This window comes from Aquitalea pelogenes (assembly GCF_001515305.1).
Classification (GTDB): domain Bacteria; phylum Pseudomonadota; class Gammaproteobacteria; order Burkholderiales; family Chromobacteriaceae; genus Aquitalea; species Aquitalea pelogenes.
Genome location: NZ_LNQV01000013.1, coordinates 1 through 56,541, shown reverse-complemented (window position 1 = coordinate 56,541; position 56,541 = coordinate 1). Strand labels below are relative to the sequence as shown.

The 56,541-nt window shown below is 60.5% G+C and carries 52 protein-coding genes and 1 pseudogene (1 of these 53 only partly in view); 23 read left to right on the top strand and 30 right to left on the bottom strand.

The window, feature by feature from the left end; translation table 11 throughout:
* From AWT75_RS07620 to AWT75_RS07600, 6 genes are all read right to left on the bottom strand, one after another.
* On the bottom strand, positions 1-999 hold the 5' portion of the coding sequence (locus tag AWT75_RS07620) for an HsdM family class I SAM-dependent methyltransferase (protein WP_062788607.1). The gene continues 552 nt to the left of window position 1, outside the view; 999 of the gene's 1,551 nt are visible here — the first part of the coding sequence; it begins with the start codon at positions 997-999; its stop codon lies off the left edge, out of view.
* Positions 996-1,199 carry a hypothetical protein gene (locus AWT75_RS07615; RefSeq protein WP_153013268.1) on the bottom strand — a complete coding sequence of 68 codons (204 nt, stop codon included), beginning with the start codon at positions 1,197-1,199 and terminating at the stop codon, positions 996-998. Before AWT75_RS07615 ends, AWT75_RS07620 begins: the two co-directional genes overlap by 4 nt.
* 107 nt (positions 1,200-1,306) lie before the next feature.
* Positions 1,307-4,711: a type I restriction endonuclease subunit R gene (locus tag AWT75_RS07610; RefSeq protein WP_204376898.1), complete on the bottom strand. Its 3,405-nt coding sequence runs from the start codon at positions 4,709-4,711 to the stop codon at positions 1,307-1,309.
* A 99-nt stretch (positions 4,712-4,810) separates the two neighbouring features.
* On the bottom strand, positions 4,811-6,373 hold the full coding sequence (locus AWT75_RS07605) for a sigma-54 interaction domain-containing protein (RefSeq protein WP_204376897.1): 1,563 nt from the start codon (positions 6,371-6,373) through the stop codon (positions 4,811-4,813).
* Between the two features lie 541 nt (positions 6,374-6,914).
* Positions 6,915-7,025 (bottom strand): helix-turn-helix domain-containing protein, encoded by a 111-nt coding sequence (locus AWT75_RS23800; protein ID WP_420835418.1) that lies wholly within the window; start codon positions 7,023-7,025, stop codon positions 6,915-6,917.
* A gap of 91 nt (positions 7,026-7,116) precedes the next feature.
* A complete protein-coding gene (locus AWT75_RS07600) occupies positions 7,117-7,503 on the bottom strand; it encodes a MerR family transcriptional regulator (RefSeq protein ID WP_062788599.1) in 387 nt (128 codons plus the stop codon).
* A 46-nt stretch (positions 7,504-7,549) separates the two neighbouring features.
* On the opposite strand from AWT75_RS07600, the gene AWT75_RS07595 reads away from it, so the two are divergent.
* From AWT75_RS07595 to AWT75_RS23435, 3 genes are all read left to right on the top strand, one after another.
* Complete coding sequence (locus AWT75_RS07595) at positions 7,550-7,999, top strand: hypothetical protein (protein WP_045847010.1); 450 nt, start codon at positions 7,550-7,552, stop codon at positions 7,997-7,999.
* Positions 8,000-8,458: 459 nt separating this feature from the next.
* Positions 8,459-8,989 (top strand): APC family permease, encoded by a 531-nt coding sequence (locus AWT75_RS23440; RefSeq protein ID WP_275575701.1) that lies wholly within the window; start codon positions 8,459-8,461, stop codon positions 8,987-8,989.
* Positions 8,905-10,101 (top strand): APC family permease, encoded by a 1,197-nt coding sequence (locus tag AWT75_RS23435; protein WP_338021294.1) that lies wholly within the window; start codon positions 8,905-8,907, stop codon positions 10,099-10,101. The genes AWT75_RS23440 and AWT75_RS23435 overlap by 85 nt, the downstream gene beginning before the upstream one ends.
* Before the next feature lie 127 nt (positions 10,102-10,228).
* Here the strand turns inward: AWT75_RS23435 and AWT75_RS07585 are convergent, their stop codons facing one another.
* Complete coding sequence (locus AWT75_RS07585; protein ID WP_062788597.1) at positions 10,229-11,056, bottom strand: helix-turn-helix domain-containing protein; 828 nt, start codon at positions 11,054-11,056, stop codon at positions 10,229-10,231.
* Between the two features lie 106 nt (positions 11,057-11,162).
* Between AWT75_RS07585 and AWT75_RS07580 the strand changes: the two genes are divergently transcribed.
* From AWT75_RS07580 to AWT75_RS07555, 6 genes are all read left to right on the top strand, one after another.
* Positions 11,163-11,564, top strand: coding sequence for a DUF3224 domain-containing protein (locus AWT75_RS07580; RefSeq protein ID WP_062788595.1), 402 nt, complete (start codon positions 11,163-11,165; stop codon positions 11,562-11,564).
* Positions 11,565-11,570: 6 nt separating this feature from the next.
* Complete coding sequence (locus tag AWT75_RS07575; RefSeq protein WP_062788593.1) at positions 11,571-12,308, top strand: hypothetical protein; 738 nt, start codon at positions 11,571-11,573, stop codon at positions 12,306-12,308.
* Positions 12,309-12,835: 527 nt separating this feature from the next.
* Positions 12,836-13,432 carry a TetR/AcrR family transcriptional regulator gene (locus AWT75_RS07570; RefSeq protein ID WP_062788590.1) on the top strand — a complete coding sequence of 199 codons (597 nt, stop codon included), beginning with the start codon at positions 12,836-12,838 and terminating at the stop codon, positions 13,430-13,432.
* A complete protein-coding gene (locus tag AWT75_RS07565) occupies positions 13,429-15,957 on the top strand; it encodes a PEP/pyruvate-binding domain-containing protein (protein ID WP_062788587.1) in 2,529 nt (842 codons plus the stop codon). Before AWT75_RS07570 ends, AWT75_RS07565 begins: the two co-directional genes overlap by 4 nt.
* A 125-nt stretch (positions 15,958-16,082) precedes the next feature.
* Complete coding sequence (locus AWT75_RS07560; RefSeq protein ID WP_153013265.1) at positions 16,083-16,853, top strand: CHASE3 domain-containing protein; 771 nt, start codon at positions 16,083-16,085, stop codon at positions 16,851-16,853.
* Positions 16,781-18,088, top strand: a complete 1,308-nt coding sequence (locus AWT75_RS07555; protein WP_062788583.1) for a methyl-accepting chemotaxis protein — start codon at positions 16,781-16,783, stop codon at positions 18,086-18,088. Before AWT75_RS07560 ends, AWT75_RS07555 begins: the two co-directional genes overlap by 73 nt.
* Positions 18,089-18,157: 69 nt before the next feature.
* On the opposite strand, the gene AWT75_RS07550 is transcribed toward AWT75_RS07555, so the two are convergent.
* Complete coding sequence (locus AWT75_RS07550; RefSeq protein ID WP_045847312.1) at positions 18,158-18,640, bottom strand: Lrp/AsnC family transcriptional regulator; 483 nt, start codon at positions 18,638-18,640, stop codon at positions 18,158-18,160.
* 120 nt (positions 18,641-18,760) lie between these two features.
* Between AWT75_RS07550 and AWT75_RS07545 the strand changes: the two genes are divergently transcribed.
* Positions 18,761-19,792 carry a histone deacetylase family protein gene (locus AWT75_RS07545; RefSeq protein ID WP_062788581.1) on the top strand — a complete coding sequence of 344 codons (1,032 nt, stop codon included), beginning with the start codon at positions 18,761-18,763 and terminating at the stop codon, positions 19,790-19,792.
* Between the two features lie 62 nt (positions 19,793-19,854).
* Here the strand turns inward: AWT75_RS07545 and AWT75_RS07540 are convergent, their stop codons facing one another.
* The 4 genes from AWT75_RS07540 to AWT75_RS07530 form a co-directional block, all read right to left on the bottom strand.
* Complete coding sequence (locus tag AWT75_RS07540) at positions 19,855-21,105, bottom strand: cystathionine gamma-synthase family protein (protein WP_062788579.1); 1,251 nt, start codon at positions 21,103-21,105, stop codon at positions 19,855-19,857.
* Between the two features lie 103 nt (positions 21,106-21,208).
* Complete coding sequence (locus AWT75_RS07535) at positions 21,209-21,523, bottom strand: rhodanese-like domain-containing protein (protein ID WP_062788577.1); 315 nt, start codon at positions 21,521-21,523, stop codon at positions 21,209-21,211.
* Between the two features lie 264 nt (positions 21,524-21,787).
* Positions 21,788-21,964: a hypothetical protein gene (locus tag AWT75_RS21665; RefSeq protein WP_161937732.1), complete on the bottom strand. Its 177-nt coding sequence runs from the start codon at positions 21,962-21,964 to the stop codon at positions 21,788-21,790.
* A gap of 83 nt (positions 21,965-22,047) precedes the next feature.
* Positions 22,048-23,289 carry a hypothetical protein gene (locus AWT75_RS07530; RefSeq protein ID WP_062788575.1) on the bottom strand — a complete coding sequence of 414 codons (1,242 nt, stop codon included), beginning with the start codon at positions 23,287-23,289 and terminating at the stop codon, positions 22,048-22,050.
* Positions 23,290-23,589: 300 nt separating this feature from the next.
* Between AWT75_RS07530 and AWT75_RS07525 the strand changes: the two genes are divergently transcribed.
* Entirely contained in the window at positions 23,590-24,861 is a 1,272-nt protein-coding gene (locus tag AWT75_RS07525; RefSeq protein WP_062788573.1) for a RidA family protein, read from the top strand.
* Positions 24,862-24,916: 55 nt separating this feature from the next.
* Here AWT75_RS07525 and AWT75_RS07520 read toward each other — a convergent pair whose 3' ends face one another.
* On the bottom strand, positions 24,917-25,858 hold the full coding sequence (locus AWT75_RS07520; protein WP_338021293.1) for an aminotransferase-like domain-containing protein: 942 nt from the start codon (positions 25,856-25,858) through the stop codon (positions 24,917-24,919).
* Positions 25,822-26,340, bottom strand: coding sequence for a GntR family transcriptional regulator (locus AWT75_RS07515; protein ID WP_062788569.1), 519 nt, complete (start codon positions 26,338-26,340; stop codon positions 25,822-25,824). The genes AWT75_RS07520 and AWT75_RS07515 overlap by 37 nt, the downstream gene beginning before the upstream one ends.
* A gap of 175 nt (positions 26,341-26,515) precedes the next feature.
* On the opposite strand from AWT75_RS07515, the gene AWT75_RS07510 reads away from it, so the two are divergent.
* Positions 26,516-26,770, top strand: coding sequence for a hypothetical protein (locus AWT75_RS07510; RefSeq protein WP_153013264.1), 255 nt, complete (start codon positions 26,516-26,518; stop codon positions 26,768-26,770).
* On the opposite strand, the gene AWT75_RS07505 is transcribed toward AWT75_RS07510, so the two are convergent.
* Positions 26,767-27,669 (bottom strand): LysR family transcriptional regulator, encoded by a 903-nt coding sequence (locus AWT75_RS07505; protein ID WP_045847319.1) that lies wholly within the window; start codon positions 27,667-27,669, stop codon positions 26,767-26,769. The two genes, AWT75_RS07510 and AWT75_RS07505, sit on opposite strands and share 4 nt — an antisense overlap.
* Positions 27,670-27,762: 93 nt before the next feature.
* Here AWT75_RS07505 and AWT75_RS07500 point away from each other — a divergent pair, with 93 nt between their 5' ends.
* On the top strand, positions 27,763-28,245 hold the full coding sequence (locus AWT75_RS07500) for a DinB family protein (protein WP_062788565.1): 483 nt from the start codon (positions 27,763-27,765) through the stop codon (positions 28,243-28,245).
* A gap of 13 nt (positions 28,246-28,258) precedes the next feature.
* Positions 28,259-28,741 carry an OsmC family protein gene (locus AWT75_RS07495; RefSeq protein WP_062788562.1) on the top strand — a complete coding sequence of 161 codons (483 nt, stop codon included), beginning with the start codon at positions 28,259-28,261 and terminating at the stop codon, positions 28,739-28,741.
* 3 nt (positions 28,742-28,744) lie between these two features.
* Here the strand turns inward: AWT75_RS07495 and cobA are convergent, their stop codons facing one another.
* The 12 genes from cobA to AWT75_RS07445 form a co-directional block, all read right to left on the bottom strand.
* On the bottom strand, positions 28,745-29,506 hold the full coding sequence (cobA, locus tag AWT75_RS07490) for a uroporphyrinogen-III C-methyltransferase (protein WP_062788560.1): 762 nt from the start codon (positions 29,504-29,506) through the stop codon (positions 28,745-28,747).
* 15 nt (positions 29,507-29,521) lie between these two features.
* Positions 29,522-30,094: a (2Fe-2S)-binding protein gene (locus AWT75_RS22740; RefSeq protein ID WP_239689507.1), complete on the bottom strand. Its 573-nt coding sequence runs from the start codon at positions 30,092-30,094 to the stop codon at positions 29,522-29,524.
* Positions 30,095-30,117: 23 nt separating this feature from the next.
* A complete protein-coding gene (locus tag AWT75_RS07485) occupies positions 30,118-32,229 on the bottom strand; it encodes a molybdopterin oxidoreductase family protein (RefSeq protein WP_239689506.1) in 2,112 nt (703 codons plus the stop codon).
* Positions 32,230-32,277: 48 nt separating this feature from the next.
* Entirely contained in the window at positions 32,278-32,595 is a 318-nt protein-coding gene (nirD, locus tag AWT75_RS07480; RefSeq protein ID WP_062788558.1) for a nitrite reductase small subunit NirD, read from the bottom strand.
* A 12-nt stretch (positions 32,596-32,607) separates the two neighbouring features.
* Positions 32,608-34,536 carry a nitrite reductase large subunit NirB gene (gene nirB / locus AWT75_RS07475; RefSeq protein ID WP_275575699.1) on the bottom strand — a complete coding sequence of 643 codons (1,929 nt, stop codon included), beginning with the start codon at positions 34,534-34,536 and terminating at the stop codon, positions 32,608-32,610.
* An 11-nt stretch (positions 34,537-34,547) separates the two neighbouring features.
* Positions 34,548-35,057 carry an NAD(P)/FAD-dependent oxidoreductase gene (locus AWT75_RS23430; RefSeq protein WP_275575698.1) on the bottom strand — a complete coding sequence of 170 codons (510 nt, stop codon included), beginning with the start codon at positions 35,055-35,057 and terminating at the stop codon, positions 34,548-34,550.
* A 24-nt stretch (positions 35,058-35,081) separates the two neighbouring features.
* Positions 35,082-36,284, bottom strand: a complete 1,203-nt coding sequence (locus AWT75_RS07470) for a nitrate/nitrite transporter (protein WP_062788556.1) — start codon at positions 36,282-36,284, stop codon at positions 35,082-35,084.
* 253 nt (positions 36,285-36,537) lie between these two features.
* Positions 36,538-37,641 carry a CmpA/NrtA family ABC transporter substrate-binding protein gene (locus AWT75_RS07465; protein WP_045847325.1) on the bottom strand — a complete coding sequence of 368 codons (1,104 nt, stop codon included), beginning with the start codon at positions 37,639-37,641 and terminating at the stop codon, positions 36,538-36,540.
* Between the two features lie 9 nt (positions 37,642-37,650).
* Positions 37,651-38,241 carry an ANTAR domain-containing response regulator gene (locus AWT75_RS07460; RefSeq protein WP_131359851.1) on the bottom strand — a complete coding sequence of 197 codons (591 nt, stop codon included), beginning with the start codon at positions 38,239-38,241 and terminating at the stop codon, positions 37,651-37,653.
* A 102-nt stretch (positions 38,242-38,343) separates the two neighbouring features.
* A complete protein-coding gene (locus tag AWT75_RS07455; RefSeq protein WP_062788554.1) occupies positions 38,344-38,850 on the bottom strand; it encodes an acetone carboxylase subunit gamma in 507 nt (168 codons plus the stop codon).
* A gap of 25 nt (positions 38,851-38,875) precedes the next feature.
* On the bottom strand, positions 38,876-41,200 hold the full coding sequence (locus AWT75_RS07450; RefSeq protein WP_062788552.1) for a hydantoinase B/oxoprolinase family protein: 2,325 nt from the start codon (positions 41,198-41,200) through the stop codon (positions 38,876-38,878).
* Between the two features lie 11 nt (positions 41,201-41,211).
* Entirely contained in the window at positions 41,212-43,356 is a 2,145-nt protein-coding gene (locus AWT75_RS07445) for a hydantoinase/oxoprolinase family protein (RefSeq protein ID WP_062788550.1), read from the bottom strand.
* A gap of 413 nt (positions 43,357-43,769) precedes the next feature.
* Between AWT75_RS07445 and AWT75_RS07440 the strand changes: the two genes are divergently transcribed.
* Positions 43,770-45,755 carry a sigma-54-dependent Fis family transcriptional regulator gene (locus AWT75_RS07440; protein WP_062788548.1) on the top strand — a complete coding sequence of 662 codons (1,986 nt, stop codon included), beginning with the start codon at positions 43,770-43,772 and terminating at the stop codon, positions 45,753-45,755.
* A 23-nt stretch (positions 45,756-45,778) separates the two neighbouring features.
* Here AWT75_RS07440 and AWT75_RS07435 read toward each other — a convergent pair whose 3' ends face one another.
* The gene (locus tag AWT75_RS07435) at positions 45,779-46,225 is read right to left on the bottom strand and encodes a hypothetical protein (RefSeq protein WP_153013263.1); all 447 of its coding nucleotides are present in this window, start codon (positions 46,223-46,225) and stop codon (positions 45,779-45,781) included.
* A 155-nt stretch (positions 46,226-46,380) separates the two neighbouring features.
* Positions 46,381-47,271, bottom strand: a complete 891-nt coding sequence (locus AWT75_RS07430; protein ID WP_062788546.1) for a LysR family transcriptional regulator — start codon at positions 47,269-47,271, stop codon at positions 46,381-46,383.
* 98 nt (positions 47,272-47,369) lie between these two features.
* Here AWT75_RS07430 and AWT75_RS07425 point away from each other — a divergent pair, with 98 nt between their 5' ends.
* The 5 genes and pseudogenes from AWT75_RS07425 to AWT75_RS22725 all read left to right on the top strand — a co-directional run bounded on the left by AWT75_RS07425 (position 47,370) and on the right by AWT75_RS22725 (position 53,092).
* Positions 47,370-48,845 carry an NADH-quinone oxidoreductase subunit L gene (locus tag AWT75_RS07425; RefSeq protein ID WP_082696004.1) on the top strand — a complete coding sequence of 492 codons (1,476 nt, stop codon included), beginning with the start codon at positions 47,370-47,372 and terminating at the stop codon, positions 48,843-48,845.
* On the top strand, positions 48,832-51,249 hold the full coding sequence (locus tag AWT75_RS07420; RefSeq protein ID WP_082695995.1) for a YbcC family protein: 2,418 nt from the start codon (positions 48,832-48,834) through the stop codon (positions 51,247-51,249). The genes AWT75_RS07425 and AWT75_RS07420 overlap by 14 nt, the downstream gene beginning before the upstream one ends.
* A pseudogene (locus AWT75_RS22735) lies at positions 51,237-51,751 on the top strand (L-threonylcarbamoyladenylate synthase); the annotation flags it as partial. The gene AWT75_RS07420 and the pseudogene AWT75_RS22735, both read left to right, overlap by 13 nt.
* A complete protein-coding gene (locus AWT75_RS22730; RefSeq protein WP_239689509.1) occupies positions 51,749-52,228 on the top strand; it encodes a Sua5 family C-terminal domain-containing protein in 480 nt (159 codons plus the stop codon). The pseudogene AWT75_RS22735 and the gene AWT75_RS22730, both read left to right, overlap by 3 nt.
* Positions 52,229-52,636: 408 nt before the next feature.
* Positions 52,637-53,092: an EAL domain-containing protein gene (locus tag AWT75_RS22725; RefSeq protein ID WP_239689505.1), complete on the top strand. Its 456-nt coding sequence runs from the start codon at positions 52,637-52,639 to the stop codon at positions 53,090-53,092.
* Position 53,093: 1 nt separating this feature from the next.
* On the opposite strand, the gene AWT75_RS07405 is transcribed toward AWT75_RS22725, so the two are convergent.
* Positions 53,094-54,017: a LysR family transcriptional regulator gene (locus tag AWT75_RS07405; RefSeq protein ID WP_062788544.1), complete on the bottom strand. Its 924-nt coding sequence runs from the start codon at positions 54,015-54,017 to the stop codon at positions 53,094-53,096.
* A 90-nt stretch (positions 54,018-54,107) separates the two neighbouring features.
* Here AWT75_RS07405 and AWT75_RS07400 point away from each other — a divergent pair, with 90 nt between their 5' ends.
* The 3 genes from AWT75_RS07400 (at position 54,108) to AWT75_RS20785 (ending at position 56,477) form a co-directional block, all read left to right on the top strand.
* Entirely contained in the window at positions 54,108-54,896 is a 789-nt protein-coding gene (locus AWT75_RS07400) for a substrate-binding domain-containing protein (protein ID WP_052694106.1), read from the top strand.
* A 13-nt stretch (positions 54,897-54,909) separates the two neighbouring features.
* Complete coding sequence (gene tcuC / locus AWT75_RS07395; RefSeq protein WP_045847336.1) at positions 54,910-56,208, top strand: MFS transporter; 1,299 nt, start codon at positions 54,910-54,912, stop codon at positions 56,206-56,208.
* A gap of 143 nt (positions 56,209-56,351) precedes the next feature.
* Positions 56,352-56,477: a LysR family transcriptional regulator gene (locus tag AWT75_RS20785; RefSeq protein WP_275575697.1), complete on the top strand. Its 126-nt coding sequence runs from the start codon at positions 56,352-56,354 to the stop codon at positions 56,475-56,477.
* Positions 56,478-56,541 lie beyond the last annotated feature (64 nt).

Here is a 56,541-nt window from a genome sequence, read left to right as displayed (position 1 = left end):
AAACAGCAGCTCGGTTTTCTTGGTTTTCACCACCCGCAGAATGTCCGGTGACACGTCCTGTTCGTCCAGGCTGCCCTTGAATGGCGGGTTGGCCAGGATCAGGTCAAAGCTGCTGCTGGCGGCTTGCGGGCGTTTTTCGGCAAAGCCCTGGCTGAGGGTGTCCTGGTAGTGGATATCCGGTGCAGCCACGCCATGCATGATCAGATTCATGCTGGCAATACGCAGCATGGTGGCGTCGAAGTCGAAACCGTGGAACATGTCGTTATCAATATGCTGGCGGTGTTCGCCCAGCAGGTCACCGGCGTACAGGGTGGCGGTTTCGGTTTCGCCCTTGTCGTTGACGAAGGTCTCCACATGTTTGCCAGCCTCGCTGCTATGGCTGCGCAACAAGTAGTCGTAACTTTCCACCAGAAAACCACCGGTGCCGCAGGCCGGGTCGCAGATGCGGTCCGTCGGTTGTGGCTGCATCAGTTCCACCATCAGGCGGATGATATGGCGCGGCGTGCGGAACTGGCCGTTAATACCCGCAGTGGTGAGCTTGCCCAGCAGGTATTCGTACAGGTCACCCTTGGTATCGCCCTGCTCCAGCGGCAGGTTGTGTACGGCTTCCACCGCTTTGGCCAGCAGGGTGGCCTTCTGGATCATCAGCTGGGCGTCTTTCATGAAGTCAGCAAACAGGCTGGCCTCATTACCGGAGCGCTCGGCCATGGCGCGGAAATGTTTGAACACCTTGTCACGCACATGCGGCAGCATTTCCTCGGCACCGTAGTGGCGCCAGGTTTCCCAGCGGCAGTCCTGTTCCTCGTCGTTGAAGCGACGGTTAAAGGACTTTCCTGTCAGTTGCTGGCGGCGCTCGTCCTTGCGCTCTGCCATTTCCAGCAGGCGGGCGTACATCAGAAAGGTGATCTGTTCGATCACGGTAAGCGGATTGGTAATGCCGCCGGTATGAAAATCTAACCAAAGGCTGTCGATCTTGTTTTTCAGTTCGCCGGTAATCATGTTGTTTCCTTGTCCTGCAGTTGCAGGGCGGTAATGCTGCGCTGTGCCAGCTTGTAAATGCCGTTGCGCGTTGTCGTTTTGCTCTTGGCACGCACGCCATAAGCCAGATCGCGCACGTAATGCAGTACTTCCTGCTCATCTTGCAATTCGATGCAATCTGCCAGGGTATTTCCATGCAGGGAGACGCGATAAGCAACCACGCCTGTTGCCAGGTTTTTCATTCTTACGGGGTAAAGCACGTCGCCCGAGGCGTGAAGCAGGCTGAATAGATGGCCTGTACTATTTTGTTTCATGCAGGGATTTTCATTCAACGTGGTAAAGCTGTTCGCGGGGGGACTGGCTCGCCAAAGCTGCGAATGATACCGGTGAGTTCGTCCAGTTGCTCGTCGCGTGGGAATACACCGCCAATGCCCTCGCCATGAATGCTGGTGAACGGGGCTTCGAACAGGGCATCCAGCCGGATGCTGCCGGATTTGCAGATCTGGTCTTTAAGCATGCCGAGGAAACGCAGTTGCTGGCTGTCCAGCCGGTATTTCTGGGCAAACTGGGCAAAGCGGGCTTCCACCGCACGGGCATCCATGCCAACAATGGTTCGCAAAATGGCGGCCAGTGGTGCGGCGGTATCGGCGTAAAACTCGCGCAATACGTTCAAGTCCACCGAGGGGTTATTGGTGTGAATCAGGCTGTTGAGCTGGTCCAGCTCGGCATCGGATACCGGCAGGCCATCGCGGATTTTTTGCAGTACCGGGTTGCTGTCAAACAGCGGACGCAAGGCGGCTTCCACACTTTGCCGGTAGATGGTGGCATCCACTGAGCGGATATTGGTTTTGCGGACCTCAACCTGGTACTCGGCAACCTCCTCGGCGATGTCGACAAATACCGGGCCGGGTCCCGGTGGCAAGGTGGGGCGCTCGGCCAGATGCATCAAGTCGCGCAGCGCCAGTCGGCTGACTTCCAGCTGGTGGAAGTCCGGCTTATCCCAGTAGGCATCACTCTTGATGGCTTTGAGCTGTTCGGCCTTGGCCCGCACAGCGTTCAGGTTGGCAGGCAGGCACTCCAGCCAGGCGACAATATCAGCACGGCAAGGGTTGGCCTGGTTCGGCTTGGTCATGGCCGCTTGCTGGGCGGTGGTGAGCAGGATATCCCAGCGCAAGGCATCACCCTGGCCACGTACGTCCAGCGCATTCAGCAAGGGGGCAATGGTGTCGGCCAGCATTTGGGCGGTAGCCGGGGCGAAGGCGTCAACGCAGGTCTCGTCACGCGCCTGCTGCACGGCTTGCCAGTTATCCCGGACAGCGATGGTAAGGTCGTCCAGTGCACGGGCGTCTTCCAGCAGCAAATCCCGCACACTAGTGAAGGCGGCTGGTTCATGCTGGCGCAGCGCAGCCTGTGCCAGTTCCAGACGGGCTTCATAGCGGCGCTGGGCCAATGACTTGGGCGCACGCGGTTCGGCTTCTTCCGGCTCCATTTCGTGGTAGGCGAAGTTGTTCCAGTGATCAAAGATCAGGAATTCCTTTTTGTCCTGCCCCTTGCCAAACAGGTTAGCGCACAGCCGGGTGCCGCGGCCTATCATCTGCCAGAACTTGACCTTGGATTTGACCGGCTTGGCAAATACCAGGTTGACCACTTCCGGCACGTCAATGCCGGTATCCAGCATGTCCACCGAAATGGCAATGCGCAGCGCATCATTCTTGCAGTTGTCGCCGCCCTTGAAGTCGTCGATCAGCTGTTCCGCACGTGGCTCGTCGGAATGAATCACCGCGCAGAACTTGCCGGCGAACTGCGGGTACAGTTCGTCGAACAGTTCTGCCAGCAAACGGGCATGGCGGATATTGCGGGCAAAGATGATGCTTTTGCCCGGCAGCTGGCCATCCGCATCGCGGATGCCGTTGTCCATCAGGTTGCGCAGGATGACGCGATTGGTGTCCTTGTTGTACACCGCATCGTCAATGTCTTTGCCATCGAATTCGAGAGCATTGGGGTCGAGCCCCTGGTCTTCCAGTTCAGCAATCTGCTCATCGCTCAGGTCATGACCCTTGATGCCTTCGCGCATGAATTTGGTGGTGTGCGTCACTACTTTGAACGGCACCAGATTGCCATCACTCACTGCATCTTCCAGTGTGTAATTGGCGGTCGGTGTCTTGTAATCGCAGCCAAACAGCTGGCAGGTGCTGCGGCTGACCATTTCAACCGGTGTAGCCGTCAGGCCGACTTGCAGCGCGTCGAAATAGCTGAAGATGTCGCCGTACTGGTTGTAGATGGAGCGATGCGATTCATCGGCGATGATCAGGTCGAAAAAGCCGACATCAAAATCTTCGTACTGGTTGATCAGTCCCTGGTAGATGCCGATGTAAATACGTGCGTCTTGCTTGCCTACTTCGTTTTGCTGGCCAAACACATAAATCGGCTCTTTCAGGTAGTCGTTGAATACCTTCTTGGCCTGCTTGCGCAGTTCTTTGCGGTCGCACAGGAACAGGATGCGTTTGGCCCACTTGGCTTCGATCATCAGCTTGGAGAGGGCAATCGCCACCCGGGTTTTACCGGTACCTGTGGCTTGCACGATCAGCACTTTGCGATGTTTGCTGGCAAAACGCTCTTTGACGCGGGTGAGGGTTTCGATCTGGTACAGGCGGCCGGCGATATTGCCGTCCGGCTGCACTTGCAGCAGGTCCTGCCGGTTCTGGCGCTGAAAGGCGATGCGGTATTGCAGGGTGTCCTTGCTGTAAAAGCCATACACCTTGCGCGGCGGGTAGCCCATGGCATCATCCCAGACCCAGATGTCGTAGCCATTGGTAAAGAAAATCATCGGCCGCTGACCATACATTTTTTCCAGACCATCGGCGTAGTCCTTGGCCTGGGCTTGGCCGGCGCGGGCGTCCTTGGTGGTGCGCTTGGCCTCAATCACTGCCAGCGGCTTGCTGTTATCGTCCCAAAGTACATAGTCGGCATAGCCGATACCGGACTGGGTGGCTTGGTGCTTGACCTCCACTTCCTGCCCCACGGCAGCACTGCTTTGCCCGGCTTGCGGTACTTTCCAGCCTGCCAGTGCCAGATCACGGTCGATCAGGTACTGGCGGGTATGGTCTTCACTGAAACGCAGCTGGGCGACGGTGCGCTCGGTAGCAGCACCCACTTCGGCCAGCGTGCTGTCAGCCACCGGCTGGTTGGCAGCGTTGATGGCATCACGCATGGTCTTTTCAGCGGCACGTAATGCTTCCAGCTCGGCCAGCATGGCCTTGATTTTTTCTTCCTTGGCCGCGTTTTCTTCAGCCAGGCGTTTCTTCTCGCGCTTGATGGCCGCTTTGCTGTCGACGCCCTCTACCGGCGGTTCGCGGAAGGGGGCGAAATCTTCAGCCTTGCCACCAACGATAGCGACATGCAGCCAGCGCGCCACTTGCCAGGCTTCGTGCAAGGCACGGTTGGCATCCATCGGGCGAATGTCTTCGCCGTGCGCAGCACTATTGCCCAGCTTGCGCAGCAGGTGGAATTTGTCGAGTACCAGCTTGTCCGCCAGCATGGCAAAGCTGGCATTGTTGAGCAGGTCGACAAACTTGGACTGTGGCGCCTGAGGCAAGCGCATGCGGGTGTAGATGTTATCGACAATGCGCTCAGCGAAGCTGCGCAGCTTGACCAGTGCACTCTCCGGATCGTTATGCAGATAGTGCTCGGCATGAGCCGCCAGGTTGGCCAGCTCTGGGTAGCTGGTCCTCAAGGGCTCAAAGTTGATTGATGGCAATTCTTGCATCCACATGTCTGGCATCTCGCTGATCGGTTAGCCCATTCATTGCGAGAAGCGTGCCAGCCTCCGTCGTTAGTCGTTATCTGCTGAAGTCAGGCCCAGCTTTTCCATCCAGTTGTTCAGCGTCTGGTAGGTATTCAGGCCAAGCAAAGCGGCGGCATCCTTCTTCTTGCCCTGAGCCCGCTGCATGGCCACGCGAATGTAATGAGCCTTCACTTCATCCAAAATCTTTTCAATTTCAAAGCCTTGCCCAATATTCCTATCCAATATTCCATCCTGCTTGCGGGGCATGCCCAAGAGGTTGCCCTCAATGTCCTGGGCATCGAGTACACCTTGGCGGGCCCAGATGCTGGCCCGCAGTAGAGTGTGATACAGCTCGCGTACATTACCCGGCCAGTCATGCGAAAACAGAACTTTTATTGCATTTTCAGAAATTTCTTTATGCTGCCACTCTGGAGAGTGCGCACTATCGTGATTGATCAGGCCCATGAAGTGCGTTGCCAGCAAGGGAATATCTTCCCGACGCTCACGCAGGGCAGGCAGACGGATGATGCCGACGGCCAACCGATGGAACAGATCTTCACGGAAGCGGCCAGACCGAACATCCGCCATCAGGTCACGATGGGTGGCCGCCACAATACGGACATCCACCTTGTGCGGTTCAGACGCACCCAAGGGTGTTACTTCACCTTGCTGGATGGCGCGTAAAAGCCTGACCTGGGCATCCAGTGGCAGATCGCCAATCTCATCCAGAAACAAGGTGCCGCCATTGGCTTCACGAAAATGGCCTGTACGTTCCCGATCTGCACCGGTAAATGCACCTTTTTTATGCCCAAACAATTCGGAATTGACCAGCTCTTTGGGGATAGCTCCACAATTGACCGCAATGTACTTTCCCGTACGGCCACTGGCATGGTGAATGGCTTCAGCAAACAGCTCCTTGCCGGTACCACTCTCCCCCAGCACAAGAACCGGGACGTTGTGAACAGCAACTTGCTGAGCGCGCTGGATCTGCTCTCGCATCAAAGCACTGGCATGCACAATCCCGGCAAACTCCTGTGCAATGCCCTCCGGCCTGGCAAGCAGACGCCCTACCCGCTCATCAGTACGCTGCAAAAACTCTGGCAGGAAGTCACCGGCCAAATCGAATGCCACATTGGCTTCCATCACGCCTTGGTGCTGTTTAGCTGTCTGGATAAGGCGGGCGGGAAAGCGGCTTTTGGCCAGCAACACCCAGATGGTGGCCATGGCTGGCGTACCCGGGCTCAAATGAAAGGTCAGCAAAATGTCGCTGGATGGCAGACGGCACTGCTGAAGCTCGGCTGTTACCTGGCGGTAGATGTCCGCATGGTCAATCGGACTGCTCAGGTCTATCTGCTGTAAATCTATGCGTGGATGGCCGGTAAGGGCTTCCAGCCAATCGCAGTACTTGCCACTGCGCTCATGCGAATAATTGGTCAGCAGACGAACACGATCGTACTGCTCTGCCATCAGTGCCGTTGCAATCGGCCCGGGTTCGCCATTCAGACTACCTTCGGCAGCCTTGTGATCGGTCTCGCCGATCCATGAAACAAGCCATTTTTCCATGGGCGTATCATATCCAATTTGGATGATTGTTCCACGCATGGATTGCATTTATCTTCAGACAATATCGAGTTGTTCAGGGTGATCATCAATGTTGGAAGTCAGGAGCATAGGGGTATGCGATCATTCGCCGGACTACTGGTTCCAGGCTGTTTACATAAACATGAAGTAAGTATGTCTTCGTCGAAACCCGTCACTGCACATGAAGCAACCCGATGATATTTTTAAGAAAATCACATCATTCGAGACTTAGCTGCAAGCCCAAGAACTGGATCTCAAAGTAGACATTAATACAGCCAATGCCTGGTGACGGTATTTATGTCGGTATTTTTAAAAATCAAATCGGCATTTTTATTGCTGGGCGTGGCTTTCAAGCCTCAATTCGGTAGACGCCGCCCCACCAGAACCTCAAAAAGCCATTGACGATCAGTAACTTACTGGTTCTCAATGGCTTTTTTCATGCTTTGTTACCTGTGGGTGTTACACATGACTGACAAAGCGATGTCCAAAACAGCCCATGTTGTACGCCGTGGCGCGGTCTATTACTACCACCTCAGAGTACCTGGCGACCTTGCATCATAATTGTGGGTAGTCAATCTGCTACGGCCTTCGTTGGGAGCAGAGTCGAATGAGAGCGGGAAAACAGCGTACAGTCGAGCGTCGTTTCCAGACCTGCAACCTGCCGGCGCAAGGTCGGTTGCATCAATGCCAGATCCGTACCGCAGCAGTCCTTCAATTGCTGCTCTACAGGCCAGTAACAAGCCACAACCATAGGGCAAAACCGTTGCGGGTGACTAACTATTCTCCCCTGCCGGCACCTGCAATGGACAAGCCATCAGATCTGGCGCATCGAGACGGCGTTGCAGTTCGTCGCGCAAGTGCTGCAGGCTGCGGATGCGCTCGTCGATGACATCGCGTTTGGCTTGCAAGGCTGCGCGCAATTGCACCGCATCTGGTGTACCTCCCTCTTGGGAAAGTGCAATGAGATCAGCGGAGATTTCAGCAAGCGTAAAACCCAGATTCTGAGCAAGGCGCACATAGCCAAGCCATTGAACCGCATCTGCCGGGTAATCCCGATAACCATTGCTGCCGCGTTGCGCACGCAGCAAGCCCAGCTTTTCATAGAACCGCAGGGTATCGCGGCTGAGCCCGGAGGCGGTGGAGAGTTCACCGATTTTCATGAAGGGACTTGACCTTGGAGTACACTCCATACTTTAGCATGACGATATGATAAAACCTATTGCCATTACCCATTTCAGACGTGTCGTGTTCTTCAGCGCGCTGTACGACCTGCTCTTGACCGCACCTTTCGCAACGCCGTGGAGTTTCGCTGCCATACGTACACAATTGACTGCACTTAATCAGGCGCTTGGTGGTACAGCGCTGCCCGATTTTGCGGCCTTTCCGCTGCTGATGGCCAACCTGCTCGGAAGTATCGTGATTGTTTGGTCCGTGCTGAGGTTGCGACATCCAGAACCCTTACTTGGTCGCTATGACGGCACTGCCCGCTTCCTGTTTGCCACCTGGATGGCATGGACATTACACGCCACAGGGCAGCCGGTGCTCTGGCTCTTCCTGATACCGGAATTTGCATGGGGCGTCATTCAATGGTGGCCTGTATCCGGGGGCAAGGCGTCAGGCTGGCCGAAGAAGACAGCAGATGCCACGTCTTACTGACTGTAATCAACAGGCCGCACAGGGCTGATGCAGCCCAGGATAAACAAGGGTTGGCCCACTGAAGCAGCGCACCTGATAGGTGAACCGGCCTGATGAGGCAGCACCATTTCAATCACCGAAAGCAAGAGTCACCGGCCCTCTCAGGGTAGTAACTCTTGCCCTCCTGTCCGGCCGGCCCAGAACACGGCGAATCGGCTTGATTGTGATGTTGCCCTCTGCTGATCAGCACCCTGGCATCTCGCCTGACACCGTCAATGAGGGCTGCAAAAGGGCTGCTCTCATGCCATTTAAAACGTCCCTTTCACCCATAAAATCCTCCCCGACCAAACAGTTTTACAATTCGTTACTTTTCGTTTCACACAAAAAAAGTACATTCCCGCCTGCAAAAAAGATCGCAAACAAAAGCGACGATTCGCCCAATCAACAGTTGGGCACAACAACTACTCCCGTGGAGACCCCATGTCCAAAACCTCTCAGCGCCATATCGGCCCGGTAGCCCTGATGCTTACCGGCCTTGGCTCCATCATCGGTTCCGGCTGGCTGTTTGGTGCTGCACATGCAGCACAGATCGCCGGTCCCGCCGCCATTTTTGCCTGGCTCATCGGCATGGCAATCATCCTCGCCATTGCCCTCACCTACGCCGAACTGGGCACCATGTTCCCGGAAACCGGCGGCATGGTGCGCTACGCACGCTATTCGCACGGTTCACTGCTGGGTTTCATGGCAGGCTGGGCCAACTGGATTGCCATCGTAGCAGTCATCCCCATCGAGGCAGAAGCATCGGTACAATACATGAGCTCATGGTCCTTCCCATGGGCACAGGCGCTGTATCAGCATGGCGAACTGAGCACCACCGGCCTGCTGATCTCGGCAGCGCTGGTCCTGGTGTATTTCCTGCTCAACTACTGGAGCGCACGCCTGTTCACCAAGGCCAACAGCGCCATCACGGTGTTCAAGGTGCTGGTACCGGGTGCACTATCGGTGCACTGATTGCCAGCGGCTTCGATAGCGGCAATCTCGGCAGCAATACCCCGGGTGGTTTTGCCCCGTATGGCTGGTCCAGCGTGATGACTGCCGTGGCCACCAGCGGCATTGTATTCAGCTTCAACGGTTTCCAGAGCCCGATCAACATGGCCGGCGAAGCCCGCAACCCCAGCCGCAGCATCCCGTTTGGGGTGGTGGGCTCCATCCTGATCGCAGCGGTAATCTATGTCGGCCTGCAAGTGGCCTTTTTGGGTGCACTACGTCCGTCCGACCTTGCCCACGGCTGGCACGGTCTGGATTTCAGCTCACCGTTTGCCCAACTGGCCATGGCACTGAGCCTGAACTGGCTGATGCTGACACTGTATTTCGACGCTTTCATCAGCCCCAGCGGTACCGGTGCGGCCTACATGGCCTCCACGTCCCGCATGATCTTTGCCATGCAGCGTAACGGCACCATGCCGGAAATCTTCGGCCGCATGCATCCGCTGTACCACGTGCCGCGCCCTGCCATGTATTTCAACCTGGCGGTGTCCTACCTGTTCCTGTTCTTCTTCCGCGGCTGGGGTACGCTGGCAGCGGTGATTTCGGTAGCTACCGTCATTTCCTACCTGACAGGTCCGATCAGCGTGGCTTCGCTGCGCCGTAGCGCACCAGACCTGCCGCGCCCGCTGAGCCTGCCGGGAATGGGTCTGATCGCCCCCCTGGCTTTCATTTTCGCGTCGCTGGTGCTGTACTGGGCACGTTGGCCGCTGACCGGGCAGATCATCTTTCTGATCATTGCTGCGTTGCCGGTGTACTTCTGGTACCAGCACAAGGGTGGCTGGCATGACTTTGGCCGTGAAGTGAAGGGGGCACTGTGGATGATGCTGTACCTGCCAGCCATGGCCCTGCTGTCCTGCATTGGCAGCCACGAATTTGGCGGTAGCGGACTGCTGCCTTACGGAACCGACATGGCCGTGGTGGCACTGACCAGCCTGGCATTCTACCAGTGGGGTGCCCGCAGCGGCTGGCGTACCCGTTACCTGGAACAGGAACACGACCCTGCTGCAGTGCTGGCCCTGCACGAAGACGTGCTGGCCGCAACCAAGCCGCTAAACCCGGCACCAGCCAATCGTTAAGCAGTACTCTGTTTTATTTGACCCGGCCACCATGCCGGGTTTTTTAACTGCGGTTGAATATGAGCCATACCGTTCCGTACTTAGTGCCTGACCCGCCACCCACCGATAGCGGGATAGACCAAACCCTTCAATCCCGACATTGCGCTTGTACATACTTCCGGGGCGGCTGGCCAACCATTCGGGTGAAGTCCCGGATGAAATGTGCCTGATCAAAATACCCCAGCCTGAGTGCAAGCTCAGTCCACGCAGGAGCCATTGTGCTTTGCATCAGCGCCAATGCTTCATGCAGTCGATAGCGGGCAAGCACAGCTTTGGGACTGACGCCGATATAGTGGGCAAACAAGCGCTGCAGCTGGCGTTCACTCCAGCCACTCAGCGCACTGAGCTGGGCTACCGAGGTTAAAGCACTGTTGCGTGCAATCTCTGCAACCAGCTCATTAAGCTGCGGTACCAACGGAGAGATCTGCGGCAAGCACCCAAGCAATAATGCTTCAGCCTGGTCCATCAAATCCCCCATCTCCGGCCATGACTCATTTCCAGTCAGTCTGCTGACCCTGGTGCCGAATATTTCTGAAGCTGGAATGATGCGATTGGCCAGATGATGCACCGCACCGTTCAAGAAGGGTTGAAAGGATGCGGGACGAAACTTGATTCCAAAGGCCCAGGCACGACCGGAAAGCGTCTTGCTGAAGCGTAAACGCCGTGGACCCCACAGGTGCGCCTGACCGTCCTCGATGACCAGGTGAACATTGGGGTGAGGCAGGGTCTGTTGCTGCTGAGGTGGCTGTCCGGTGAAGTCCCAGCCAACATACCAATAATGTTCAACCCAGGTTGATAGCTGCTCGGATGGCAGGCTGCGCAGGTGGGTAAACCTGGCTTCAGACAGATTCAGATTCAGCACGCCGCGAGCAGGCTCTGCAACCTTGGCCAGGGTTGGTCGTGTTTTTCCAATCATCAAGCATCATGACCTGTTTTACTATTTTGGCAAGAATAGGTCTGACAATAGCGGTTTGTCGAACTCGCTGAACCGCATTCGCATTCAATCTCTCCAGGAAAACATCATGCAAGCCAATGGTCAGTTTGACATCACCCTACCCGTACATCCTGCAGCACCCGGCACTGAGGCCGCACAATTGAGCCGAAGGGCCATTCACAAAACATTCCACGGTGACCTGGATGCGGTAAGCCTGGGTGAAATGCTGGCCAGCAGTGGCACCCAGCCCGGCTCGGCAGGCTATGTAGCGATGGAGAGGGTGGAAGGCAGGCTGGCAGGTCTGGAAGGGTGTTTTGCCTTGATGCACTTTGGAGTGATGGCGCAAGGACAGCGCTCGTTGACGGTGCAGGTTGTGCCAGATTCAGGGACCGGTGAATTGCAGGGTTTAAGCGGCACGATGGAAATCGACATTCGTGACGGACAGCATTACTACCAGTTTGACTATCAACTCACACATCTTGAGGAATGACTGGCAATGCGTGCAAGAAGGCCTCCTGAATACGTTGGAGCACTGGGCACGGCTGTTCTTGTGCTGTTTGCCATTGGCATGGCGGCAATCATCTACTTGCTTCCCTCAGCCGCCGCCGCAACCTGCCCTGCCTGTTATGGACTCAAGGAGGCGCAGCATGGCATCTATGTGCAACGGTCACTCAGCGCGGCACAACAGGCGGGCATCGTCAGCATGATTGAAAGCGCGCAGCATGAACTGACTGACTTCTGGGGGCCTCTTCAGGCAAGCCCAAGAATCCTGGTGTGTTCGGATGAGGGTTGCTTTCGCCGCCTGGGAGGTGGCGGGCGGCGCGGGATGTCGTTGTATGACAAGGTTGCCGTACTATCGCCGCGTGGCAGCAATGTCACCATCGCGGCACATGAACTCCCGATGAACGAAATGCATCACCGTATCGGCTGGTGGGCATTTACTGTAGGACGCATGCCGATTTGGTTCGATGAAGGGATTGCAATGATTGCATCCGATGATCTTCGCTATCTCTTGCCGGCCGGTCAGGCTGACCGCTGCCTGGTCTCCTCGTCGGCCGCCATGCCGACAGGCATGCTTGAATGGAACAAATCCGCGCTGACAGACCACCAGCTCTACGCCAAGGCGGCTTGCCGAACAAGCCAGTGGCTTACCGCGCATGGTGGTACGCCTGCGGTCGTGGCTCTTGTAGACAGAATGGCGTCCGGGTCCTCATTCGAAGAGGCATCGCGGTAGTCTATTACCGAGCCCAGCAAGCTGATGGATGCATCATTTTGCTGAATGGACCGAGAGTCTTTGTGAGCATTTTCAAATGGCGGATGAGAACCATAAAGCAGCCCATCAAAATATTCTCGTCAAATAGCAGCTTTGGCCGACCAACTTACGGTTGGTCAACCTGGCCGGAATTAGGTCGGCCAAAACAGCCATTCACATTCAAGGTGAGGAATGACGGGTCCCACTTTGAAAGCGGTCCCTCTTTGCCGGACAGATGCCGATGGTCAGGAGGGACTTGCTCATGCCGTCATTCTACCGGACAGACGCAAGCCCGGATTAATGCAACAAAGCCGACATGATAGAACAATGGCAGGCAAAGCTGACGCCCCATGATCAGCCCGTAGCCGCCCTGAGCCGCACCAGCCTGTCATGGTGCGCGTCCATCATCAACTACCACACCTTCACTCTTCCAAGTGCACAGCGCTTGCCAATTGCAATGACAAATGCAAAAATGAACGTCGTTCATTTTTATACTTCGTTCATAAATAATGGAAGCCGAAAACAGCCGCCGCGAGCGCAAGCGCCAGCAAACCATGGAGCACCTGGTGGAGTGCGCTTTCGAGCTCTTCTCGCAATACGGCTACGAAGCCGTGACCATGGAGCAGATCGCCCAACGCGCCGATCTGGCCAAAGGCACCCTATATAAATATTTTCCGGTCAAAGAAGCGCTGGTCACCCACCGCATGCATGCAGACCTGGCCGCCGCGCTGCCATCCATGCAGCAGCAATTGGCGGATGCGCCCGACTGCGCCACCCGGCTGCGCTTGTTCCTGCGCGCCTCCGCCAGCTATTCCGAAGCAAGGCGCGAATATATCGGCCCTTACATCCAGCACCGTCTGTGCCGTCCCATCTCCAGCATGGGAACGGAAAACCGCAGCGGTCTGGACCGTATCTACCTGCAGCTCCTCGCTGCCGGCCAGCAAAGCGGTGAAATCCGCACAGACATTCCCGCCAGCCATCTGGCGCGTCACCTGGCCTTCCTGCACATGGGCGCGATGATGTACTGGTTCAAGACGCCAGAAGCCTCGCTGCATCAGGGCTACGACGAAATACTGGACATCTTTTTGCAAGGCGCACGCACATGAAAACCTACCTGCTCGATCTTACCGCTGCAGAGTTAGCCGGCCCCGCTATCGCTGGCGGCAAAGGCCATGGAGTCGGTCGCCTGCACCGCTATGGCTTACCCGTACCAGAGGCGCTGACGCTGAGTGCCGACGCCTGCCGCGACGCCCTGGGTGCTGATTTTCTCGCCCAAGCCATGCCTTTGGCAGAGCGTCGATCAAGAGTGATGAGTTTGCCATTCCCGCCGACACTGGCCGCGGATATAGAAATCGCACTCCGCGCACGAGGCTGGCTCACGCTACCGCTTGCGGTGCGTTCCTCCGCAACGCAAGAAGATTCCCGCTCAGCTTCTTTCGCTGGCCTGCATCACAGCCAGCTGAATATGCAGGGCCTGCCAGCAGTACTGGATGCCATTCGCGCAGTGTGGGCATCCCAGTGGTCAGACGCTGCCACCGTATATCGTGAGCATCGCGGCCTGCCGCCGGCCGATGGCCGCATGGCTGTGGTGATCATGCCGATGGTGGAAGCGCGCTGCTCCGGCATTGCGTTCAGCTGCCACCCGCTGACTGGCCGCGACGATCAGGTGGTGATCAGTGCCGTCGCCGGCCTGGCGGAGCAACTAGTGGCCGGCGTGGTGAATGGCGAAGAAATCGTGCTGACCTTTCCGCGCGACGTCACCCAAGCCATCGCCATCGAGCGCAACGGCAACAACACGCTGAGCCAGGAGCAGGCGCAGGATCTGGCGCGTCTGGTGCGCGATGCAGCCCTGGCTCTTGATCTGGCCGAGCCATGGTACGACTTCGAATGGACCTGGGATGGTCGGCAGTTCCAGCTGGTGCAGGCGCGCCCGATTACCACCCATGCCTGGCCCAGCTACCCCGGCCTCACCGGTCAAGGCACCATGTGGTCCAACGGCAACACCCGCGACGTGGTGCCAGATGTGATGGACGCATTTGACTGGGGACCGGCGCGCCAGATGGTCAATCTGATGCTGGAGCAAGGCTGGCACCGTGCCGGCTACCGGTTGCTGCCGGGCGCACAACGCGTGGCGCTGATTCAGGGGCGGCTGTATTTGAACGTGTCGCTGCTGCAATGGGAAGGCTACGACGCGCTGGGCATTCAGCCGACGCTGCTCAACCGCATGATGGGCGGCCATCACTCAGACATCGTCGTACCACCGGCCACATTCCGCCAGAAGCTACGCCGCCTGGGCCACATATTGCGCTACGCCCGGCAAGACAAAGGCGCGCGCCGCAACGGCCGGGCGCAAATCGCCAATACTCACGCCTTGTGCACCCGGTGGCGTCAGGAAGACCTGAGCCGACTGGACAACCCGGCGCTGGTCGAACGCATGCAAACCTACGTCAGCCACATGTATGGCCAGCTGGACATGATCTACCTGCAAGGCTCCAGCGGTGGTGGACTATCCATGTTGATGGACCTGCTGGAGCGTCATCTGCCGGGAGAAGCAGCCGCATTGAGTGCCGCGCTGATGGCCGGCGGCCCGCCCAGCGTCACCGCGCAACAAAACCTGGACTTGCTGAAGCTAGCCGCACTGGCGCGCCAGGACCCAGCCGCCTCAGCCATGCTGCTGGCTGGCACCAACTGGCAGTCGCTGCCCACAGAACACCCGTTCCGGCTGGCATTTACCACCTTTCTGGAGCGTTACGGCCATCGCGGGATCTACGAAACCTACGTCCGCTCACCTCGCTGGCGCGAGCAGCCAGGCTACCTGCTGGAACAAATAACTGCGCTGATGCAACAAGACGCGGACGCACTTCCACAACGTCAGCAAGCTGCGCAACAGGCCGCCTGGCAACGCCTGGACAGCACACTCCCCTGGAGTGCACGTATTCTGGCGCGTCAGTTCCTGCACAAAGCCCAAGTGGAGTGCAATGACCGCGAAGCTGCTCGCAGCGCTTTTGCTGCCTTTGGCGAAGTCATGCGCCTGCTGGCGCTGGAAATCGGCCAACGCTTGACAAGCAGCGGTCACATAGACGCCGCCGCCCAGGCTTTCCAGTTGCTGCCCGAGGAGATGACCGCTGCGCTGCTCGGCCAGCTGTCGACCCACGCAACCCGTCACCGCGTACGGGACCGCATGCGTCAGGCCAAACATTGGCAAGAAAACCCGGCGGCGGAAGTGGTGCTCGACGGCAAGTCCATCGCGCCACCTCCTATTCAGGCCTCGAATGCCAGCTGGCATGGTTTGGCCATTGGCGTCGGTAAAGCGCAAGGTGCGGCGAGGCTGATCCGTCATCCATCGGAAAGCGCACGCCTGGTGCCCGGCGATGTTCTGGTGGCCCCCTCCACCGACCCGGCCTGGACGCCCCTGTTCCTGAAAGCCGGTGCACTGGTAATGGAGACCGGTGGCTACTTGTCGCACGGAGCCATCGTCGCTCGGGAATTGTGCATCCCTGCCGTAGCCAACCTGCCGGGCATCCTCACTCAATTGCAAGATGGCCAACCGCTGGTGGTGGACGGCTGGCGCGGGACGATCAACCTTGTAAACACCACCCCACAAAAAGGTGAGTTACGGCCAGACGCGTGAAGCTTTTGTAGGCTTGTCGGTTGGCAAAATCCAGGAGTGATCAGATGGAAACCGGATATTCCTTTTGCCGCTTCTTGTGTATTCTGTCCGACAAATCCACTTATCAAGTTTTGGCTGGAGCCTATATGTCTTCATCATCGGTAAAGAAAACCATGATTCTGGGAGCGGTGCTGGTTGCCAGCCTGCTGCTGACGGGAAGTGCCGTTACCTGGTGGACCAATAATCTGCAACGTCAGGCCGATGACGAGGTGGAGCGCTTCAACCAGGCCAGCCTGGTGTTTCGGGACACCCGTTTTAACGTGGTGCAGATTCAGCAGTTTCTGACCGATGCCGGGGCGACTGGCGAAGGTGGGGACGATTACCGTGATGCTGCGGAAAACCTCAAGCAGGCGATGCAGAACCTGGATGTGTTGCAAACCATGTTGCCGGATGCAGCATCCGAGGTAGGACAGATCAAGCCTTTGGTGCAGGCATTGCACCAGACGGGTGTAATAATGGCCGAGGCCTATATCCATCAGGGACGGGAGGCTGGCAATGCCATCATGAAGGCCAAGGGGAACGGGTTTGATGATTCCACCGAAGCCATCAACAAGAGCCTGGACCAGCTGGCGCAAAGCCTGGCGAACAAGAGCAAGCAAACCCAGCAGTACAAGACCACGGTGCGGGACAATGCCGTGCTGGCCTATGCGCTGATTGCCATTCTCACCACCTTGAGCGTGCTGGGTATCAGCCTGCTGCAATACCGTCGCCTGCTGCGGATTCTGGGTGGCGAACCGCCTACGCGGCCAGCATTGCCAACACCATTGCCAGTGGCAATCTGGCGGTGGAAATCATCGACCGCTCCGGCCATGACAACAGCCTGTTGTCCACCATGCGTCATATGGCCGAGCAGCTGACCTTGTACATGCGCAAGATCGACCTGAACACCAAGCAGGTGGTGCAGTCGTCCTACCAGATTTCCGACATTTCCAGCCATATTGCCGATACCTCCAATGAAGAGGAGCAGCATTCTGCCGCCGTGCGCCAGGCAACGTCGGACCTGTCGCAAACAGCCAGAACCGTGCTGGACCTTGCCGGCAGCGTGACCGAACACGCCGACAAGGCGCGCAGGAGCGCACACGACAGCATGTCCACCATGCGTGACAACATCCGCGAGATGGATGCTGCGGTGGCCGAGGCGCACCATGCCGAAACCCGCATTGTGGCGCTGGGCGAAGCCAACCAGAAAATCCAGGTGATTACCCAGTCCATTGCCAGCATCACCGACCAGACCAACCTGCTGGCGCTGAATGCGGCGATTGAGGCGGCACGCGCCGGCGAGCATGGCCGCGGCTTTGCCGTGGTGGCGGACGAAGTACGCAAGCTGGCACAGAATGCGGCCAAGGCTACCGACGAAATCACCCAGATCATCAACAGCCTGGGGACGCTGATTCAGGAAAATACCGAGTCAGTGCAAGGCATCATCAGCAGCACGCGGCTGGGCATGGAAAAAGCCGAACAGGCCAGCCAGTCCATCAGCGGGCTGGTGGAGGATATCGAAGGCAATGTGACGGCGGCCCGGCAAATCGGCGCGGCCAGCCAGGAGCAGATGGCAAGGCTGGAATCCATGCGCGGCCAGCTGGAAACCCTGCTGACCACGCTGAGTGACAATGCCTACAAAGTGCATACCACCGGCGCCATCAGCGAGGTGCTGTTCCGCACCTCCACCGATTTGCGCACCATCATGGAAAGCTTCCAGTTTGACCAGTCCAGCCAGATAGAGGCGATTGCCAACGACAACCGCAGGCTGCCACGCGTGCGCCAGCATATTCTGGTGCAGGTGAAGGATGGCGACCAGTTGCGCGATGCCATTACCGAGGACTTCAGTCTGTCCGGCATCAAGCTGCGCCTGCCGCTGGCGCTGAACCGGGCCGAGCACAGCCTCATGCAACTGCAGGTATTGCTGCCGCATGACAGCATTGATGATTACCGCGAGCAGGCACCGCTGAAACTGACTGCCCGGGTGAAGTGGCTGCAGACGGAGAACAATGGCGAAATTTACGGTCTGGAATTTGTCGACATCAGCCCGCGCCAGAAGGACGAACTGAAAGCCTGTTTCGAGTTCTTCAATCACAGCCATGAATATGTCTGACAGCCACACGACATACGCCTGACCAGCCATCACCCAGCGCCCCGGACCGTAAGCAGCGACCGGGGCGTTTCAGTCTGGCAGCGGAATGCGGCTGCTGGCTTTCACTTCTTTCAGCGCCAGATTTGAATGGATGGCACTGATGCCCGGCACGGCGCGCAATTGCTCGACAAAGGCGCTGTAGTCGTCCAGATCCCTGGCCAGCACCACCAGCAGATAATCCGCCTCGCCGGTGATTTTGTGACAGGACAGTACTTGTTCATGGTCGCGGATCAGCGCTTCAAAGCGGTTGGGCTCCTGATCGCCGACATTGCCAAAGCGCAGGCTGACATAGGCCAGTACATCCAGCCCCAGTTTGCGGCGGTCCAGATTGGCCTGATAACCCAGGATATAGCCCTCTTCTTCCAGCCTTTTGAGCCGTCGCCAGCAGGGCGTCACACTGAGTGACAACTGCTCGGCCAGTTTGGGCGTGGACATGGCACCGTCACGCTGCAAATGCTGCAGGATGGCCTTGTCCACTGCATCCAGTGCGTCATCTGTTTTGTTCTTTCTCATTTTTTGCCAATTCCATTATTTTCTTTGCGCAGTTTGGCTTTTTTATAACAAGAAAAGCAAAATATTTTTCCTGTCTGGCAAGCATACTGTGCAACAGGACAACAGCCAGCCAGGGTTAACATGCTTACTTTTTATAATCCGGACCACCAACTGCACCACGCCTCCGAACTGAAGGATGGCAAGGTGTCGCCCTGCTTTGAAATGCCGCATCGTGCCGACACCATTCTGGAGCGGGTGCGCCACAGCGGCCTGGGGGAAATTGCCAGGGCGGCGCACTATGACAGCGCGCGTTATGCACGGGTACACAGTGAACGCTACGTGCGTTTTCTGGAGCAGGCCTGGCAGGAATGGAGTGCGCTGGGCCATCAGCATGATGCACTGCCACTGGTGTGGCCGGTGCGGGATTTGCGCAGTGATATCGAGCCGGAACATATCGACGGCAAGCTGGGGTTTTATGCCATGGATGCCGGGGTGGCCATCACCAGCGGTACCTGGCAGGCGGTGCGCGGCAGCGCGGATACAGCACTCAGCGCCATGGACCACCTGCTGCAAGGCCACGACAGTGCTTTTGCGCTATGCCGCCCGCCCGGCCACCATGCGGCAGCGGAGTACATGGGCGGTTACTGCTATCTGAACAATGCGGCCATTGCCGCGCAGTCCTGCCTGGATCAGGGTGGCAAGCGGGTTGTGGTGCTGGATGTGGACTTTCACCATGGCAACGGCACGCAAAGCATTTTCTACCAGCGCCCGGATGTGCTGTTTGTCTCGCTGCATGGCGACCCGCGCCGCTCCTACCCGTATTTTTCCGGCCATCGTGACGAAACCGGCAGCGGAGCCGGCGTGGGCTTCAACCTCAACTACCCGTTGCCACACGGCACCGACTGGGCGGCCTACGCAATTGCCCTGCAAGATGCCTGCCAGCGCATCCGCGCCTATCAGCCGGACGCGGTGGTGATTTCACTGGGGGTGGATACCTTCGAGCACGACCCCATCAGCCATTTCAGGCTGGCAAGCCCGGACTACCTGCGCATGGGGGCCAGCATTGGCGCCATTGGTGCACCCACGCTGTTCGTGATGGAGGGTGGCTATATGGTGGAGGAAATCGGCATCAACGCAGTGAATGTGTTGCAGGGCTTTGCTGACGCACGCTGAAACTGGCCATGTAACAACGGGCGGCGGACCTCCCGGTCGGCGCGCCCGTATTTATTCAGTATTTAGCCCAGGCTGGCAAAAGCCTGTTCAAAATCGGCAATCAGGTCGCCCACCTCTTCCAGCCCGACCGACACCCGTACCATGCCGTCCGGAATATCCATTTCCTTGCGTTTTTCCGGGCCGGCTTCCCAGAAAATGGTGGAGGCCACCGGAATCACCAGCGTGCGGGTATCGCCCAGGCCAGTGGCCTTGATCGGCACTTGCAGGGTATTGAGCAGGGTATTGGTTTGTGCGGCGTCGTACAGTTCGAAGGACAGCAGCCAGGCATTGCCACGGAACAGTTCACGCGCGCGCTGGTATTGCGGGTGGCTGGGCAGGCCCGGATAGGACACCTTGCGCACTGCCGGGTGTGCTTCCAGGTATTCGGCCAGTTGCTGGGCGGTGTTGCTGCAGTGCCCTACCCGCAAGGCCAGCGTTTCCATGCCGATGGAAATCAGGTTGGCATGCTCGGACGACAGCGACGCACCCATGTCGCGCAAGGCTTTCTTGCGGATCTGGGTCAGGCCTTGCTGGGCAGCCGGGCCCTTGCGGTAGTCGTCTGCGATATTCGGATAGGCAGACCAATCAAACAGGCCGGTATCCGTCACCGCGCCACCCAGTGCCGCACCATGGCCGGCCAGGGTCTTGGTGAGCGAGTTCACCACCAGGCTGGCACCAACACTGGCCGGGGTGAACAATGCGGCCGAGGTAATGGTGTTGTCCACCACATACACCAGACCATGGGCCTGACACAGCTGGCCTATGCCTTGCAGGTCGGCAATCTGGGTGCCGGGGTTGGCAATGGTTTCCACGAAGACCATGCGGGTGGCAGGAGTGAGGGCAGCCGCCACGCTGTCCGCCGAGGCCATGTCCACCATGCTCACCTCCACACCGAACTGGCGCAGCGTGCCCAGCAGGCTGTTGGTATTGCCGAACACGTGGCGGCTGGAGACGATATGGTCGCCCGCCTTCAGCAAAGACAGGAAAATCGCGGCAATCGCGCCCATGCCGGTGGCAAAACAGACGGTGCCAATGCCGTGTTCGATTTCGGTGATCTTGGCTTCCAGCGCCGCCGTGGTGGGTGTGCCCTGACGGGCGTAATTGAAGCCGCCTTTCTTGCTGCCCTGGAAAATGCCGATCAGGTCTTCAACGCTTTCCAGACCGTACTGTACCGAGTTGTGTACCGGAGCGCGCAACGCGCCATATTCCATGCCCGCGCGACGGTCACGATGCACGATGGTGGTGGAGAGGCCCTGCTTGTCTGTTTTACTCATTATCCTGTTTCCTGATGTGGGCCATCCGCACCCTGTCCGGTGGCGAATGGCCGGTGTCGGCGGCTCTGCCGCCTGTTTTGTCCTGTCTGGTGATCGTCGTTTTTCAGCGCTGCTGCAGCAGGCGGTTCACCGTCGCCATGTTCTTGCCATTGATGACCTGCGGCAAACCGGCGGCCAGCAGCATTTTCCTGGCATGCCCTGCACGCATGCCGGCCTGGCAGTACAGCACCACCGGCCTTGCCTCTGCCAGCAGCTGTGCGCTGTGGGCGGGAATATCCGCCAGCGGGATATTGATGGCACCCGTCACGTGCGCACCGGCAAACTCAGCGGGCTCGCGTACATCCACCACCAGCACATTGGCAGGCAATGCCACTGGCTTGCCTGCGCCGAAGAGCAGCCGGGAAATGAAATTGAACATGCTGTCCTTGATTGAAGCAGTCCCTGCGTCCGGCAACATGCAGGCGCGCGGATGGGGCTTATTTTAACCAGAGCCAGCGGTACTTGCCCGGCTTCTTTGTCAAAAAACGGAAGTCTGGTGAACATCGGCATGGTGTAGGCGGGGTGATACCGGCGGAAGCGCCAAGCGGACGGAAGACTGGGTGAATCTGGCAGGCAGACATGACAAAGGCCGGAGAGTCCGGCCTTTGCGGTGTACTGCTGGCTGAAGCTGACTTGAAGCCTGTCAGTGCGCGGCGGCGGATACTGCAGGCATGAGCGCCGGTGCCGACGGTAAACAGCCGGTTTGCAGCAACAGGTTTTCAAAATGCTGCAACTGTGCCCGCGCTTCTTTTACTTTTTCATCCAGTGCAAAAAATTCCAGCGTGTAGGCTTCAATCTTGCTGCCATCGCGGTTTGTCATCGATTTCCCCTTGTGCTTTAGTTTGGGTGTTTATCGACGCGGGTGGCAAAAGCTTGAGGCAACTGGTAGTGAAAAGCTGTAAATCATTTCTGCAGTGATGCATCCCCCGCGCTGGCACAGCTGGCGGCAGTACGTGCCGGACTGGTCTGGCGCGGGTCGAATTGCCACCATTGCACGCCGCGTTCGGTCAGCGACAGCCAGTCCAGCCTGCCATCGCGGCGTGGCAGGCCGACACTGCCCACCGGCCGCCAGGGCACAGGACGGCCCTTGCTCTCACGCAGCAGGCCTTGCAGTTGCAGGCTGTCCGGCCCGGCAGCCAGCTGCATCAAGCGGCCATCCGCCGTGGGGGTAAACACCGTAGTGCCGCTCACCATCAGCCCGGCCTCGCGCACCGTGGCGGGCAGGCAATCGAGACGGGCCTTCAACTGGCCGGCACTGTCCAGCAGCCAGGCCACCCCTTGTCCCTTGATGGTGGCCAGCACCACAAAACGTGACACGGCAGGCAGCCAGGCCAGATTGTAGTGGTACAGCTGCAAATCAGCGGACAGCAGACGGATATCGCTCAGGCTGCCGCGCTGCGGGTCCAGCACGGCCATGTTCAGTTGACCGGTGTTCTGCCTGTCGGTGATTTGCTGCCACACCAGCAAGGCCGTGCGCTCGCCACCGGCCAGCATGGGCCACCAGGCACGCTGTTCGTCCACTACGTCAATCGACTGCAGGATTTCACCCTGCCCGTCGTAAACCTGCACATACACCCCGTTGCCGCTGCCCTGCCCGTTTACGCCGTCGCCATCCACCCAGCCATCGGAATAAAACAGCACAAAACGCTCGCCCACTGCTGCCACATGGCCGGAGTGACCGCCGGACACTGCAGTTTGCGGATAAGGCTTGATCGGTCGCATGGCGGCATCGTAAACCGCGTAGCGCTGGCTGACTTCGTCCTTGCTGTTCCAGCCGTCTTCAAATGTCAGCATCACATGGCCGCTACGGTTACGCGCGGCGGAAACCGGCTCCTGCGCTTCCGGCCTGGCAATCAGGATTTGCGGCTGGCCTTGCACAGCTTCGTCACTGTGCCAGTGCAGCAGATAGACATCATGCTGCCACCGACCCTGTGCATCTTCCCCGCGTGGCGGTAAACCGGCACTGCTGAAAAACACATCGTAGTTGCCGTTCTGCGCTGTTGGCAGTGCCACCACGCCATGCATGAAGCTGCGCAGGTCTTGCTGACTGCGCGGTGCAGCCTGCGTGTCTGCCAGCATCAACAGGCACATGCATAGCCCGGCAAGGTGGCGTGAAAACAGGCTGACTGATGAGCGCTGCTGCATGATTTCTCCGTTCTGGAGTCGGTAACTGTTTTGCTGTCATGACAGGAAATAGTGGCTACCAGAGCATTTTGCAGGAGCAAGCCACCCGCTTTTTCCGCCTGGCAGGACGGCGCATTTGCCTGCATGGCCTTTGCTTGATAAATATCAATATTCGCTTATTTACTAATAATAAGACATCTCTTATATTCACGTTTTCTTATCTGGCAACTGCAAGCCGGTAGCAAAACCGCGTCACCCACGCACAGGCAAGCCACAGGCACAGGTCAAGCCACCCTTTCCCCGCACGAGGCAATATATACCATGAGCACTTTCAATGCCGTTCTGGCCCGCAACGCTGCCGGCCTTCCCACCGCCGACCGTCAGGCCGCCCACAGCGTCGCCTTCTCCCACTACAACAATCTGTCGGCACAGCTACCGCTGGACCGCGCCACCGGCCAGCTGGTAGCCGGTGGTATCCGTCAGCAGGCAGAACAGTGCTTCGAGAATATCCGCAGCATCGTGGAAAGCATCAATCACAGCATGGATGATGTGGTGCGCATCACCATCTTCCTGCGTGATATCGCCGACCTGGCCACGGTGAATGCCGTGTACGCCACTTTCTTCCCGGTTTACGTACCGGCCCTGACCGCCGTGGCCGTGCATGACCTGCCACTGGGCGCGCTGCTGCAGGTGGAAGCGCTGCTGTCCAATGGCGAAGGCACCATTCCGAATGCACCGCAAGCCGGCGACCTGATCAAGCTGGCGCGCAATACCGACAGCGCACCCTGCTCTGCCCTGTCCACCCAGACCGTAGCGTTTTCCCATTACAACAATCTGACCGCACAACTTCCGGTCAACCCGCATACCGGCGTGCTGGTGGAAGGCGGCATCGAGGAGCAGGCCGCCCAGTGCCTGCGCAATATCAAGGCCATTCTGAACAGCATTGACGTGCCGTTTGACGACATTGTCAAAATCAACCTGTACCTGACCGATCTGGCCGACCTGCCCGCAGTGGACGCTGTTTACAGCACTTTCTTCCCGGATTCCGCCATTGCCCGCAGCCATGCCTATTTCCCGGCCCGCAGCGTGATTCCGGCACAGGCGCTGCCGCAGGCAGCCCGTATCCAGATCGAAGCCGTGGTATCGCATGGCGACGGCACCCCGCCGCAAGCAGTGGAAGACCGTCACGGTATTGTCATCCGTACCGGCCGCAGCGCGGACGTGCCGCAAGACAAGCTGGCCACGCAGTCGGTTGCCTTCTCGCACTACAACCACATTTCCGCACTGCTGCCCGTTAGCGCCCATGACGGCAAGGTAGTGGCTGGTGGCATTGCCGCGCAAACCCGCCAGTGTCTGGAACACTTGCAGAACATTACACAGAGCATTGAGCACAGCCTGGCGGATGTGGTGAAAGTGAATATCTGCCTGACCCGGCTGGCCGACCTGCCACTGGTGGATGCGGTGTATCGGGATTACTTCCCCAGCGCCACACCGGCCCGTCGCATTATCGGTGTAGCCAGCCTGCCGGCGGGTGCGGACATCCAGATTGATGCCGTGCTGGCCAATGCCGAAGGCACTGCCCCGCGCAACTGAAGCAGCTTGACTGGCCAAACCACAGCGCCTGGCGAACCCGGTACTGCCGGGTCCGCTAGTCGCTGCGGTATTGCTGCCACACCAGTTGACTCAGTCGCAGCAGCCGGGCGTGCTGCTCCGGCGTCCAGGCCGCAGCGCAGGACAGGCGCACGCAATGGCGATAGCCGCCGCGTGGCGAAAACAGCGGCCCCGGTGCCAGGCCTATGCCTTCCTGCCGGGCTTGCTGGTGCAAGACCAGACTGTCGAAGCCCTGCGGAAACACCAGCCACAAGGCAAAGCCGCCTTGCGGCGCGGTGTATTGCACATCAGCCGGAAAATGCTGTGTCAGACCCTGCAACAAGCCTTGCATCTGGCTGGCAATGGCACGACGCAGGCGCCGCATGTGGCGGGGATAGGCGCCGCTTTCCAGAAAACGCGCCAATACCGCCTGATTCAACGTAGGCGTGGAGTGCGTGCTGAGGTATTTCTGCACCTCCACCTGGTTGCGATAGCGACCCGGATCTATCCAGCCTATGCGCAAGCCAGGGGCCACATCCTTGGTGAGCGAGGCGCAATACAGCACGTTGCCGCTACGATCAAACGCCTTGATCGGGCGTGGCCGCTGCCTGCCGTAGTAAAACTCGCCGTAAACATCATCCTCGATCAGCGGAATGCCACGCTCGGCCAGCATGTCGGCCACTTTTTCCTTGGCGGCATCCGGCATCAGCGCGCCCAGCGGATTGGAAAAATTGGGCACCAGAATCACCGCCTTGATGGCGGAATCGCGGGTAGCCAGCTCCAGCGCGTCTACCGAAATGCCGCTCACCGGATCGGTGGGAATCTCCACCACGCGCAAACCCAGCACTTTCAGCGTGAACAGCAGCGAAAAATAGGCCGGTGACTCCACCGCCACTACATCACCCGGCCGGGTAAGCGCACGCAAGGCCAGGTTAAGCGCCTCGATGGTGCCCTGGGTGACAATCAGCTGTTCCGGATGCAATTGACCACCCCACTCCAGTGCCAGCCGCGCAATCTGACGCTTGAAGGCTGGCAGGCCGCTGGGCGCCCGTAGTCGGACAGCAGGTCCGGGTGATGACGCATGCAGTCCAGCGTCATGCGTTGCAACTGGGCGGTGGGCAGCAGGTCGTGCGGTGCCACAGCACTGCGAAAACCCTGCATGCGCTCGGTGTGCTGCTCGGATTGGTCCTCGACATAGCTCCACAACAATGGGTCAACCGACACCTCGGTGGCCGCGGCCAGGCGCAGCAAGGGCGTGCTGTCGCTACGCTGGCGCACAAAGTAGCCGGACTGTGGCCGCGCCTCCACCAGGCCCTGGTCCTCCAGCAGGCGGAAAGCCTGCTGGACGGTGCTGAGGCTAAGACCCCGCCGCAATTTCATGTCGCGCAGCGACGGCAGACGCTCGCCCACGCGCAATACGCGGCTGGCGATCTGGGCGGCGATGTCATCGGCCAGTTGCTGGTAAAGAGGCTGCTTGTCCATGCCTCCATGATAAGGGATTGCATCACGGCCACCACGGACAGTTGTGCACAAAAACAGGCAGTACAGTTGCAAAAAAACCTGTGCTGTCATGGCTGTTTTTGGCCAACTGTGTGGCTACCGGCGCTGTTTTGCCAGCGCTAAGCTGTTTGGCATCAACCGCAGCGGAGCACACGACATGACCACATTGCTACTGAAACAGGGTGAATTGCTAAGCCTGCAAGGCCGCCTGCCACACAGCCTGAGCGTGCAGCAAGGACGGGTATGGATCAGCTACTGCGGCCAGGATGTGATTCTGGTGCGTGGTGCCAGCTGGACGCCGGGCAAGGCCAGCGGGGAAGCACTGTTGCTGGAAGCCGTTGGCGGCCCGGCGCAGCTGAGTTTGCAGTTGCAGGGTGAGCACAGCCTGTTGCAACTGGCCAGCTGCGGCTAGTCTGGCTGGCCGAAGGTTTCGTGCAGGAAGTCCAGCATGGCGGTGAGCTTGGCCTGATGCTGACGGCCCGGCGGGTACAAGGCGGTGAGCGGCATGCTGTCGTCCACCCGCCACGGCTGCAGGATTTCCACCAGCCTGCCATCCTGCAATGCCGGTTCCAGCAAGAAGGCCGACTGGCGGATGATGCCGGCCCCGGCCAAGGCCAGGCTGAGCAGGGATTCGGCACTGTCCACGCTCAGCCGGGCGCTGACATCCACCCGGCGCAATGCGCCATCCACCATGAAGGGCCACTGGTCGGCCTGCTCCACATCCGCCACCACCAGGCACTGGTGCTGTGCCAGCTGGTCCGGGTGCTCTGGGCTGCCAAACTGGCGCAGATAGGCCGGTGCCGCACACACCTTGCGCGGCAGGCTGGCAATGGGGCGCGCCACCAGATTGTCCACCGGGCCCAGCGGCCCCAGCCGCAAGCCCAGGTCGAAACCGTCGGCGGCGATGTCCACCAGATGGTCGCTCACCGACAGGGCCAGCCGTAGCTGCGGGTAACGCGCCATGAAGCGTGGCAGCGCCGGTAGCAATTGCTGGTTGCCAAAAGCAGTGCCCACGGTAATGCGCAGCGTGCCTTGCGGAATATTGCGGCCAAAACGCAGGTCGGCCTCGGCGCTGGCCAGGTCGTCCACGATGCGCCGGGCATGGGCGATGAAACGCTCGCCCTCCGCCGTAGCCACCACCCGGCGGGTACTGCGGGCAAACAGGCGGCAGCCCAGGCGTTTTTCCAGCCGGTCTATTGCCTTGGACAAGGCCGAGGCCGTCAGCCCCAGCCGTTCTGCCGCGCGGGTGAAGCTGGCGCTTTCGCTCAGATACAGCACGGCCAGCAATTCGGTGGTTTGCGTTTCTATCATATTGCTGAATCTGTTTCAGTAATGATTTTCCTGACAGACAGATTCTAAAACCCACCATGCGTAATAAGCTAGGTTTTTCACGGAGGACAGCTCATGCACACCCAACTGCACACCCTGTTTCAGGCCAAGGCCTGGGCTAACCGGCAATTGTTTGCCCTGCTGGAACAACAACTACCGGCCCTGTCTGCCGATACCAGGACCGCTGCCATACGCATGCTGAACCATGTGTGGCTGGTGGAGCAGATCTTCCAGGCCAATCTGCAACAGCTGCCGCACGGCTTTGACGCGCTGAACACACCGGAAACCCCAACGCTGGCCGAGCTGAAGGCCCGTCAGCAGGCCAGCGATGGCTGGTATCTGCATTATCTGGACAGTGTGGACGCCAGCCAGCTGACCGAGGCGGTGGACTTCCGCTTTGTCGATGGCAAGCCGGGCAGGATGCAGCGCTGTGAGATGCTGCTGCACCTGATTACCCACGGCAGCTATCATCGCGGCATGGTGGGACGCATGCTGGCGGAGGCGGATATCCGCCCGCCCAAGGACAGCCTCACCATCTTTCTGCATCAAACTGCCTGAACGGGAGAACACAATGGCGCAATTCGTGGTGGAAGTGGAATGGCAACGCAGCGGTCAGGATTTTCTTGATCGTCGCTACAGCCGCAAGCATGTGCTGCGCTTTGATGGCGGCGCCGAAGTGGCGGGTTCGTCCTCCCCCGCCGTGGTGCCGCTGCCGATGTCGGATGCCAGCGCGGTGGACCCGGAAGAAGCCTTCGTGGCGGCGCTGTCCAGCTGCCACATGCTGTGGTTTCTGGACCTGGCCGCCCGTGCCGGTTTTACCGTAGAGCGTTATCTGGACCGGGCCAGTGGCGAGATGGGCAAGAATGCGGCCGGGCAACTGGCCATTACCCGCGTCACGCTGCGGCCGGATGTGCAATTTGGCAGTGCCAACCCGCCCAGCGCGGCCCAGCATGCCCAGCTGCACCATCAGGCGCACAGCAACTGCTTTATTGCCAATTCCGTGACATCTACCGTGCTGTGCCAGCCGGTGGGGCTGGACCACACACCGGTCTAGCCATCATGCACAGCCTTGCGCTGCTGCGGGCTGCACCATGGCGGGCAGGCTGGCTTCGGCCATGGCCTCGCCCACCAGAATGATGGCCGGGCTACCCATGCCAGCGGCCAGGGCGTCGGCTTCCAGCGTGGCCAGCGTGCTTAGCAGACGCTGCTCCTGCGGCGTGCTGGCCCACTGCACCACCGCCACCGGTGTGCTGGCTGGCAGGTGCTGCAGCAGCGCCTGATTCAGGCTGGCAATGCGGCTCATGCCCATATAGATGGCCAAAGTAGTGCCGGTGGCGGCCAGTGCCTGCCAGTCCGGCTCGCTGTGGTCCTGTGCGTGGGCAGTCACCAGCGTCACGCCTCTGCAATGCTGGCGATGGGTGAGCGATACATTCAGGCTGGCGGCTGCCGCCAGTGCCGCACTGATGCCGTTCACCACGTCCACCTCGATACCGTGTTGTTGCAGGTAGCGGATTTCCTCACCGGCACGGCCAAACAACAGTACCTCACCGCCCTTCACCCGCACCACCCGCCTGCCCTGCATGGCATAGCGACGCATCAGGCGCTGGATGAAATCCTGCGGCGTGGACTTGCAACCACCGCGCTTGCCCACCCGTACCACCTGCGCCTGCGGGGCCAGGCTGACGATGTCCGGGTTGACCAGCTCGTCCAGCAGCAGCACCTCCGCCGCCTGCAACTGGCGCACCGCCTTGAGGGTGAGCAGTTCCAGATCGCCGGGCCCGGCCCCCAGCAGCACCACCTTGCCTGTTTCGCGTTTCATATTCTTGCTCCCTGTTCAGGCAGGCTGCGCCACGCTGGCGGCCATGCGTTTGATTTCCGGCATACAGGAACCGCAGACGCTGCCACAGCCCAGTGTGCCCTTGAGTTGTTCCACACTATCGCCCCGCTCCAGACACTGGCGGATGGCGTTTTCGCCTACCTGCTTGCACTGACAGACGATTTTTTCCCGTACTACAGTACGCTGTCCGGCCGGGGCAAACACGGTCAGGCGCGATCCCTGCCATTGTTCCCTCGCTTGCAGTTGCTGCAGCAGGCTGTCCGCTGCCGGGCCGTCTGTCGTACTGCTGCTGGAAAACACAAAACCAGACAGACGGCCATCGGCCCAGGCCACGCGCTTGACCACACCGCGCCGGTCATCGCGATACTCCAGTACATCCGGACCGGGCTGCAGGCCCAGCACATCCAGCAGCTGTTGCAGCCAGTCATCCAGCGCCGTCGCATGCGCGGCGCGCAACAATAAAATATCCGGGCCATGCAAGGCAATGGCGGCATAGCTGCACTGGCAAAGAAGCGGTGCCAGCCGCGCCTGCATGGCCGGCAGGTCGTCACAGTGCAGCGCCGCCGTCACCCGCCACGGCAGGCTGATTTTTTCTACCTTGACGCGGCATGCTTGAGTTCCGGCTGGAAGGACTGGCCATCCACCTGCGGCTGGCTGGTTTCGTTGATGCCGCCACTATTGAGAAACTGGCCATTCCAGTGCATGGCGGCAAATACCGTGCCGCCGGGCAGTTCGCGGCTGGTGGCAAGCGGCAATACCAGCTGGCCGCGCTTGCTGCTGATGCGTACCAGATCGCCCGTTTGCAGGCCACGGCGTTCGGCATCGTCCGGGTGCATCTCCAGTGCCGGTTCCGGGCGGTGGGCAAACAGCTGCGGCAGACGGCCGGTGCGGCTCATGCCATGCCACTGGTCACGCAGCCGACCAGTCAGCAGACGGAAGGGGTAATGCGCCGACACATTCTCTGCCGGTGGCTGGTAGCGCACGGCATGAAAACGCGCCCGGCCATTGGCAGTGGCAAACACGCCATCGACATAGCGTCGCGCCTGCGCTTGCACCGCACCAGCAGGCCGCGGCCATTGCTGCGGCCCGGCGCTGTCCAGCACCGCATAACTCAGCCCGCTGATGTCCAGATCCCGCCCGGCGGTGAGTGCGCAATGTTCGTCAAACACACTGGCGACTTCAGTATCAGCAAACAGGCTGGCAGCGCCGGGATACAGCAAGGCCTCCAGACGGCGGGCAATCTGGCTGACAATCCAGCCATCGCTTTGCGCCTCGCCCGGTGGTGGCACGGCGGCACGCACCCGGCTGATGCGGCGTTCGGAATTGGTGACCGTGCCTTCTTTTTCACCCCAGGTGGCTGCGGGCAGCAGGATGTCGGCCAGCGCGGTGGTGTCGGTATGGGCAAAGGCATCCTGCACCACCACCAGCTCGGCCTTGGCCAAAGCGGCGCGTACCTGGGGCAGATTGGGCAGCGAGTGCGCCGGATTGCTGCAGGCAATCCAGATAGCCTTGATGCGCCCCTGCTGCAATGCGTCGAACATGGCAATGGCGGGCAAGCCGGGCGTGGCCGACAGCCGCTCCGCCGGCACACCCCAGTGGGCGGCCACTTCGGCACGGTGCGCGGCATTGTCGATATCACGGTGCGCCGCCAGCATGGTGGCCATGCCGCCTACTTCGCGCCCACCCATGGCATTGGGCTGGCCGGTGAGCGAAAACGGCCCGGCACCGGGCTTGCCAATCTGCCCGGTGGCCAGATGCAGGTTGATCAGCGCCAGGTTCTTGTCAGTACCGTGGCTGGACTGGTTCAGCCCCATGCAGTACAGCGACAGGCTGGCCGGGCTGCGGCCAAACCACTCGGCAGCCTGGATCAGGTCTTCTTCGCGGATGCCGCAGATTTCCGCCGCCATGTTGGGCGTGGTGTTGCGCACCATCTGCTTGAGTTCGGCAAAGCCTTCGGTATGGGCGCTGATGTAATCCGCTGCCACTAGCCCTTCCCAGATCAGGTGATGCAGCATGCCGTTGAACAGCGCCACATCGGTGCCGGGCTGAATCTGCAAATGCAGGTCGGCCATGGCGGCGGTGTCGGTGCGGCGCGGGTCAATCACAATCCAGCGCGTGTCCGGCCGCGCCGCACGGGCTTCTTCCAGCCGACGCAGCAGCACCGGGTGGGCGTAGGCCAGATTGCTGCCGGCAAACAGCACGCAGTCGGCCTGTTCCAGATCGGCATAACAGCTGGGCGGGCCATCTGCGCCAAAGGCTTTTTTATAGGCGGTAACGGCGCTGGACATGCACAGGCGGGAGTTGGTGTCGATATTGTTGGTGCCCACCACGCCCTTGGCCAGCTTGTTGAACAGATAGTAGTCCTCGGTCAGCAACTGGCCAGACACGTAAAATGCCACCGCATCCGGCCCGTGCTGGTGGATGATGCGGGCAAAACTTTCGGCCACGCTGTCCAGCGCTTCATCCCAGCCAACACGCTGGCGAGGCGCATCGCGGGTGAGCCGCATTTCCGGGTACAGCGCACGGCCACTGTCACTGGCGGCACTGGCCGCCAGGTTCAGCCCCTTGCTGCACAGCCGGCCAAAATTGGCCGGGTGTTCCGGGTCGCCCCGTACACCTGTTATGCGCCCGTCTTCGCTGGCAATCAGCACGCCACAGCCTGTGCCGCAATAGCAGCAGGTGGAGCGGGTTTCAGTCCTGCCCATTTTGCTCATCCTTTTCTGATGACAAGGTCCCGTTGCAATCGTCCTTGTTCACAAACCCAGCAGCACCATGCCGTGTTCCAGCTTTACCGGAAAATGGCGGGCACAGCCTTCATCCGGCGCGCGTGCTGCGCCAGTAGCCAGGTCGATATTCCAGCTGTGCAGCGGGCAAGTCACCGACTCGCCATGCACAATGCCCTGGCTCAGCGGCCCGCCCTTGTGCGGGCAGCGGTCCAATAGGGCAAATACCTTGTCATCATGGGTGCGGAACACCGCCACATTGCCGCTGGCGCGTTCCACCACCCGGCTGCCTTGTGGCGGAATGTCGGTAAGGGCGCAAATCTGAACCCAGTGTTGGCTGTCTGTCATGCTGTGCGCTCCTCAGGCTTCCAGTTTGATCGGGATGAATTCGTTTTTCTGCGCCCCGGCAATGCGTGCTGCCCACGGGTCGGGCAGGCCTTGTAGCGAGAACAGCAGCCGCTGGTACAAGGCCTGTCGGCTGGCAGCATCGGTCACTACCCTGGCCTTGATGACATCCAGGCCGACACGGGCGATGTAGTGCACGGTGCGGTCCAGGTAATAGGCTTCCTCGCGGTACAGCTGCAGGAAGGCGCCGCTGTATTCCTTTACCTCCTCGGCGGTTTTCACCTTGCACAGGAATTGCGCCACCTCGGTCTTGATGCCGCCGTTGCCGCCTACATACAGCTCCCAGCCGGAATCCACCGCAATCACCCCCACGTCCTTGATGCCGGCTTCGGCACAGTTGCGCGGGCAGCCGGACACCGCCAGCTTCACCTTGTGCGGCGACCACATATTGGCCAGCATGGTTTCCAGATCAATACCCATCTGGGTGCTGTTCTGGGTGCCAAAGCGGCAGAACTCGCTGCCGACACAGGTTTTCACCGTGCGGATGGATTTGCCGTAGGCATGGCCGGACTGCATGCCCAGGTCCTGCCACACATTGACCAGGTCTTCCTTCTTCACGCCCAGCAGATCGATGCGCTGGCCACCAGTGACTTTCACCATCGGCACCTGGTATTTGTCGGCCACATCGGCAATGCGGCGCAGCTCGCTGGCGGTGGTGACGCCACCCTTCATCTGCGGAATCACCGAGAAGGTGCCGTCCTTCTGGATATTGGCGTGCACCCGTTCGTTGACGAAACGGCTTTGCGGGTCGTCCACTGCCTCATGCGGCCAGCTGGACAGCAGGTAGTAGTTGATGGCCGGGCGGCAGGTGGCACAGCCATTGGGCGTGCGCCATTCCAGAAAATGGAATACCTCGGCATGGGTCAGCAGGTGCTGTTCGCGGATGGCCTTGCGCACTTCTCCGTGGCTGCGCTCGGTACAGCCGCACACCGCCTTGGTCTTGGGCGTTTCCTGAAAGTCGGTACCCACTACGCTCATCAATATCTGCTCTACCAGGCCGGAGCAGGAACCGCAGGAACTGGCGGCCTTGGTGTGCTTTTTCACCTCGTCCAGCGTGAACAGGCCCTTGTCCTTGATGGCCTTGACGATGCTTCCCTTGCACACGCCGTTGCAGCCGCATACTTCGTCGCTGTCCTGCATGCAGGCGGCCTTGCTCTGGCCTTGCACGCCGGCATCGCCAATGGCGGATTCGCCAAACATCAGCGTGTCGCGCAAATCCGCCACCGAGCGGCCTTCGCGCAGCAGCTTGAAGTACCAGGCACCGTCGGCGGTATCGCCATACAGGCAGACCCCGGCCAGCTTGTCGTCCTTGATCACCAGCTTCTTGTACACGCCGCCGGCAGGGTCGGACAGCACGATGTCCTCCATGCCCTCCCCGCCCATGAAGTCGCCAGCCGAGAACAAATCAATCCCGGTGACTTTCAGCTTGGTGGACAGCACCGAGCCCTGATAGCGGCCAATACCCAGCTGGGCCAGATGGTTGGCGCACACCTTGGCCTGCTCGAACAGCGGAGCTACCAGACCATAGGCCACGCCACGATGGCTGACGCACTCGCCCACTGCATACACCCGCGGGTCGTAGGTTTGCAGCGCATCGCTCACCACGATGCCGCGTTCGCAGTGCAGGCCGCAGGATTCGGCCAGTGCGGTATTGGGGCGAATGCCCACCGCCATCACCACCAGCTGCGCGTCCACCTGCTCGCCATCGCTAAAGCGCACCCCGGCCACGCCACCCTGGCCGTCATCCAGAATGGCGGCGGTCTGCTTGCCCAGCAAAAAGCCGATGCCACGCTCTTCCAGCGCCCGGCGCAGCAGGCCACCGGCTACGTCGTCCAGCTGACGGTCCAGCAGCCAGTCACCCAGATGCACCACGGTAACCTCCATGCCTCGCAGCTTCAGGCCGTTGCAGCCTCCAGCCCCAACAGGCCACCGCCAATCACCACCGCCTGACGCTTGGTTTTGGCGGCTTCCATCATCAGCTCGGTATCGCGGATGTCACGATAGCTGATGACGCCATCCAGCTCCTTGCCCGGGACTGGCAAGATGAAGGGCGTGGAGCCGGTGGCCAGCAGCAGGCGGTCGTACGCCGCCTCGGTGCCATCCTCGGCGATGACTTTGCGGCGGACCCGGTCGATGGTGGCCACATTCTTGCCCATGTGGAGGGTGATGCCGTGCTCGGCGTACCACTCCACGCTGTTGAGAATGATGTCCTTGAAATCCTGCTCCCCGGCCAGCACCGGCGACAGCAAAATGCGGTTGTAATTGGGGTGCGGCTCGGCCCCGAATACGGTGATGTCGTACAAATCCGGGGCCAGGCCCAGCAACTCTTCCACGGTGCGGATGCCGGCCATGCCATTGCCCACCACCACCAGCTTTTGCCGGGTCTTGCCCTGCAGTTCTGCCATGTTCATCCTGCTCTCCCTTGCTTCTTATACCCGTGCCGCGGCAACGGTCCAGCCACTGCGCCAGCGTTGTTTCACCCCGGAGAGGCTCAGCCAGGCCAGGCAGCACAGGCAGGCAAACAACCACAGGCCTGCTGCATAAGCACCGGTAGCCTGCTTGATGGCCCCGAGGCTGGCGGCCAGCGCAAAACCACCCACCCCGCCCGCCATCCCCACCAGACCTGTCATCACGCCGATTTCCTTGCCAAAGCGCTGCGGCACCAGCTGGAACACCGCACCGTTACCGGCGCCGAGGCACAGCATGGCCAGAATGAACAGCACCAGTGCCATCGAAGAACCACCCACATTGAAACCGGCCGCGCCAATCAGCAGCGCACAGCACAGATACACCGCGAGCAAGGAACGGGTGCCGCCCAGACGGTCGGCCAGCATGCCGCCCAGCGGCCGCATCACCGAACCGGCAAACACACAGGCGGCGGTGTACAGCCCTGCGGTTTTGGCATCAAAGGCAAACTGGTCGTGAAAGTAACCCGGCAGCGCGCTGGCAAAGCCGGAGAAGCCGCCAAAGGTCATCGAATAGAAAAACATGAACCACCAGGCGTCCTTTTCCTTCAGCACTGCCAGATAGTCGGCCAGCTTCTTGGCTGGCGGCGCATTGGGTGCGTCCTTGGCACAGCAGGTGAAGATGAGCAGCGCGGCAATGAGCGGAATGCAGGCCAGGCCGAACACGTTCTGCCAGCCAAAAGCCAGTGCCAGCGCCGGGGCAAACAAGGCGGCCAGCACGGTGCCGGAGTTACCCGCCCCGGCAATGCCCATGGCCGTGCCCTGATGCTGCGGCGGATACCAGCGCGAGGCCAGCGGCAGCGATACCGCAAACGAAGCCCCGGCCACGCCCAGGAACAGGCCCAGCAGCAGCGCGCCACCCAGGCTGGCAATGCCGATCTGCCAAGCCCCCAGCAAGGCGGCAATCACCACCAGCTGGCCGATGATGCCGGCCCCGCGCGCGCCGATGCGGTCCACCAGCACACCCATCAACAGGCGCAGGATGGCCCCGGCGAGGATGGGCGTGGCCACCATCAGGCCGCGTTGCTGGGTGGACAGATGCAGTGCGCTGGCAATGGGCACCTGCAAGGGCCCCAGCAGATACCACACCATGAAACTGAGGTCGAAATACAGAAAGGCTGAAAACAGGGTCGGCTTGTGTCCGGCTTGCCAGAAAGTGCGGTCCATGTAGTACTCCTGTCGGGGAAGCGTGCTTCCCGCCAAATGGCCAAAACAAAAACGGCGCCCTCCCTGACGGTGAAGTCAGGAGAGGACGCCGTTGTCCGTATCGGTAGTGGCCGCCGTTGGCCACTGCCGTGATGTATGGTGCAGTCAGCACGCCGTTGCGCTGCTACACCGCACTTATCGCAATTTGCGTGCCAACCGGAAAATGCTGTTTGCGGGACTATTCATGCCGGTTTTGCCCGGATATTGCACCGCATCAGTGCGTGTATTGCGACAGCGCACCGACACTGGGCGCACTGCCGGAATAATCTGGCCAGTGGCTGCCGTCCATCAGCACGCTGTGGCGGTCATGTACAGCGGGCAATGACAAGCCGCAGGCTCGGGCCGCTTGCTCATACAAGGCGGTCTGGTTGACGCTGGCCACCACGGCGGCCGCGTCATTGCCCTGCCACATGCCCCAGCGCCGGTATTGCTGCAAAAACCACAAGGCATCCGACGGATATGGGTAATTGACGCGACCTTCATCACAAAAATGCAGTGGACCGGCATCCGCCGCGGTCCAGTGTTGCAGGATCAACTCCGCCGGCATGGCCAGGCAGTCCTCCGCGGCCAGCCAGGCGGCAGCCAGTGCGTGGTTTTCCGGCTGGTCCAGCCAGTGGCAGGCCAGCAGCAGCGCCTGTACCAGACGCCCGGCTACATCCGGCTGTTGCTGTGCCAGTTCGCGTCGGCAAGCCAGTACCTTTTCCGGATGATTCGGCCAGATGACCGCACTGTCCGTCACCAGGCTGGCTACCCCGCGCTGCTGCGCCAGTGCATGCCAGGGCTGGCCGGCACAGAATCCGTCCAACACACCGGCCTGCATGGCATCGCTCATTTGTGCCGGTGGAATCACCACGCAACGGGCATCGCGCAAGGGATGCACCCCCTGGGCGGCCAGCCAGTAATACAGCCACATGGCGTGAGTGCCGGTGGGAAAGGTATGTGCCAGTGCCAGCGGGCGGCCCAGTTGCTGGCTGATTTCCATCAGGCTGGCACCCTGGCAATAGGCATCGGCCAAAGCCGGAGCCAGGCTGATACCCTGCCCGTTCTGGTTCAGCGTCATCAGGATGGCCATGTCGCAGGGCGGATTACCCAGGCCCAGCTGCATGCCATACACCAGCCCGTACAGTGCATGCGCGGCATCCAGCTGGCCGCTGATCAGCTTGTCGCGCACCGCCGACCAGGACGGCTGGCGGTGCAGGCAGAATTGCAGACCCATTTCACGGTCCAGCCCCAGACGCTGCGCCACCACCAGCGGTGCGCAATCTGTCAGTGCGACAAAGCCCAGGTTCAGTGTGTGCAAGCATGCGGGAACAGTCATGAATGTCTTTCAGCCCAGCAGCTTGCTGGAGTTGATCAGTTGGCGGGACAGTTCGGCCAGCCGCAAGCCGCTTTGCATGGCCTGGCTGCGCAGCAGCGCATAGGCGTCGGCTTCGGACAGCTGGCGGCGCTCCATCAGGATGCCCTTGGCACGTTCGATCAGCTTGCGCTCTGCCAGTTGCTCTTCCATTTGCAGCAGTCGCTTTTTGAGACGGGCGTCTTCTTCAAACTTGACCCGCGCCATGTCGATGATCGGTGCCAGGCGGCTGGCCGCCACCTGATCCACCACATAGGCGGTGACACCGGCACTGACCGCAGCCTGAATGGCGGGCAAGCCGCCTTGCTCGGCAAACATCACCACCGGGCGTGGCGCGGCATGGCCCATCAGTGCCAGCTGCTCCAGTGTGTCGCGGGAGGGGGATTCGGTATCAATGATGATGATGTCGGGAGACTGGCTGTCCACCAGCTGCAAAAGCTCTGCCGCGCCTTGCGCCTGTGCCACCACCAGATAGCCAGCCGCCGTCAGCGCAGCATGCAGCTGCGCCATCGGGCGGTCGGTATCGTTGACCAGTAATAGTCGTAATGGAGTGGAAGCAGTCATGGCAGCCATCATCGGGTGATGACCACCAGGGATGCAATATTCGTGCCCAAGGCCAGCCAGTGCGAGGCAGTGCAAGCCCCCCGCACCGCTTAGCCCTTGGACTCAGTTGGCCCGCTCTGGCAGCGGTATTTGCAGCCACTGCTGATAGAAGGTTTCGATGTCCGGCTCGAAATCGTGAATCACCGGATACCAGGGGGTGGGTGCTTCCACATCATGCATGGTGGCGCATTGCGGGCAGTAATACTCGCGATACACCTGCCACTGCGTGTCCGGTGCCATCAGCGGCGGGTACACCTCGGCCATGGCTTCGGGGCTATCACGCACATGAATCATGGCATTGAGCTTCCAGTTTTCGCGGTAATCACCAAACACATGGCCGCAATCGCACTGCGTCACCCAGCGCTTGTCCTGGCAGGACTGCACGATATACAGGTGCGGGCCAAGTGGCAGGATGATGCGGTCGGGAAAGCTCACCTTCTCCTGCAAGGCGGCCAGGTATTGCACAAAGCGCTGCTGATCCTTGGGCATGGACAACATGCGAAAGGTGGTGTCCCAGTCCAGCGTGCCATCCACCAGATGGGAAATCTGTTCATTGGTATATGCCGACATGTGCTGTCTCCTTCTGCATGGGGTTTTACTCTTCCACCTGCACCACGGTGGTGACATCGGGTAGCAAGGACAAATCCATACGGTGTTTGGCACCATAAGACGGCACCCCCAGCTCGCTCTCCAGCAGCTGCCAGTCGTCAGGCAAGCTCCAGAAGGCCTTGAACTGGCGGCTGAACTTGTCGGACAGGGCAAAGCTGGTGGCAAACATGTGCTGCACCTGTACCGAGGCCTGTCTGGCCAGAATCCGCTCGCGCTCCTGCTGCATCCAGACGCGGGTGGGCTGCGCACGGGCCAGCCTTTCCTGCCGCATTTGCGCGCGCCGCTGCCCGGTTTTTGCCACGTCCACGGTATAACGGCCCTTGCTGTCACAGCTGAACACCGCGCCATACACGCGTTCTGCGTATTCCGGCAGCAGGAATTGCTGGTTCAGGTCGGCCTCTATCGCCTTGGGGTCGCGGTCTATCGGATCGCCAAATCCCGGTCCGCCGCGCAGGTAGTTCAGGTAGAGGTCGTAGTTGTCATAGCAGTCTTCGGTGCTCATGCACTGCTTGTCACGCTTGACCCTGGCCCCTGCCGCCAGGTGTCGTTCGTAGTCTGGCTGTGTGGGGTTGGCATCTCCGCCCAGCGGCAGCGATTCGCCAGCAGCAATGCGTTTTGCCAGCCCGGTGTTGTGCGCTTCAAAACGGTAGCCGGTGGCCGCGGGGTAGCCGCCCATCAGCCCCCAGTCGCTGTTCATGTAGCCATTGCCCATGAAGAACATGGTCCAGTCCTGTGCCTTCCACACCATGCGCAGGGTTTCGAAACCGCAGCCACCACGGTATTTGCCATAGCCACCGGAGTTGGTTTTGACATTGCGCCCCAGGTAAAGCAGCGGCTCGGCCATTTCCCAGATTTCGATATCACCCATGTCGCCTTCCGGGTTCCAGATGGCAGCGGCGTGGTTCAGCCCGTCCTTGATGGCGCTGGCCCCTGTGCCGCAGGAGCTGGCTTCAAAGCTGTTGACCGCATGGATTTCGCCATCCTGATTGATGCCACCGCCTTGCAGCCAGTTGGAGGTGTTGGCATTACCGGCATTGACTTCTTCCAGATAGCCACGACTGAAATAGGCCTGACTCAACCCGCGCCACAAGGCGGACCAGCCGGACACCAGAAAATGCCAGGCGTAGGCATGTCCGGTACGGCGGTCATCCGGGTTGCACCACGTGCCCTTGGGCAGGCGGAACTCAGTAGCGTAGTAAGCGCCATCGTTGATGCGCTGGGTGGGCACCAGGGTCTGGCACATCATCACCCAGATGCCGGAAGTGAAGGCCACCTGATGGGCATTGAAGGTGTGCCAGCCCCAGCGGCTGGCACCTTCGAAGTCCAGCCGCCATTTGCCGTCCGGCCTGATGGTCATCTCGCAGGGGGAATGCATGATGGAATCCAGCTTGGCAAAGGCATTGGATACCTGCACGTCTTCGTGTTTGTACGGTACGTCGACAAACGACACCTTGCGGTACACGCCCGGCAGGGTCATGGCCTTGATGCGGCCCATCAGTCCGCGACGCCCTTCTTCTATCACTTCGAAGGCAAATTTTTCGTAGGCTTCAATGCCATCAGCCCGGATCACCTCCTCAACCAGATCGCGGATCATGTGGCAGCCGGCAATGCGGGTTTTTTCGTCGAGGATCCAGTACTTGGGCGTGCGTACCGAACGCTGCGATTCGTGCAGCCAGTCACGCAGCGGTACATCGTTGATGCCTGTCTTGCGGCAGGTAATCATGTAGCCATCACCAAAACGCTGGGTTTGCCCGGTGGACATGGAGCCCGGCGTCACTGCTCCGGTATCGATGACATGGGTGACACCGCCCACCCAGCCTATCAGCCTGCCTTCCCAGAAAATGGGCACGATGGTAGCAATGTCGCAGGGGTGGACATTGCCGATGGCGCAATCGTTGGTGGTGAACATATCACCCGGATGAATGCCGGGATTGCTCTCCCAGTCGTTCTCGATCATGTACTTGATGGCTGCACCCATGGTGCCGACATGAATGATGATGCCGGTGGAGGTGAGCACGCAGTCACCGGCAGCGTTGTAGAGGGTGAAGCACAGTTCGCCCTCTTGCTCGACGATGGGGCTGGCGGCAATTTTCTTGGCTGTTTCACGGGCATGCACCAGCCCGCCGCGCAGCTTGGAAAACAGCTTTTCGTAGCCGATAGGGTCGCCATCGCGCAGCGCCAGCTCTGTCAGCCCGTTGTAATGCCCGGTGGCACGGGTTCGTTCGATGATGGCGTCGCGGTACTGCTTCAGGGTCTGGCCGTTATGCAACAGATTGGCCGAGCCGAATTCCTGCTTGCTAAACATGTTCATGGTGCGTCTCCTTATTGCAGCTGGCTCAGATGAAACAGTCGGTGCTTGTCCAGCCGGGTGGCAAAGCCGTCGGGCACCACAAAGGTGGTGGCATCGGATTCGATGATGGCCGGCCCGATGATGTGATTACCGGCCTTCAGGCCTTCCATGCTCCACAGCGTGGCTTCAGACCATTTTTTGTGGCGGTAGAACGGGCGGGTTCCCAGACATGCGGCGGCAGGCGGAACCGGGCCGGCATCCGGGTCTTCCGGCAAGGCGGGTTTCTGGGTGATCACTGTGCCGCGCAGGATGGCTGCGGTAATGGAAAAACCCAGCTCCGGCGAGCGTGCGGCGGTGGCATAAACCCGGCCATAGGTGGTTTCGAAGGCCTCGACCATCCGGTCCCAGTGTTCGGCCGTGCTGGCCCAGGTGACCGGCGAGACGATTTCCAGATCATTCAGCTGCCCCATGTATTGCATCTTGAAACCGGGTATCAGCAATACGTCCTCGGGCTGGTAGCCATTGAGCACGAATTCGTCGATCACCTTGAGCGCCAGGTCAGACCAGGCTTCCTGCAAGGTTTGGCAGGCTGCCACCTTTTCGGCTGCGCTGGCATGCTGCGCCACGCCCAGATCCACCGACTTGTCATAGCGGTATTCAAAATCGGCACAGGCACAGCCAAAGGCCGAGAAGCCAGCCGCCCAGGCAGGCACCACTACGTCCTTGAAACCGACACCGCCGGTATAACCATAGGTATGCACCGGCCCGGCCCCGCCATAGGAGAAGCAGGTGAATTCCGCCGGGTTGTAGCCCTTGGCGCTGATATTGGCACGCAGGTATTCGGACAGGGTGAGGTCCAGCAGCTCGATGACACCTGCTGCGGCATCTTCCACACTCAGGCCCAGCGGGTCGGCAATTTGCGCCTTGATATGTTTCCGGGCACGGGCGACATCCAGCTTGATGGCTCCGCCAAGGAAGTTGTCAGGATTCAGATAGCCCAGCACCACATGGCAGTCCGACACCGACACGGTATCCAGCCCGCTTTCCGGCCAGCAGGTACCCACCCGGTAACCGGCGCTGTCCGGCCCCAGCTTGATGGCCTTGCTGTACGGGTCCAGCCGCACGAAGCTGCCGGCGCCTGCGCCGACCGAATCCATGGCCACCAGCGGCAGTGACAACACCAGCCGGGCCATGTCCGGGTCGGACTTGATGGCGAAATTGCCCTTGGTGATCAGGGCGACATCGAAGCTGGTACCGCCTATGTCCGAACAGGCGATATTGTCATCGCCCAGGTATTCGCCCAGCAACTTGGCGCCAATCACCCCACCGATGGGACCGGACACGATGGTGCGTGCCAGTTCCTTGGCCTTCCAGCTGATGGTGCCACCGTGGGTGGCCATCACCCGCAGGTCAAAGCGCGCCCCGTACTTGCTGAACAAGTCGCTGACCTGCTTTAGCGTCTGACGTGATGGCTCGGCTCCGTAGGCTTCCAGAATGGTGGTGTTCATGCGGTGGCTTTCCTTGCGCGACGGGTAATAGTCCACCGAGGCAAAGACAGGCAGCCGGGCATGGGCCTGTTGCAACTCATCCAGCACAATGTCGCGCGCCTGCTGTTCGCTGCGCGGGTTCTTGTGCGACTGCAACAGGCAAATGACGATGGCCTGGGCACCGGCTTCCAGCAGCTCGCGGGTGGCCTGGCGCACCTCATCCTCGCGCAGCGGGATGACAATTTCTCCCTGCACGTCGGTGCGCTCCGTCACGCCACGGGTGCGGGATACCGGCACCAGCGGTTCATCGTAACGGTGGGTATTCAGATGAATACGGTCTTCCAGCGCATAGCCCAGATAGCTTTGCAAGGCTCGCCCCATGGCGTGGATCTGCTCGAATCCCTTGTTGCAGATCAGCCCCACCGGCAAGCCCTTGCGTGCCAGGATGCGGTTGAGCATGGCCGTGCCGGAGTACACGCAGGTCACCAGCTCCGGATACACATCGTCAACCGTCCGGCCCCAGTGTGCCAGCGCATCCCGCGATGAGTGGTAAATGGCATGTGACTCGTCAGCGGGATTGCTTTGTGCCTTGCCAACGACAAAACGCCCATCTTCGCGGACGAAAAAGGTGTCGGTCATCGTGCCGCCTGCATCAATGCCCATCACCTGAACGATGGATCGCCTTTGCATATTGATTCCTCCAGACTGAGTGGTTCGACATCGTGGTCTTGCCCTGACAACCTCAAGAGGCAGCCAACCTGGCTGCGACAAATCTTTTGGCCAGAAACCAATGACAGGCACCACGTGACGGGGAATGTCCCCAGCCGGGTAATGGCAACATGCGTGCCATCCTTGAAACCAAAACAGGTTTTCCACTTTTTCATTTATTTACAATGACTTGCAAAAACAAAAACATGGAATGACGGAAAACGCACCTCAGCCCGGATGTCTTGAATACAGACAAGGGCGCGGACAGTGTACGGAATACGGACAGCCCGCCTGACCGATGGGTGCAGGCCGGTACTGCCCAATTTCCATGATGATGGACGCTGTTTTAGCCGCGCCTCATTCCACATTCCACTCATGCTGAAGGTGAAATCTCCATGCCACGTTCAAAACCGCTGATTCCGAGTGCCGTCAACGATCAACGGGTTGCCAGTTGCTGGGAAGCATTCATCTGCCAGGAAAGCAACCCGACCGATGCCATCCGTCAGGTCATCTGGCAGTCCTGGCTGCGCTGTCGCTCCAGCGAGGTCAACCCGACACTGCAAGTTGCCCCGGTCATCGACAGCAAGCAGCTGCTGACTGCACGCTGCCAGCAGGCAGAAACACTGCTTGGTGCGGCACGCCCGGTGATGGGCCTGCTACGGGAGGTGCTCAAGGAATCCGGCTCGATGATCATGCTGGCCGACGCAGACGGCATGATTCTTGACCAGCACGGTGCCCATCGCGCAAGGCAGGCCGGCGAGCAGGTGAATCTGGCACCCGGCGGTTTATGGACCGAATCGCTTATCGGTACCAATGCCATCGGAACCGCCCTTGCCACCGGCCAGCCGGTTCAGATTCATGCCAACGAGCATTACTGTCTGGATATCAAGCAATGGACCTGTGCCGCCGCACCCATCTTCGACCCCTACAGCCAGGCCTTGCTGGGCGTGATCGACCTGTCAGGACGCAAGGAAACCTTTCACGGGCATTCACTGGGACTGGCCATTGCTGCGGCCAGACAGATCGAATGCACACTGCTGCAACAAGCCCATACCCTCAATCACCGCCTGCTGGAGCTCTCCACCCTGGCCTTCAATCAGTACCGCAATGACTGCCTGCTGCTGTTTGACCGGCATGGCCGCCTGCTGAAACAAAACGGCAAGCTGCACGAGGCACAGCAGCAACACGGCGTCAGCCTGTTACATGACGGCAACTGGTATCTGCCCGCCTGCAACCTGGGTGACCCGGCCGAACTGCGTCAGCAACAGGCACCTGCCTGGCTGCAACAAGCTTGGGTACAAGGACTGCAGGAAAAGGGACAACAGCTGGGCAGCCTGCTGATCATTCCGTTGCGGCAAGCCGGAACGCCAGTCAAACCGGCTGTCAGTGCAAGCCCTCAGCCTCCAGCGGATGCCTTTGATGCCATCATCGGCAGCAGCCCGGGCCTGCATGCCACCCGGCAGCAGGCCCGGCGTCTGGCAGTACTCGACCTGCCGGTATTGCTGCTGGGTGAAACCGGGGTGGGCAAAGAGCTGTTTGCCCGCGCCATCCATCAAAGCTCCGGCCGGGCGACAGCGCCCTTTGTTGCGCTCAATTGCGGGGCACTGTCACGCGACCTGCTGGCCAGCGAACTGTTCGGCTATGTCGACGGGGCTTTTACCGGTGCCCGTCGTGGCGGCATGCCGGGCAAGATAGAACAGGCCGATGGCGGTACCCTGTTTCTGGATGAAATCGGTGAAATGCCGCTGGAAGTGCAGCCTCATTTGCTGCGGGTGCTGGAAGACGGCCGCCTGGTGCGACTGGGAGATCGACATGAACGGCAGATCAAGCTGCGGCTGGTTGCCGCCACCAACCGTGACCTGCAGGCCGAGGTAGCCAGCGGCCGCTTCCGCAGCGACCTCTATCACCGGCTATGCGTCAGCAGCGTGCTGATTCCACCCCTGCGCTCGCGCAAGGAGGACATCATCGACATCATTGCGCATCTGGACGCGCAATTTGCCCGCAAATATGGCACCGCAGGAAAGCGGCTGGGAGAAGGTGTCATGGAGGTACTGACCCGGCACGACTGGCCCGGCAATGTCAGGGAATTGCGCAATGTGTACGAGATGCTGTTTGCACTGTGCGACGGAGAATGCATAGACATGGCGCAACTCCCGCCCGACCTGCTGACAGGCCGCATGCGGTACGGCGAACAAGCAGATATCAACCCGCAGCAGGAAAACCGGCTGGACGCCATCGAAAGACAGGCCATAGAACGGGCCATCGCGCAGTCGGACGGCAACCTGTCCCGGGCAGCCCGCAGCCTTGGCATCTCGCGCTCCACCCTGTACGCCAAACTGGCTGGCATGCGCGCTAGCAGCAAAGCCGTGCGCAAAGACTAGACGGCAGCCATGCCGCTGCAGCCTCAGCTCGCCCCGCTGGCCGCACTGGCCGGTGCATGCTGCAGGCAGGCATGGTGCAGAAACTCGCCAAAACGCTGCGTGGTGTACACATACCATGCATTGTCGATGCTGAAGCTTTGCACACCACCCGCCAGATTGGGGGCTGCGAAATACAGGATGGCCCGGTCACGCCCCTGACCACTGACGCAGTCCAGCTCGGTGAGGATTTCCGCGCTGTGCACGGCACTGCCGCCCAAAACAAAATTCAGGCTCCACCACAGCGAGATGGTGCCGCCCTTCTCCTGTTTCACCGGCTTGTTTTCCAGACTGGCGTTCTGTTCGCACTGATCACTGCATTGCCAGTACAAGGGCGCTGCCTGGGCTTGCAATGCAAGGCAGGACAACAACAAGCAGCACAAGCCGGCAAGGGCATGGGGCAGGAAGGTACGCAGGATATGGGCGGAAGGCATGATGGCAAGGGCAGCGGCAGATTCGACAACAAGCCGACAGGCCATTGCCTTGCAACAGCCTGCCGGAAGTGTTGCCAATGTAATGGCAATGCCGGCAGGCGATAACATCATTTACCGGAAATTACACCGCCATGACTGGCTGCAAGTGTCAGACATCAGGCCGGCATGGCAAACAGCTGGAACAGCTCCTTGAGGTGCGGTGCTTCAAAGCGGCGGCGCACGGTAATGGCGTAGAAGGTTTCTTCCACCCCCTGAACCGAGCCGTATTTCTCCAGCATCCCCTTGCCCAGTTCATCCTTCACCACAATCGCGGGAATCAGTGCCACGGCACCGGCATCGCGTGCCAGCAGACGCAAGGTGGCCATATCGTCCACTTCGGCGCGGATGCGTGGTTCGATACCCAGTTTTTCGCACAGCAGGTCGAAGCGCACGCGGATTTCACTTTTGGCACTGGGCACCACCAGCCATTGCTGCCGCAGGATCTGCGCCAGGTTGAATGGCCCGTCAACCAGCCCCGGCGGGCCGATCAGGCAAACCTCCTGCCGTGCCAGCGTGCGGCAGCGCCAGGGGTGCTTGTCGTCGGCAATCACCGGGCGGTTGCTCAGCACCACATCCAGCTCAAACGCGGCCAGCCGGCTGAGCAATTCTTCCAGCCCGCCCGCTTCCAGGTTCAGCTTGACCGACTGCCGCCCCAGTACCGGATGCAGAAAGCTTTCCAGAAAATTGCGTGACAGGGTGGAGACGCTACCAATACGCAACTGGCCGCCCTGCCCGGCATCCTGACTGGTGGTGGTGGCCAACAGCTCGTTGCCCAGCGCGAAAATGGCCTCGGCATAGCGCAGCACCGATGCGCCCATTTCGGTCAGCAGCAGTTTCTTGCCTTCGCGCAGGAACAAGGGCGTGCCCAGTTGCTCTTCCAGCTGGCGGATTTGCGCCGACAGCGCCGACTGGGAAATATGCAGCCGTTCCGCAGTACGGGTGAGGTGCCCTTCCGCCGCCACGCGCCAGAAGTAATACAGATGATGATAGTTGAGGCGATTAATCATTCTGTTTAATAGATTGATTTGTCCATATTAATGTATTTTACCGAACAAGCTTTGGCAGGCATAGTGCCGCTGTGTTCAATAACCAGTGGTTTGACGCCATGTTGCCATCCTTTCACACCCTGCTTGCCGTGCTGTGGCTGCTGCCCGCCCTGATGCACGGCAAGCTGCCGCACCACTGGTGGCAGGCCCAGGCCAGCGCGGCGGGCGGCGCTCTGTGTGCAGCAATATTGATGGCCTGGCAAGGCCTGCACGCTGCCTTGCTGTTCCAGTTGCTGATCCAGCTGCTGGCCTGGGTGATCTTGCGTTTTTCCGCCCGCTACCTGAGCGGCGAAACCGGCCAGGCGCGGTTTTTGCGCGCCGTGGGCTGGCTGCTGTGCGGTGCCACGCTGGTGGTGGCCAGCCAGGACTGGCTGACCCTGCTGGCTGGCTGGCTGCTGACCAGCCCGGCACTGCAAAGCCTGCTGACCTTCTTCCCCCAGCGGCCACAGGCCCGCATTGCCGCCCGGCGCGAAGCCGTGGCCAGCCGGCTGGCCGAACTGTGCCTGCTGCTGGCCGCCGGGCTGATCAGCTGGGCGGTGGGTTCCATGTCATTCGATTCAGTAGCCCAGCCACTGACGTCCCCCAATGCCGAACTGGCACGCCAGCTTGGCGCAGTATTGCTGGTGGGCTGCGTGGTACTGAAAACCGCCCAGCTGCCGTTTCATGGCTGGCTGACCCAGGTGATGGAAGCGCCCACGCCGGTATCGGCCCTGCTGCATGCCGGGGTGGTGAATCTGGGCGGCATGGTGCTGATCAAGCTGTCTGCACTGTGGAGCGTGGTGCCGCTGGCCAGCTGGCTGCTGGTGTTGTGGGGTGGCCTGACTGCAGGCCTTGCCTGCTGGGTGATGCAAACCCGCATCAGCATCAAGCTGCGGCTGGCGTGGTCCACCTGCGCGCAAATGGGTTTCATGCTGATGGAGTGCGGTCTGGGTCAGTATTCGCTGGCGCTGCTGCACCTGGTCACCCATTCCATTTACAAGGCACATGCTTTTCTCAGCTCTGGCAGCCAGGTACGTGCCACCATCCGCCAGAGTGCCACCCCCGGCCAGCACGGCAAGCTGTGGCATGCGGGTAGCGGCATCGCCGGCATTGCGCTGCTGCTGGCCAGCCTGCAAGTCTGGCAGCTGGCGCTGGGCCATGCCCTGCAACCACCCCTGCTGCTGATTGTGGTGATTGGCCTGGGGCTGGCCCCGCTGTGCCAACGCAGCCTGCGCGGTTATGCAGTGGCCTTGCTGCTGTGTCAGGTCTACCTGCTGCTGCACACCCTGTTTGCCACCCTGCAAGCCGACCAGGCCAGTGCGCCGCTTGGCTGCCAGCTGCTGGTTGCGGCCTTGTTTGTGGCGCTGTTCCTGCTGCAAGGCTGGCTGCAGCACCACCCGGACCACGCACTGACCCGCCGCCTGTATGCGCTGGCCTTTGGCGGCCTGTATCTGGACGAATGGTGGGTACGCACCAGCATGCGCACCCGGCTGTACCGCCTGGGTCGCCTCTCCCAACCACGCCAGCAAGGAGCAACCGCCCATGACCATGCCTGATTCCCCCTTGCAGCACGCCATTGCAAACGCAGCAGGCCGGATTGCCCCAAGCTGGCCGCTGGACAGCCTGCTGGCCAGCTCACCTTACTGGGGCTTGCGCCAGCAGCACTTTGCCAGCGCCCACGACGGCTTGCAGCGACTGGCGGACAGCCGCCTGCATCTGGACGAATCTGACTATCAACAGGCTTTCCGCGACGGCAGCATCCGCCTGCCCCACCTGCAAGCGGCACTGCATGAAGCAGGCCTGCACTGCGCTGCCAGCGACTGGCTGTCACAGCCCGCCACCGAAGCCACCCGCCAGCCTGCCCGTTTATTGCAGAGCAACTGGCGCCAGGACCCGGCAGGACATGCCGGTTTGCAAAGCTGGCAACAGGTGATTACCCAGCAGATCAGCCAGTGCTGTGCCGCATGGTTCGACCACGACCAGGCCGAATGGCAGCCGGACCGTCACGGCCAGCTTTACCAGAACTGGCTGGCGGAAATGCGCATCCAGCCCGTGCCCAGCCCGGACCCGGCTCTGCGTCAGGCAATGCAACAGGCCATCGCCACACTGCCGGAAGATCACCACAGCCTGCTTGACCAGGCGGTAACACGCTTGCAGGCCCGGCCCGACTGGCTGGCCGACTGGTTTTATGTGCTACTGCAACGCAATAGCGGCTGGGCCGCCTGGTGCCGTTACCAGGGCTGGCAGGCCGAGCTGTCCGGCGGCAACAGCAGCCTGCTGCAACAGCTGCTGGCCATGCAGCTGGGCTGGGAATGGCTGCTGGATGATTGCAAGCGCGATGCCGACAGCCACTGGCAGCACTGGCAACAGGCCTGGCATGGCCAGGCAGTTGCAGCAGCACCAGCACGTGGCCTGATCTGGCAACGTGCGGCAGAACTGGCCACCCATGCCGGCTTGCTCGCGCAACTGGCCCAGGCTCCGGCCCTGCCGGATAGCGCAAGTACCGACATTCACGCCGTGTTCTGCATCGACGTGCGCTCCGAACCGATGCGCCGGGCACTGGAACAAACGGCACCCGGCATCCGTACCGCCGGATTTGCCGGTTTCTTCGGCCTGCCGCTGGCCATCCGCTTTGCCGGAGAGGACCACAGCCAGCCACGCCTGCCCGGCCTGCTGGCCCCCAGCTGGGAAGCGGTGATGCCGCGGCTGGACAAGGGCCTGCAGGAATGGGGCCAGTTTGAACGCGCCCCCTTGTCCAGTTTCACCCTGGTGGAAAGCGCCGGGCTGGGCAAGGTGGGCAAGTTGCTGCGCAAGGCCTTCCCCGGCAAACGCCGCGCCACGCTGGCCGAGCTGGACCCCTGGCTCAACGACAAGGAACAGGCCATGGTATCGGCCGGTCGTCAGCTGGGCAGCGACGCCATCATCACCATCCTGCAAACCCTGCTGCCTGCCATGGGGCTGGGCCAGTCGTTTCCACGCACCGTGTTGCTGATTGGCCATGCCAGTCACAGCAGCAACAACCCGCAAGCCTCGGCCCTGCAATGCGGTGCCTGCGGCGGCCACGGCGGCCATTTGCACGTGCTGCTGCTGAGTGACTGGCTGCAGCGGCCGGAGGTACGCGCCGGGCTGGCGGCGCAAGGCATGGTGATACCGGAAGACACGGTGTTTCTGCCGCTGCTGCACCTGACCCATAGCGATGAACTGGAAGTACTGCCGCTAGACCAGCTGTCCCCGGCACTGCAACAACGTGCCGCCAGCCTGCAAGGCTTGCTGGAACAGGCGGGTCAGCGCGCACGGGAACGGCGCAAAGGGCAGGATGGCATTCGCCCCGACATCGACAGCAACGCCCTGCTGGCCCTGTTGCGGCAAAAAGGCCATCACTGGGCAGAAACCCGCCCGGAATGGGGGCTGGCCAATAACGCCTTTTTCATCGCAGCACCGCGCAGCCGCACCCGCACGCTTGACCTGCAAGGCCGCGCCTTCCTGCAGGAATACGACTGGCGGCAAGACCCTGCGGCCAGACAGCTGGCCGGCATCTTTGGCGGCCCGCTGGTGGTGGCGCACTGGATCAACATGCAGTACTTCGCAGCGGTGGTGGACCCCAAACGCTACGGCAGCGGCAACAAGCTGCTGCACAACGTGGTGGGCGGTCGCATCGGCGTATTCGAAGGTAATAGCGGTGACTTGCGCATCGGCCTGTCCTGGCAGTCGGTACACGATGGCCAGCAATGGCGGCACGCACCGCTGCGCCTTGCCGCCTGCATCGACGCACCGGCAACGCTGATTGCAATGGCACTGGAGCAGCAGCCGGAAGTGGCCACGCTGGTGGCCAATGGCTGGCTGCACCTGTACCGCTTTGCCGACAAGGGCATGGAATATTGGCAACACGGCAACTGGCAGCCATTCACGCTGCCGCAAGATGCCGCCACAGACACTGGAAACACGATATGGAAATCCTGACCCCGCATCGCGACGACATCAGCCGCGCTGCCAACTTGCTGCAAGACGGCCAGCTGGTGGCCCTGCCCACCGAAACCGTGTACGGACTGGCCGCCAATGCCGAAGACCCGGCCGCCGTGGCCAGGGTATTTGCCGCCAAGGGCCGCCCGGCGGATCATCCGCTGATCGTGCACATTCCAGACATCAGCCAGCTGTCGCGCTGGGCCGATCCCATCCCGCCACAGGCACTGCAGCTGGCGGCCGCCTTCTGGCCCGGCCCGCTTACCATGGTGCTGCCTGCCGCGCCCAGCGTGTCGCGCCTGATTACCGGTGGTCAGGATACGGTGGCAGTACGCTGGCCCGCGCACCCGCTGTTCCAGGCGGTGCTGGACAAGCTGGGCCACGCGGTGGTGGCACGTCGGCCAACCCGTTCGGCCATATCAGCCCCACCTCGGCCGCGCATGTGGCGCACCAGCTGGAAGGACGCATTGCCGCTGTACTGGATGGCGGAGCCTGCCGGGTGGGCGTGGAATCCACCATTGTCGACCTGTCCGGCCCGGCCCCGCGCATATTGCGTCCGGGCAGCATCAGCGCCGCGCAACTGGCGGACATCCTGCCGCTGTCCGGCCAGCACAGTGCCAGTGCGCCACGTGTACCCGGTGCACTGGCCTCGCACTATGCACCGCGCCTGCCCTGCTTCCGCTTTGAAGCCGGCGAGCGCCAGCAGTTGGACCCAGCCCTGTGGCAAGGCCGCTTTGCGCTGATCAGCCTGGACAATGCCGCGCTGCCCCCCAGCCAGCCCTGGCAGCACTACGCCCTGCCAGACAGCCCGGCAGACTACGCCAGCCAGATTTACAGCGTCCTGCATCAGGCGGAGGCCAGCGGTGCCGCGCATATCGTGATAGAAATGCCGCCACAAGACGCAGCCTGGCTGCATGTGCGTGACCGGCTGCTACGTGCCAGCACTCCGGCTGCCTTGGGCAAGCCCGATTCACATTGAGTACTGCAGACAACTGACCATTCGGCTAGCATGGAGCAAGAACAACACAACAGCACACGAGGCAAGCCACACCATGGAGCGCAACGCAGCGGGAAAACACGCACTGCATCTGGAAACCGCACCGACATGTCGTATCTGCAAGGATGGTCAGGAACTGGACTTTGCCTTCAGCTATGCGTTTCAGCCCATCATCGACATCGCCAGCCGCCAGATTTTCGCCCATGAGGCGCTGATTCGCGGCCCGGCTGGCGAAGGGGCGCTCACCGTGCTGCAACAAGTGACCGATGCCAACCGCTACCGCTTTGACCAGGCCTGCCGGGTGAAGGCCATCCGCACCGCAGCCCGGCTGGGCATGCAAAGCCGCTTGTCGATCAACTTCCTGCCCAATGCCATCTACCGCCCGGAAGTGTGCATCAGCACACCTTGCAGGCGGCGCGCGAGTTTGGTTTTCCCGTCGAGAACATCGTGTTTGAAACAGTGGAAGGCGAACAGATTGCAGACGGCAAATGGCTGGCCGAGGTCTTCCGTGAATACCAGCGCATCGGCTTTCTCACCGCGATTGATGACTTTGGTGCCGGTTATGCGGGCTTGAACCTGCTGGCTGATTTCCAGCCCGACATCATCAAGCTGGACATGGCACTGGTGCGCGATGTCCAGCAGCGGCGACCCAGTCAGGTGATCATCCGCAGCGTGGCCGACATCTGCCGCGAACTGGACATCCGCCTGATTGCCGAAGGGGTGGAAACCGAAGACGAATACCGCTGCCTGCAAGACCTGGGCATCAGCCTGATGCAGGGCTACCTGCTGGCGCGGCCCTTGTTCGAGCACTGCATGCAGCACGTACCGCCCCACCTGCCCGCCTGATTCAATCCCCCGCCTGCCGGTCGCGATACTGGGCAAACTGTGCGCGCAACAAGCTGCGCAAGCACTCTGCCGCAGCACCAGGCTGGTAGCCGCTGCGCGTGATCAAACCCAGCGTGCGCGATATCTGCGGGTCGGTCAGTGCAATACCCGTCAGCTGATGGCGGTAGGCCGGAGTCAGCGACAATTCCGGCACCACCAGCACACCCAGACCGGCCTCGGCCATGCCATACGCCCCTTGCAGATGGCTGGCTTCATAGTGGATGCGCGGCCGCTGCGGCAGGCTGGCCAGATGATGGTCCAGCAACAGGCGGTTGCCGCTGCGCTGTGACACGCCAATCAGGCGCTCGCCCACCAGGTCTTCCCAGCGCAGGCGGCGCTGCGCTGCCAGCGGGTGGTCGTGCCGCACCACGGCCAGATAGCGCTCGGTCAGCAAAGGCTCAAAGTCGATATTGGGGTCTTCGGCACCAATAAAATTGATGCCGAAGTCGGCATGCCCTGCCAATACCTGCTCCAGTACCTCTTGTGCGCCTTCATCAAACACCCGCAGGCACAGCGCGGGGTAGCTGGCGGCAAGCCCGGCCAGCGCGGCGGGTAACAGGTGCTGCGCCACCGACGGAATGCTGGCAATCGACACCACTCCGCTGCGGCGCTCGGCCCGCTCGCTCAAGCCGCTCATGGCCTGTTCCAGTTCGTCCACCACATTCTGCGCATGCAACAGGAAATGCGCGCCCTCCTCGGTCAGCCGCACGCTGCGCGTGGTGCGCTCCAGCAGGCGTACCTGCAAGGACTGCTCCAGTTTTTCGATGCGTCGGCTCAAGGCCGGTTGCGACAGGTACAAGGCCTCGGCTGCGGCTTTGAAACTGGACTTCTCCGCCACCGCCAGAAATGCCTGCAATTCATTGAGTTCCAGATTGATGCGCGCCATCGATTAATCCATGAAATAAAAGCAATTAAACATTTATTGCATCTTGTGCATTATTTCAGCACAACACATACACAACAAGAGGAGATCTTCATGGCAATGAAATGGAAGCCAGGCTGCGGCCTGGCCGCGCTGCTGCTGGCGTTTGCCTGCACCCAGGCAATGGCAGATCAACTGACCGTGGTCAGTTCCGGCGGTTTTGCCGCGGCATTGAAGCTGCTGGCCCCCCGATTCGAACAGGAAACCGGCCATCAGCTGAAACTGGAATGGGGCCCGTCCATGGGCGACACCCCGCAGGCCATTCCGCAGCGCCTGGCGCGCGGTGAAAAAATCGACGTGCTGGTGATGGTGGGCAGCGCACTGGACCAGTTGCAAGCCCAGGGCCGCGTGGTAGCGGACAGCAATACCCCGCTGGCTGCATCGCGCATTGCGCTGGCGGTAAAACACGGCAGCCCGCAGCCGGATATCAGCACCCTGGCCGCTTTGAAACAGACCCTGCTCAACAGCCATTCCATTGCTTACTCCGACAGCGCCAGCGGCGTGTTTTTGTCTACCGTACTGTTTTCCCGCCTGGGTGTGGCCGAGCAGATCAAGGACCGCAGCCGCATGATTCCGGCCGAACCGGTGGGCAAGGTGGTGGCACGCGGTGAAGCCGAACTTGGCTTCCAGCAACTGAGCGAGCTGATCCCGATTGCCGGCATCGACATTGTCGGCCTGCTGCCGGAACAGGCACAGCAAGTCACCACCTTTTCCGCTGGCATCAGCCGTGACAGCGGACACCCTGCAGCGGCACGCCAGTTGCTGCGCTTTCTTGCTTCGCCGCAGGTTGCGGCAAGCATTCGCCAGACCGGGATGACACCGGTCAGCACCTCCGCTCAATGACAAGGACGACGACATGACCACTGCCAGCCCACGCCAGTCAAACCTTTCCATGGTGTTACGTGTTACCAGCGGTAACTTCCTGGAAATGTTCGACTTTTTCCTGTACGGCTTTTACGCCACCTATATTGCCAAAACCTTTTTCCCCAGCGGCAACCTGTATGCTTCGCTGATTCTGGCCTTTGCCACTTTTGGTGCCGGTTTTCTAGCGCGTCCCATCGGTGCCATCGTGCTGGGCAGCTATATCGACCGCATCGGTCGCCGCAAGGGGCTGATTGTCACCCTGGCCATCATGGCCTGCGGCACGGCCCTGATCGCCTTTGTGCCAGGCTATGCCAGTATCGGCCTTGCCGCACCCGTACTGGTACTGCTGGGCCGCCTGTTGCAAGGCTTCTCTGCCGGGGTGGAACTGGGCGGCGTGTCGGTTTATCTGGCGGAAATGGCCACACCGGGCCGCAAGGGCTTCTTTGTCAGCTGGCAGTCGGCCAGCCAGCAAGTGGCCATCATGTTTGCCGCCGTGCTGGGCTATCTGCTGCATCAGGCCTTCAACAATCACCAGATCGACCAATGGGCATGGCGCATTCCGTTCTTCATCGGTTGCATGATCATCCCCTTCATTTTTGCCATCCGTCGTTCGCTGCAGGAAACCGATGCCTTCCTGGCACACAAGCATCACCCCAGCTTTGCCGAAGTCCTGCGCTCCATTGCGCAAAACTGGCAGCTGGTCACCGGTGGCATGCTGCTGGTGGTGATGACCACGGTGAGCTTTTACCTGATCACCGTCTACACCCCGACTTTTGGCAAGAGCGTACTCAAGCTCAGTGAAAACGACAGCCTGCTGGTGACCTTCTTTGTCGGCCTGTCCAACTTCATCTGGCTGCCCATCATGGGCGCGCTGTCCGACCGCATTGGCCGCTGGCCGCTGATGCTGGGTTTCAGCCTGCTGGCCATGCTCACCGCCTACCCGGCGCTGGCCTGGATGGTGGCCTCTCCCAGCTTTGGCCACATGCTGGTGGTGGAGCTGTGGTTGTCCTTCCTGTATGCCAGCTATAACGGTGCCACCGTGGTGGCGCTGACCGAGCTGATGCCCAGTCACGTGCGTACCGTGGGCTTTTCGCTGGCCTACAGCCTGGCCACGGCAATTTTTGGCGGCTTCACCCCGCTGGTATCCACCGCGCTGATTGACGCCAGCGGCGACAAGGCTGCGCCCGGCTACTGGATGATGATGGCCGCAGCCTGCGGCCTGGCCGCCACCCTGATGCTGTACCGCAAGGACATCCGCAGCCGCTTTGTCGGCAAGGCTGCCACCGCCTGAGCCTTAGCCTCTCTCCGTGTGCTTTTTCTTTCCAGTCAGCACATGTTCAGCCTCCATCAGGAGGCTTTTTTTATTTCTTCGGCCGATTCGGCAGTAGACTGCGCCTTGCACGATCAAGCGGAACTGCAGCAAGAGGACAAGCAATGGAGTTAAGGCAATTACGCTATTTTGTCAGCGTGGTGGCGCAGGGCAGCATGGGGCGCGCCGCGCTGGAACTGGGGGTGGGTACCTCGGCACTGAGCCAGCAGATCAGCCGACTGGACGGGTGAACTGGCCACCCGGCTGTTGCAGCGCACCTCCAGCGGCGTGGTACCCACCGATGCCGGCCTCGCG

What these genes read in the sequence shown, in the direction of transcription:
- AWT75_RS07605 (WP_204376897.1), bottom strand. Translation starts at nt 6,373, where the DNA reads ATGCAATCCATGCGTGGAACAATCATCCAAATTGGATATGATACGCCC.
- AWT75_RS23800 (WP_420835418.1), bottom strand. Translation starts at nt 7,025, where the DNA reads ATGCAACCGACCTTGCGCCGGCAGGTTGCAGGTCTGGAAACGACGCTC.
- AWT75_RS07600 (WP_062788599.1), bottom strand. Translation starts at nt 7,503, where the DNA reads ATGAAAATCGGTGAACTCTCCACCGCCTCCGGGCTCAGCCGCGATACC.
- AWT75_RS07595 (WP_045847010.1), top strand. Translation starts at nt 7,550, where the DNA reads ATGATAAAACCTATTGCCATTACCCATTTCAGACGTGTCGTGTTCTTC.
- AWT75_RS23440 (WP_275575701.1), top strand. Translation starts at nt 8,459, where the DNA reads ATGTCCAAAACCTCTCAGCGCCATATCGGCCCGGTAGCCCTGATGCTT.
- AWT75_RS07585 (WP_062788597.1), bottom strand. Translation starts at nt 11,056, where the DNA reads ATGATTGGAAAAACACGACCAACCCTGGCCAAGGTTGCAGAGCCTGCT.
- AWT75_RS07580 (WP_062788595.1), top strand. Translation starts at nt 11,163, where the DNA reads ATGCAAGCCAATGGTCAGTTTGACATCACCCTACCCGTACATCCTGCA.
- AWT75_RS07575 (WP_062788593.1), top strand. Translation starts at nt 11,571, where the DNA reads ATGCGTGCAAGAAGGCCTCCTGAATACGTTGGAGCACTGGGCACGGCT.
- AWT75_RS07570 (WP_062788590.1), top strand. Translation starts at nt 12,836, where the DNA reads ATGGAAGCCGAAAACAGCCGCCGCGAGCGCAAGCGCCAGCAAACCATG.
- AWT75_RS07565 (WP_062788587.1), top strand. Translation starts at nt 13,429, where the DNA reads ATGAAAACCTACCTGCTCGATCTTACCGCTGCAGAGTTAGCCGGCCCC.
- AWT75_RS07560 (WP_153013265.1), top strand. Translation starts at nt 16,083, where the DNA reads ATGTCTTCATCATCGGTAAAGAAAACCATGATTCTGGGAGCGGTGCTG.
- AWT75_RS07550 (WP_045847312.1), bottom strand. Translation starts at nt 18,640, where the DNA reads ATGAGAAAGAACAAAACAGATGACGCACTGGATGCAGTGGACAAGGCC.
- AWT75_RS07545 (WP_062788581.1), top strand. Translation starts at nt 18,761, where the DNA reads ATGCTTACTTTTTATAATCCGGACCACCAACTGCACCACGCCTCCGAA.
- AWT75_RS07540 (WP_062788579.1), bottom strand. Translation starts at nt 21,105, where the DNA reads ATGAGTAAAACAGACAAGCAGGGCCTCTCCACCACCATCGTGCATCGT.
- AWT75_RS07535 (WP_062788577.1), bottom strand. Translation starts at nt 21,523, where the DNA reads ATGTTCAATTTCATTTCCCGGCTGCTCTTCGGCGCAGGCAAGCCAGTG.
- AWT75_RS21665 (WP_161937732.1), bottom strand. Translation starts at nt 21,964, where the DNA reads ATGACAAACCGCGATGGCAGCAAGATTGAAGCCTACACGCTGGAATTT.
- AWT75_RS07530 (WP_062788575.1), bottom strand. Translation starts at nt 23,289, where the DNA reads ATGCAGCAGCGCTCATCAGTCAGCCTGTTTTCACGCCACCTTGCCGGG.
- AWT75_RS07525 (WP_062788573.1), top strand. Translation starts at nt 23,590, where the DNA reads ATGAGCACTTTCAATGCCGTTCTGGCCCGCAACGCTGCCGGCCTTCCC.
- AWT75_RS07515 (WP_062788569.1), bottom strand. Translation starts at nt 26,340, where the DNA reads ATGGACAAGCAGCCTCTTTACCAGCAACTGGCCGATGACATCGCCGCC.
- AWT75_RS07510 (WP_153013264.1), top strand. Translation starts at nt 26,516, where the DNA reads ATGACCACATTGCTACTGAAACAGGGTGAATTGCTAAGCCTGCAAGGC.
- AWT75_RS07505 (WP_045847319.1), bottom strand. Translation starts at nt 27,669, where the DNA reads ATGATAGAAACGCAAACCACCGAATTGCTGGCCGTGCTGTATCTGAGC.
- AWT75_RS07500 (WP_062788565.1), top strand. Translation starts at nt 27,763, where the DNA reads ATGCACACCCAACTGCACACCCTGTTTCAGGCCAAGGCCTGGGCTAAC.
- AWT75_RS07495 (WP_062788562.1), top strand. Translation starts at nt 28,259, where the DNA reads ATGGCGCAATTCGTGGTGGAAGTGGAATGGCAACGCAGCGGTCAGGAT.
- cobA (WP_062788560.1), bottom strand. Translation starts at nt 29,506, where the DNA reads ATGAAACGCGAAACAGGCAAGGTGGTGCTGCTGGGGGCCGGGCCCGGC.
- AWT75_RS07485 (WP_239689506.1), bottom strand. Translation starts at nt 32,229, where the DNA reads ATGGGCAGGACTGAAACCCGCTCCACCTGCTGCTATTGCGGCACAGGC.
- nirD (WP_062788558.1), bottom strand. Translation starts at nt 32,595, where the DNA reads ATGACAGACAGCCAACACTGGGTTCAGATTTGCGCCCTTACCGACATT.
- nirB (WP_275575699.1), bottom strand. Translation starts at nt 34,536, where the DNA reads ATGGAGGTTACCGTGGTGCATCTGGGTGACTGGCTGCTGGACCGTCAG.
- AWT75_RS23430 (WP_275575698.1), bottom strand. Translation starts at nt 35,057, where the DNA reads ATGGCAGAACTGCAGGGCAAGACCCGGCAAAAGCTGGTGGTGGTGGGC.
- AWT75_RS07470 (WP_062788556.1), bottom strand. Translation starts at nt 36,284, where the DNA reads ATGGACCGCACTTTCTGGCAAGCCGGACACAAGCCGACCCTGTTTTCA.
- AWT75_RS07465 (WP_045847325.1), bottom strand. Translation starts at nt 37,641, where the DNA reads ATGACTGTTCCCGCATGCTTGCACACACTGAACCTGGGCTTTGTCGCA.
- AWT75_RS07460 (WP_131359851.1), bottom strand. Translation starts at nt 38,241, where the DNA reads ATGACTGCTTCCACTCCATTACGACTATTACTGGTCAACGATACCGAC.
- AWT75_RS07455 (WP_062788554.1), bottom strand. Translation starts at nt 38,850, where the DNA reads ATGTCGGCATATACCAATGAACAGATTTCCCATCTGGTGGATGGCACG.
- AWT75_RS07450 (WP_062788552.1), bottom strand. Translation starts at nt 41,200, where the DNA reads ATGAACATGTTTAGCAAGCAGGAATTCGGCTCGGCCAATCTGTTGCAT.
- AWT75_RS07445 (WP_062788550.1), bottom strand. Translation starts at nt 43,356, where the DNA reads ATGCAAAGGCGATCCATCGTTCAGGTGATGGGCATTGATGCAGGCGGC.
- AWT75_RS07440 (WP_062788548.1), top strand. Translation starts at nt 43,770, where the DNA reads ATGCCACGTTCAAAACCGCTGATTCCGAGTGCCGTCAACGATCAACGG.
- AWT75_RS07435 (WP_153013263.1), bottom strand. Translation starts at nt 46,225, where the DNA reads ATGCCTTCCGCCCATATCCTGCGTACCTTCCTGCCCCATGCCCTTGCC.
- AWT75_RS07430 (WP_062788546.1), bottom strand. Translation starts at nt 47,271, where the DNA reads ATGATTAATCGCCTCAACTATCATCATCTGTATTACTTCTGGCGCGTG.
- AWT75_RS07425 (WP_082696004.1), top strand. Translation starts at nt 47,370, where the DNA reads ATGTTGCCATCCTTTCACACCCTGCTTGCCGTGCTGTGGCTGCTGCCC.
- AWT75_RS07420 (WP_082695995.1), top strand. Translation starts at nt 48,832, where the DNA reads ATGACCATGCCTGATTCCCCCTTGCAGCACGCCATTGCAAACGCAGCA.
- AWT75_RS07405 (WP_062788544.1), bottom strand. Translation starts at nt 54,017, where the DNA reads ATGGCGCGCATCAATCTGGAACTCAATGAATTGCAGGCATTTCTGGCG.
- AWT75_RS07400 (WP_052694106.1), top strand. Translation starts at nt 54,108, where the DNA reads ATGGCAATGAAATGGAAGCCAGGCTGCGGCCTGGCCGCGCTGCTGCTG.
- tcuC (WP_045847336.1), top strand. Translation starts at nt 54,910, where the DNA reads ATGACCACTGCCAGCCCACGCCAGTCAAACCTTTCCATGGTGTTACGT.
- AWT75_RS20785 (WP_275575697.1), top strand. Translation starts at nt 56,352, where the DNA reads ATGGAGTTAAGGCAATTACGCTATTTTGTCAGCGTGGTGGCGCAGGGC.